Source organism: Allobosea sp. 05L423 (assembly GCF_056397745.1).
Window position 1 is genome coordinate 112,215 of sequence record NZ_JBFTOA010000006.1, and the last position, 55,344, is coordinate 167,558.

Genomic DNA, 55,344 nt, shown 5'->3' on the forward strand with positions numbered 1-55,344 from the left:
CGCGATCTTCTCTTCTTCGTCGGTAATCACGCCTGCAAGCGTCGCGATATCCACAGCCGGATCGGCGAGCGGCTTCACCGCCGCGGCGATGGCCGAGGGTTCCAGCGTCGGGAAATCGCCCTGCACATTGACGATGATGTCGTAATGCCGCTGCGGATCGAGGATGTCCGCGGCTTCCTTGATGCGGTCCGAGCCGGTCTGGTGGTTGACGCTGGTCATCACCGCCCGGCCGCCAGCGGCCTCGATGGCGGCGGCGATTTCCGGCGCATCCGTCGCCACCGCGACGTCTCCGGCCCCGGATTCGACAGCCCGGCGCCAGACATGAACGATCATCGGCTCGCCGTTGATGTCGGCGAGCGGCTTGCCTGGAAGGCGGGTCGCCTGCATGCGGGCGGGGATCAGGATCAGCGGATTCGACATGTTTCCGGGCGGGCTCGGCAGGGATGCGGTTGGGTGCGGCGGGCGGCGTCAAAAGGTCTCAAAGCGGTGCGTGCTTATACGAGTTGCAATGAAGCGCGCAAAGCGGTTAAGCAACGGCGGAGGCTGGAGGCTTTCGAGACTCCGGCTATGCGCTATCTCGTCTCCCGGGCCTCGGCCGCGGAGGGCACCAAGGTTCGGATACGATGAATATCGAAGCCAACAAGATCGCCGGCGCGGTTCTCTCCACGCTGCTTGTCGTGATGAGCCTCAACATGGCGGCGGGCATCGTCTTCGCGCCGAAGAAGCCTGCCGTTCCGGGCTTCGACCTGCCGAGCGAAGAGCCGGCCGCTGCCGGCGGTGGCGCCCCTGCAGCCGCTGCTGAAGAGCCGATCACCGTGCGCCTCGCCAAGGCCGACCCCGCCAAGGGCGAGAAGGCCACCGGCGCCTGCAAGGCCTGCCACACCTTCGAGAAGGGCGGCGCCAACAAGGTCGGCCCGCATCTGTTCGGCGTCTATGGTCGCAACGAGGGCTCTGTCGACGGCTTCGGCTACTCGGCCGCGATGAAGGGCCGCAACGACAAGACCTGGGACGCCGACGCGCTCGACCACTTCCTGAAGAACCCGAAGGCCTATGTGCCGGGCACCGCGATGGCCTTCGCCGGCATCAGCAAGCCCGAGACCCGCGCCGACGTCGTCGCCTATCTGAATTCGCTGGCGGATGCGCCGCAGCCGCTGCCGAAGCCCTGATCGGCCGGAGCTGCGACCATTTGCTTCAGAAAGCCGGGCCTTTGCCCGGCTTTTTTGTTTGGCACCGCCTTGCTCCCGCCTTCGGCTTGCCCGCACAATCGCCGCTTGCCGACCCCGCCAGGTCTCGCCGGCCATTGCCGTAACCCGCCGCGCAGGCGAGATAGAAAAGCGGCGAATCAGACGGAGACGCGAAACGATGGCGATGCGCATCACACGCCGCAGATTGCTGGAAACCGCAGGCACTGCCGCGGTGGCGGGCGCCCTGCCCGGTCTTCCCGGAGCGGCGCTGGCGCAGGATGTTGAATCGCACGGACTGTCGACCTTCGGCGAACTCGCCCTGCCGCCGGATTTCCCGCATTTCGCCTATGTGAACCCCAAGGCGCCGAAGGGCGGCCTGCTTACCGTCCAGATCAAGCGGGGCGGCGGCAACCAGAGCTTCGACACCTTCAATACGCTCAACACCTTCGTCCTGCAGGGTGACGGCGCCGCCGGCATGGATGCCTGCTTCGACACGTTGATGGCCGGCTCCGGCGACGAGCCGGGCTCGCTCTACGGGCTGCTGGCGAAGAGCGTCACCGCCTCCGCCGACAAGCTGACCTATCGCTTTCGCCTGCGGCCGGAGGCGCGCTTCCACGACGGCGCGCGCGTCACCGCCCGCGACGCCGCCTTCTCGATGAACATCCTGAAGGCGAAGGGCCATCCCTCCTACCGGCTCCTGCTCAACGAGCTCATCTCGTCGGAAGCCGAGGGCGACGACCTCTTGGTCGTGAAGCTATCGCCAAAGCGCGGGCGCGACCTCCATCTCGTCGTCGCCGGTTTGCCGGTCTTCTCGGAAAAGTACTGGTCGACGCGGGACTTCACCGCCTCGACCCTGGAGCCCCCGCTGGGTTCCGGCCCCTACAAGGTCGGACGTCTCGAGCAGGGCCGCTTCATCGAGTTCGAGCGCGTGCCGGACTACTGGGCCAAGGACCTGCCGGTCAACATCGGCACCAACAATTTCGACCGGGTGCGCTGGGAGTATTTCCGCGACCGGCAGGTCGCGTTCGAGGCCTTCAAGAGCGGCGTGATCACGTTCCAGGAGGAGTTCACCTCGCGCATCTGGGCGACGGGCTACGACTTCCCTGCCGTCCATGAGGGCAAGGTCAAGAAGGAAGCCCTGCCGAAGACCGAGCCTGTCGGCTCGCAGGGCTGGATCTACAACACCCGGCGCGAGAAATTCGCCGACCCGCGCATCCGCGAGGCGCTCGGACTTGCCTTCGACTTCGAATGGACGCGCAAGACCATCATGTTCGGCTCATATGAGCGCATGACGTCCTATTTCGAGAACTCGGACTCCAAGGCAGTCGGTAAGCCTTCGGCGGAGGAGCTGGCGCTGCTCGAGCCCTGGCGCGGCAAGGTGCCGGACGAGGTCTTCGGCGAGCCCTTCCTGCCGCCGGTCTCGGACGGCTCGGGCAGCGACCGCGCCCTGCTGCGCAAGGCCGACGAGATGCTGCGCGCCGCCGGCTGCAGGCGCGACGGCAATGTTCTGAAGCTGCCGAACGGCCAGCCCTTCGAGATCGAGTTTCTCGATTCCAGCCCGGCCCTGCAGCCGCATACGCAGCCCTTCCAGGCGAATCTCAAGCGCCTCGGCATCAACGCCACCTCGCGCCTCGTCGACCCCGCGCAGTATCAGCGCCGCCTCGACGAGTTCGATTTCGACATCATCAGCCGTGCGATGTCGGGCGGCGCGATCCCGAGCGATACGCTCAGCATCATCTATGGCTCGGAAGCAGCCAGGACCAAGGGCTCGCGCAATGCCGCCGGCATCAGCGATCCTGCCATCGATGCGATGATCGAGAAGATCGGCCAGGCCAAGAGCTATGCGGAGGTCGTCGTCGCCGCGAAGTGCCTCGACCGGCTACTGCGCGCCGGGCGCTACTGGATCCCGATGTGGTGGAACGACGAGGAATGGCTGGCCTATTGGGACATGTACGACCGGCCGGCGACCAAGCCGAAATACTCCTCCGGCGCACCTGCGATCTGGTGGTACGACGCCGAGAAGGCCAAACGGATCGGAAAGGCGTGACCGGGGCATGCTGAGCTACATCGCCCGGCGCCTCGCGCTGATGGTACCGACGCTGTTCGGCATCTTGCTCGTCTCCTTCGTCATCGTGCAGTTCGCGCCGGGCGGGCCGGTCGAGCGCGTGATCTCTCAGCTCCAGAACCCCAACAGCGGCGCAGCCGATCGCGTCGGCGGCGGCCAGATGGGCGATGCCGGGGCGCATGGCGAGGCATCGGCCTATCGCGGAGCGCAGGGGCTCGACCCCGCCTTCATCAAGGAGCTGGAAAAGCAGTTCGGCTTCGACAAGCCGGCGTATGAGCGCTTCCTGAAGATGCTCGGCGACTATGCCCGCTTCGATTTCGGCCGCAGCTATTTCCGCGACGCGCCGGTGCTGCAGCTCATCAAGGAGAAGCTGCCGGTCTCGATCACGCTCGGCCTGTGGATGACGCTGCTGTCCTACGCGATCTCGATCCCGCTCGGCATCCGCAAAGCGGTGAAGGAGGGCTCGCGCTTCGACACCTGGACGAGTGCCGTCGTCATCGTCGGCTACGCCATCCCGAGCTTCCTCTTCGCGATCCTGCTGATCGTGCTCTTCGCCGGCGGCTCGTTCTGGCAGATCTTCCCGCTCAGGGGCCTCACCTCGGACAACTGGGGGGAACTCAGCCTCTTCGGGAAGGTGATGGACTATCTCTGGCACATCACGCTGCCGGTCCTGGCGATGGCGCTCGGAGCCTTCGCCACCTCGACGCTTCTGACCAAGAACTCCTTCCTCGACGAGATCCGGAAGCAATACGTGTTGACCGCACGGATGAAGGGCCTCAGCGAGCGCGGCGTGCTCTACGGCCATGTCTTCCGCAATGCGATGCTGATCGTTATCGCCGGCTTCCCCGGCGCCTTCGTGCATGCGCTTTTCGCCGGTGCGCTCCTGATCGAGACGATCTTCTCGCTCGACGGGCTCGGGCTGCTGTCTTTCGAGGCGATCGTCAACCGCGACTATCCTGTCGTCTTCGCCAATCTCTACATCTTCTCGCTGATCGGCCTCGTGGTGCATCTGATCACCGACCTGACCTATAGCTGGGTCGATCCCCGCATCGATTTCGAGAGCCGGGAGGCGTGAGCATGGACACGCTGATCGATGCCCCGCCGTCGGCCCTGCGCAGCGACATCCCGCTGGCGCCGGCCGAGGCGCAGCAGGGCTGGCTCAAGCTCTCGCCGATCAACCGGCGCCGGCTCAACAACTTCAAGGCGAACAAGCGGGGCTGGTGGTCTCTCTGGCTCTTCCTCGCCCTGTTCCTGCTCTCGCTCGTCGCCGAGTTCATCGCCAACGACCGCCCCCTCGTCGTGCGCTACAAGGACGAGTGGCTGTTCCCCATCGCGGTGAACTATCCCGAAGAGAAGTTCGGCGGCTTCCTCGCGACCACCGACTACCGCGACCCTGTCATCGCCAAGGAGATCGCCGCCAACGGCTTCGCGATCTGGCCGCCAATCCGCTACAGCTACCGCACGCATAATCTCGACCTGCCGGTGCCCGCCCCGGCGCCGCCGACTTGGACGCTCAGCGACGCGCAGTGCAAGCCGATCGCCGAGCGCACCGGCGGATCGACCTGCCGCGACCTCGAATGGAACTGGCTGGGCACCGACGATCAGGGGCGCGACGTGGTCGCGCGCCTGATCTACGGCTTCCGCATTTCCGTGCTGTTCGGGCTGATCCTCTGCGCCTTCTCCTCGGTGATCGGCATCGCGGCCGGCGCCATCCAGGGTTATTTCGGCGGCTGGACCGACCTGATCTTCCAGCGCCTGATCGAGATCTGGACCTCGATCCCGGCGCTCTACCTGCTGATCATCGTCGCGGCGATCATCACACCGAGCTTCTTCGTGCTGCTCGGCATCCTCCTGCTGTTTTCCTGGGTGGCCCTCGTCGGCGTGGTGCGCGCCGAGTTCCTGCGGGCGCGCAACTTCGAATATGTGCGGGCGGCGCGCGCGCTGGGTCTCTCCAACCGCACGATCATGATCCGGCACCTGCTGCCGAACGCGATGGTGGCGACACTCACCTTCCTGCCCTTCATCCTGAACGGCTCGATCACCACGCTCACCTCGCTCGACTTCCTGGGCTTCGGCCTGCCGCCGGGCTCGCCTTCGCTGGGCGAGTTGCTGGCGCAAGGCAAGGCGAACCTCCAGGCGCCCTGGCTCGGCCTCTCAGGCTTCATGGTGATCGCGCTGATGCTGTCGCTGCTGATCTTCATCGGCGAAGCCGTGCGCGACGCCTTCGACCCGCGGAAGACCTTCGCATGAGCGCGCCGCTTCTCTCCGTCGAGGACCTCTCCGTCGCCTTCCGCCAGGGCGGGCGGGAGACGCTCGCGGTCGATCATGTCTCCTTCTCCATCGCCAAGGGCGAGACGCTGGCGCTGGTCGGGGAATCCGGCTCCGGCAAGTCGGTCTCGGCGCTGTCGATCCTGAAGCTGCTGAACTATCCGGCGGCGCATCACCCCTCGGGCAAGGTGCTGTTCAACGGGCAGGACCTGATCGCCGCCGACGAGGACGCGATGCGCAAGGTCCGCGGCAACGACATCACGATGGTGTTCCAGGAGCCGATGACCTCGCTCAACCCGCTGCACAGCATCGAGCGGCAGATCGGCGAGATTCTCGAACTGCACAAGGGCTTGCGCGGCGAGAAGGCCCGCGCCCGCACGCTGGAGCTGCTGGAACTCGTCGGCATCCGCGACGCGAGGAGCCGGCTGGACGCCTATCCGCATCAGCTCTCCGGCGGCCAGCGCCAGCGCGTGATGATCGCGATGGCGCTCGCCAATGAGCCGGAGCTGCTGATAGCCGACGAGCCGACCACGGCCCTCGACGTCACCGTGCAGGCCCAGATCCTGAAGCTGCTCAAGGAGCTTCAGGCCCGGCTCGGCATGGCGATGCTGTTCATCACCCATGACCTCGGCATCGTCCGCCGCATCGCCGACCGCGTCTGCGTGATGCTGAAGGGCAAGATCGTCGAGCAGGGGCCGGTCAGCGAAATCTTCGCCAATCCGCAGCACGAATATACCAAGCGGCTGCTCGCCGCCGAGCCGAAGGGCCGCCCCTCCCCTGTCCCGACTGACGCCGCGACGCTGCTCGAAGCCGGGCCGGTCAAGGTCTGGTTCCCGATCAAGTCCGGCCTGATGCGCCGCGTAACCGGGCATGTGAAGGCCGTCGACGGCATCTCGGTGAAGGTCCGCGAGGGCGAGACGCTGGGTATCGTCGGGGAATCCGGCTCGGGCAAGACCACGCTCGGGCTGGCGATCCTCCGGCTGATCGCCTCTGAGGGGCCGATCGTCTTCCTCGGCGACCGCATCGACGGGCTCTCCAGCAAGCAGGTGCGGCCGAAGCGCAAGAACCTCCAGGTCGTCTTCCAGGACCCCTACGGCTCGCTCTCGCCGCGCATGTCGGTGGCGGAGATCGTGGCGGAAGGGCTCGCCATCCAGCAGCCCGACCTCACCTATCAGCGCCGCCGCGAGATCGTGGCGCAGGCGCTCGCCGATGTCGGGCTCGATCCGGCGGCGATGGACCGCTATCCGCACGAATTCTCCGGCGGCCAGCGCCAGCGCATTGCCATTGCACGGGCGATGGCGCTCGATCCGAAATTCGTGGTGCTCGACGAGCCCACATCGGCACTCGACATGTCCGTGCAAGCGCAGATCGTCGAATTGCTGCGCGGCCTGCAAACCAGGCGCAAACTGGGCTATCTCTTCATCAGCCACGACCTCAAGGTCGTACGGGCGCTCTCGCATCGGGTGGTGGTGATGCAGAACGGCAAGGTGGTCGAGGAAGGCCCGGCGGAGGCGATCTTCGCCCGGCCGCGCGAGGCCTATACCCAGGCGCTGCTGGCAGCCGCGCTCAATCTCGAAATCGCCAACGCCACAGCGGTGAGGGACTGAGCATGGCCCGCGCGCTCCTGATCGTGCTGGATTCGGTCGGCTGCGGCGCCGCCGCGGATGCGGCTGCCTATGGCGATGCGGGTTCGGACACACTCGGCCACATCGCCGAGGCCTGCGCGGCAGGCCGCGGTGACCGCGAGGGTGTGCGCAGCGGGCCGCTGCAGCTGCCGAACCTGGTGAGGCTCGGCCTCGCCCATGCCTGCGAGATTTCGACCGGCCGGCCGCTCGCCGGCATCGCGAAACCCGCGCGCCCGGAGGGGCGCTGGGGCTATGGCGTCGAGGTCAGCCAAGGCAAGGATACGCCGTCCGGCCATTGGGAGATCGCCGGTTGCCCTGTGCCATTCCAATGGGGCTATTTCACCGACCTTGCGAACTCCTTTCCGCCGGAGCTGATCGCCGGCATCGTCAAGGAAGGCGCCCTGCCCGGCATCCTCGGCAACAAGCACGCCTCAGGCACGGTGATCATCGAGGAGCTCGGGGCGGAACATATCCGGACGGGCAAGCCGATCTGCTACACGTCGGTCGATTCCGTTCTCCAGATCGCCGCGCATGAGGAGCATTTCGGGCTCGATCGGCTCTATGTGCTCTGCAAGACGGTGCGAGGCCTCGTCGATCCGCTGCGGATCGGCCGCGTCATCGCGCGGCCCTTCGTCGGCTCACCGGAGGAGGGCTTTACCCGCACCGGCAACCGCAAGGACTTCGCCATCCCGCCGCCGGACGAGACGATCCTCGACCGGCTGGCGGCGCAGGGACGCACGATCGTCACCGTCGGCAAGATCGGCGACATCTTCGCCCATCGCGCCACCGGCACCGAGATCAAGCCCTTCGGCAATGCCGCCATGGTCGAGGCGATGCTCGAAGCCTGGGAGGGACTGAACGACGGCGGCTTCTGCTTCGTGAACCTCGTCGATTTCGACACCGAATACGGCCATCGGCGCGACATTCCGGGATACGCGGCGGCGCTGGAGGCCTTCGACCGGCTTGTGCCCCATATCGAAGCGGCACTGAGGCCGGGCGACATCGCCGTCATCACCGCCGATCACGGCAACGATCCGAGCTGGCGCGGCACCGACCATACCCGCGAGCATGTGCCGATCCTCGCCTTCGGTCCCGGAATTGCCCCCGTGCCGCTCGGCCGGCGCGAAAGCTTCGCCGACATCGCGGCGAGCCTCGGCATCTTCCTCGGCATCGGGCCGGTCGGCCCCGGCCGCCACTGGTAGCTTACGCCACGCGTCCTAGCCGACGCGAAGTGGCGATCCATCTCTTTGTCTCGGCATCGGATTTTTCCGAAAGCTGGCTTCCACCTTTCGGTCCGATGCTCTAGGCGGCCGCGACCCGGTTGCAGAAGCTCGCAACCTCGCGGCGGATTTCCTGCGCCTGCTGAGCCAGCGCATTCGCAGCGCCCTGAAGCTGTTGCGCTGCGCCATGGGTCTGCTGCGTCATGACCTCGAAGCCACCGGCGACGTCGGCGCTCCGTTGCGCCCCTTCGAAGGACAGGCGAACCTGATGTGCGATCTCGGCAGTTGCCCGACCTTGCTCGCCGACGGACCGCGCGATTGCGTCGGCGACGCTGTCGACCTCGCCGATTGCCTCGACGATCTCGCGGATCGCCTTGAGCGAACGCTGTGACGCCTGCTGCATCGCGCCGATCTGGTGCGAGACCTCGTCCGTCGCCTTGGCGGTCTGGGCCGAGAGCGTCTTCACCTCGCTGGCGACGACTGCGAAACCGCGGCCCATCTCGCCTGCGCGCGCCGCTTCGATCGTGGCGTTGAGCGCGAGCATGCTGGTCTGTGCCGCGATGCCGCGAATGATCTCGACCACGGCGCCGACATTTTCGCTGCTATGGGCGAGGTTCTCGATCTCGTCGCTCGCGTGGCGCGCCAGTGACGCGGCCGATTTCGCACCATCGGCGGAATGGCCGGCGTTGCGGCCGATCTCGCCGATCGAGGCGACGAGTTCCGTGCTCGCCGCCGAGAGATGCTCGATGCTCTCCATCGTACCCGCCGCCGAGGCCGAGACCAGGGCCGTCTGGCAGCGCACCTGATCGGAGGTGCTCGTCAAGGCGCCAGCCTCCGCCTTCATCGTCATGGCGGACTGATCGAGCACAGCCATGGCCTGCTCCATCTGGACATGAAAACCGGATACGACATCGCGCAGCTTTGCGGCCCGGCGACCCAGCTCCTCTGCCAAATTGCGTTCCTTCTCGCCTGCGACGCGCTCGCGCTCGGCCACAGCCTCGGCCCGCGCGAGATTGGCCTCGTTCATCGTGAACATGCGCTGCAGGATCACAGCGAACACGGCGAGGAAGGCGGTTTCGATGATGACGATCACCGCATGCAGCAGAACCCTGAGCAAGCTGCCGCCCTGATAGAACACTGCGGCCGGCAGCGCATATTGCAGGACGAGATGATGCAGCGCGGTCAGCAAGGCGCCCAGCACGATCGGCCGCCAGTCGCAGAACCCTGCGAGCAGCGCCAGGATCGCGAAATAGTACATGTGCATGTCCGGCTGCCAGAGATGGCCGGCAAAGCTGAAGACCAGGATCGAGACCTGCCCGATCAGCATCGTCGCGATGACGAGCTGGGTCACGATCGCCGGCCCGTTCAGGCGATAGGACGCCAACGCCAGCAAGGCTGACAGCGCCGCGATGGTGACCGGCACGAACCCGTTATCGCCATGAGCCCGAAAGACCAGCGCCAGCAGCGGCACATGCAGGAGCCCAAGCGCGAGCAGGACCTGCGCCACCCTGCGGCGAACGGCGGGGAGTGACCAGATCATCGCGAGGCTTCCACCGCCGCAGCCGCATCGAGGCAGCCGGCGAGACCGGTCAGGACCAGGGAGAACCAGGCGCCTTGCGGCAGCGCCGCCGCCGCGTGTGCCGGGCCTTCTGGCGCGACCACGACGATAGAAGGCAATCGCCCGCTGCGCAGCACGCGATGACCGGTTGCAAGGCTGAGGGAAATGGCTTCGGCCGCGCCCACCCAGGGCGGGAAGACGATCGCTGCCGGCACGCTGCCGTCCTGCGCGCGCGGCAGGCTTGCCATGGCTCCGAAGCTGACGACCAGGCAAAGGCAAGCAACCAGGAGGCCATCGGAAAACGACAGCCTCTCCTCGCGCGCCGCGCAAGGCTCCAAGACGGGGATTGAAGGCATAGGCAGGAACCGGTGGGACGATGGCCGCTCGCCGACACCCAAGCCGCTCCGCGTAAAATTTCACTTAAGCGCGTCATCCGCGTGCAGGCTCAATTGACTGCGGCACCTCGACATGGAACTCGGTCAGGGGGACAGCCGGGCCGCCGGCACAGGCCGCGCCGGAGCGGCAGGCGCCTTCAGCGCTGCAGGCGCTGCTTGATCCGCTTGATCAACGTGTCGCGGACTTCGCGATAGGCATCGAGCTTCTGCTCGCGCGAGACCTGGAACACCGTCGGATCGACGGTCGGCCAGTATTCGACCTCGGCAGCGTGGGTGCGGGTGAGCTCCAGCGCCTTGTGATGCGCCTCGGGCGAAAGCGAGATGATCAGATCGAAGTTGAGGCCTTCCCATTCCTCCAGCTCCTCGACCGATTTCGGCTTGTGCCGGCTCAGATCGATGCCGATCTCGTCGAGGACTGCGAGCGCGAAACCATCGGGCTCGCCTTTGCGGGCACCGGCCGACTGGACATAGATCGACTTGCCGAAGAAGTGCTTGGCCAGCGCCTCGGCCATCGGCGAGCGCACGGCGTTCATCGCACACATGAAAAGCACGCTCTGGATCTTGCGCGGCAGAGCCTGCGCCGCATCTTCTTCACGCGAACCGGCTTCCACCTCGCTTGAAGATATTTTGCGCTCCAAGCCCGTCAGCCCTTCCAATGGAGGGCATAGATCAGTGTGAAGAGACGGCGAGCCGTGTCGAAGTCGATCTCGACCTTGTTGGCGAGCCGCTCGGCCAGGATGCCGGCCGCCTCGTCGTGGAGGCCGCGCCGGCCCATGTCGATCGCCTCGATTTGCGTCGGCGTCGCCGTGCGGATCGCAGCGTAGTAGCTCTCGCAGATCAGCTCGTAGTCCTTGATGATGCGCCGGAACGGGCTGAGCGAGAGATGGTGCGTCACGACCGCCGAGCCGTCCGCTTCCTTGACCTCGAAGACGAGGCGCCGCTCGACCATGGCCAGATGGGCAAGATAGGGGCCGCCATCATGCTCCGGCACGACGAAGCGGTTGCGCTCGATCAGGTCGTAGATGGCGACAGCGCGCTCATGCTCCTGATCGGGCGAGCCGCGCCCCAGCGAGTTCTCGTCAAGTGTTACGCCGACAAGACACTGCTTCTTGGAAGTCGAAACGTCGGACATCGCTCCTCCCGCCGCAGCGCCGCTCGGTGACCGACGCTCAGAGATTGAGCCTGATCGTCACGGATCGGCCATGCGCCTGCAACCCCTCCGATTCGGCGAGCTGCGTCGCGGCCGAGGCCAGTGCCCGCAGGCCATCGGGGCCACACTTCAACAGCGAGGTCCGCTTCATGAAGTCCCCGACGCCGAGGCCGGAGGAGAAGCGGGCCGAGCGCGCCGTCGGCAGCACATGGTTGGGGCCGCCGACATAGTCGCCGATCGCCTCCGGCGTATGGCCGCCGAGGAAGATCGCCCCGGCATTGCGGATGAGGCCGGCCAGACGCTCGGGCTCCGCCGTCATGATCTCGAGATGCTCCGGCGCGATGCGATCGACCAGCGGCACCGCCGCTTCGAGATCGGCGACCAGCAGGATCGCGCCGAACTCCTGCCAGCTCCTGCCGGCGATCTCGGCGCGCGGCAGCGTCGCGAGCTGGGCCATGATCGCCTTCTCGACCTCGGCAGCGAGCACAGCATCATCCGTCATCAGGATCGACTGGGCCGAGACGTCATGCTCGGCCTGCGCCAGCAGATCGGCGGCGATCCAGTCCGGATTGGCGGTCCGATCGGCGATCACGAGCACTTCGGAGGGGCCGGCGATCATATCGATACCGACCTGGCCGAAGACGCGGCGCTTGGCCGCCGCAACATAGGCGTTGCCGGGGCCGACGATCTTGGCGACCGGCGCGATGGTTTCCGTGCCATAGGCCAGCGCCGCGACGGCCTGGGCACCGCCGATACGATAGACCTCGTCGACACCGGCGAGCCGCGCGGCCGCGAGCACGAGCGGATTGGTCTCGCCACGTGGCGTCGGGGCGACCATGACGATGCGCGGCACGCCGGCGACTTTCGCCGGAATCGCGTTCATCAGCACCGAGGACGGGTAGCTCGCGGTTCCGCCGGGCACGTAAAGGCCGACGGCCTCGATCGCGCTCCAGCGCCAGCCGGCTTCGACGCCCATGGCATCTTTGACCCATGAATCCGCGGGCCTCTGACGCTCGTGATAGACGGCGATGCGATCGCGCGCCGTCTCCAGCGCGGCGAGCAGCTCCGCGGAGCAGGCGGCAACCGCAGCATCGATCTCGGCTTCGCTGACGCGCAGCGTCGCCGGCGCGAGGTCGAGGGAGTCGAAGCGGCTGGTATAGCCGATAAGCGCGGAGTCGCCTTGCTCGCGCACCGCGGCGATGATGTCGGCCGCGATCCGATCGACCTCCTCCGAGACCTCACGCTTGGCGGACAGCAGAGCTGCGAAGCCTTCTGCGAAACGTGCGTCCCTGTCGTCGAGCCTGATCGGCATTGGTATCCTCGGGCGTATCCGAATTTATAGCCGTCCTTCCGGGCGTAGCGCAGCGAAGACCCGGAATCCACCATGAGGCGCCAAAGGCCTTCGATGGATCCCGGATCGGCGCCGCTTCGCGGCTTGTCCGGGATGACGCAGCGTTCTTAGACGACGGGTGTCGCGGCTTGAAGCCGGCACAGCCGGAAAACTGGAGAGCCGCCTCGTCAGGCGCCGTTGGGATGGCCGGGCGTCGCCACGGCTTCCCACACCGGCCCCAGATCCTTCATCTGAGCCTCGACGCATTCGACCGAGAGGCGGATCGCAGCGCCTTCTGAAAAATTCAGCGTCACGTTGCCGGCGGGATCATCGCCTTGGTCGAAGGTGATGGCGAGCAGGTTCAGCACCTTGTCCGGATCGTTCTTGTCGAGCTTGGCGCTGCGGACCGAGAGCACCCGGTCGAAATGCAACGCCGCAAGCCGGCGGCGGCGCTTGCCGTGCTGTGCGCCCTCCCAGTCGAAGCGGCGCAGGGCAAGCGCAAAGCGCTTCTCAGCCGGCAGATAACGGAGATCGGCGGCTTTCAGCACCGCATCCTGAAGATGTGCCGAGACGACCGCGAGGTCGTCGGCATCGAGCGCGATGAGCTTAAGTGGATCGGCGGCATCGTCTGACATGATCGTGTTCTGACGAGCCGCCTCAAGAAAATCAACAGTCCAGAATCAACTGCTGATGCGTTCCACCACCGCGCCGCAGCGCGTGAGCTTCGCCTCCAGCGACTCGAAGCCGCGGTCGAGATGATAAACGCGGTTGATGGTGGTGTCGCCCTCGGCGGCGAGACCGCCGATGACGAGCGAGACCGAAGCCCGCAGATCGGTCGCCATCACCGGAGCGCCGGTGAGCTTCTCGACGCCCTCGACATGGGCGACGTCGCCGTCGAGCCGGATCTTCGCGCCGAGCCGGGCGAGTTCCTGCACATGCATGAAGCGGTTTTCGAAGATGGTCTCGCGAATGCGCGAAGTGCCTTTGGCCTTCGTCATCAACGCCATGAACTGCGCCTGCAGATCGGTCGGGAAGCCGGGGAAGGGATCGGTGTCGATATCGACCGCCTCGATGCCGCGGCCGTTGCGACGCACGCGAATGCCTTCATTGGTCTCATCGATATCGACGCCGGCCCTGGTCAGCACGTCGAGCGCGGACTGAAGCAGATCGGCGCGCGCGCCTTCCAGCACGACATCGCCGCCGGTCATGGCAACCGCCATCGCATAGGTGCCGGTCTCGATCCTGTCCGGCAGCACGGCGTGATGCGCGCCACCGAGGCGGGACACACCCGTCACGACGATCTGCGAGGTGCCGGCGCCCTCGATCTTGGCGCCCATCTTGACGAGGCAGGCGGCAAGATCGGTGACTTCGGGCTCGCGGGCGGCGTTCTCGATCACAGTGGTGCCGTCAGCAAGGACCGCGGCCATCAAGGCCGTGTGCGTGCCGCCGACCGTGACCTTCGGGAAGACGATCTCGCCCCCCTTCAGCCCCTTGGGCGCACGCGCCAGCGCGTAGCCGTTCTCGATCGTGATCTCGGCTCCGAGCTTCTCCAGCGCCATCAGCAGCAGGTCGACCGGGCGCGTGCCGATGGCGCAGCCCCCCGGGAGCGAGACCTTCGCCTCGCCCATGCGGGCCAGGATCGGCGCGATCACCCAGAAGCTCGCCCGCATGGTCGAGACCAGTTCGTAGGGCGCGCAGGTATCGACGATCTGGCGCGCGGTCAGCGAGATGTTCTGGCCGGTCTCTGTCGACTGGCCGATACGCTTGCCGGCGACGGTGCGGTCGACGCCGTGGTTGGACAGGATGCGCGAGAGCGCGGTGACGTCCGAGAGACGCGGCACATTGGTCAGCGTCAAGGTCTCGTCGGTCAGAAGGCTCGCGATCATCAGCGGCAAGGCGGCGTTCTTGGCGCCCGAAATCGGAATAGCGCCATTGAGGCGCTGGCCGCCGGTGATGCGGATCTTGTCCATCGTCAGGTCCTGCTCGGCCGCACGGAAACCCGGCAGCCCAAATGAGTGAGGGAAGTCAGGACCGGGGAGGTTCGGCCTGAGTGGGCGGCACCGGCTTCTGAGAACCCACCTCCTCCGAGCGGCGAGCGCGAGCCTGGGCCTTTCGGCGCTTCAGGTTCTCGCGGAGCGCGGCGGCAAGGCGCGCCTGCTTCTCGTCCTCGGCTGTCTGGCGGGTCACGGCATCAGCTCGGTGGGTTTTGCAACTTGGCTGTTTGAACGCGGGAACGCGGCGAATTCGCGGCGCCATGGTTATCCCCACAGCGGGTTTCGGACAAGCGCCGCTGAACCAGCGCGCCGTTCCAGGATGCGGCAAAGCACTGTGCCATTCCGGATCAGGCAAGGCCGGGCTCGGAAATCCCTGAACTGATCATCCCGCAGGCGCCGCCGATCCCGGCAATTTCTTTCCCGATATCGCGCCCCCTCGAAATTTCCTGCCCCTCCCCGCTCCCTTCCGCAAGGGCCCGGCTCTTGCCTCGAGGGGGCCTGCACGGCCCCGAGATCGGTGGCATGACGCTTGGTCATCCGAAAAAGCTTAACGCTATTAACCATTTCCGGGAGTTTCCGTTTACAGTTTGTTAAGCTCGTTTAGTCTGCACGACATCAGGCAGTTCCGGGGGTGGCGTCGTGTTGCAGTCCTTGAAGATCGGAGCAGAAACCGTTTCGCCGGCCCTGCTCGAAAGCTGCGAGGTCATCGACGCGATCCGCTACAAGGCCGGCTTCCTGCCGGAGGTGGAGATCGCCTACGAGCCGGACATAAAGGCGCTCTGGGTCACGATCCGGCCCGAGCTGAAACCGGTCTTCACGCTGCAGCTGCTCGACAGCCTGGTGAAGATTCAGAGCGCGATCGTGGCCCTCTGGGGAGCGCCGGACCAATATCACCGCGCTCCGGTGCGCTTCCTCGCCTTCCGCGGCGCAGGCCCGTTCTTCACGCTCGGCGGCGACCTGGATTTCTATCTTGACTGCCTGGCCAAGAACGACCGCGCCGCGCTCGCCGAATATGCGCGTCTGTCAGCGGAAGGGGCGATCTGGAATTCGGGCGGCCTCAACGGGCTGGTCATCACCCTCTCGACCATCCACGCCAAGGCGATCGGCGGCGGCATCGACGCACCGCGCTCGTGCAACGTGATGATCGCCGAGGAGCAGGCCTCGTTCGTCTACCCCGAGATCAAGTTCAACCATTTCCCGATCACCGCCGTCGCGATCCTGTCGCGCCGGATGGGCCAGCGCGCGGCGGAGCAGATGCTGCTCTCCGGCGAGGAAATGAGCGCGCAGGAGTTCATGGCGGCGGGTGGGCTCGAGGCGGTCGTCCCGACCGGCACCGGCGAAGCCTGGATCCGCAAGTATTGCTCCGATGCCCTGCCGATCCACGCAGCCAAAACGGCGCTCTTCTCGGCCTTCAATCGCCGCTCCGGCGATCTGCGCGAAGAACTCGGCCATCTCGGCCAGATCTGGACCGACTGCATGCTGCGGCTGAGCCCGAGCGCGATCTCGAAGCTGCAGCGTATCGCGCAGACGCAGGACCGCATGTTAGCGCGCGTTTACCAAAGACACCTGGCGCCGGTCTGAATCGTACGGGATGGTCCCGTACGGCACTAGAGTCACACGAAGCATTTACCTCTGCTCCCATACAAACCTTTGATGATACGCTAGGTTTGGGCCTAGCGTGCATGATCGCGCTCGCGGCAAAGGCAGGAGTAGATGTCGGGCACGCTGAAGCGATTGATGGCCGCTGGCGGGCGCGAGAAGGCCGACGATGTCGACCTGACCGGCTACACGCTGCTGGTCAGCTCGCTTTTCTCGTCGCCAGCGTCGATCATCCCGGGCGGTATCGCCGGTATTCTCACCCCGTTCCTATGCTGGCTTTCGACCGGCATGGCGATCTTCATGGGCCTCACCCTGCTGGTGACGTTCATCGTCATCCTGCGCCTCCTGACCGTCATGGCCTATCGCCGACGGAACCACGCCAACGACAGTTACGCGCAGACGCGCCGCTGGGATCGCGACTACTTCCTCGGCGCCACCGTTTTCAGCGCCGTGCTGGGCTACAGCTGCTATGTCGCGCTGGTTCACACCAACGACCCGGCCGCGCACATCACGTCGGTCGCGTCCACCATCGCCCTGGCTTCCGGATACGTCGCGCGCAATGCGGGCCGCCCGAAGTTCGTCGCGGTGCAGCTCATGACCTTCTGCATCCCGATGGCGATCGGGCTGATCGCCGCGCAGAATCCCTATTACCGCTATATCGGCTATTTCGCTTTCCTCTACGTGGCCGCGAACATCGCGATCACCAACTCGCTGCATCGGAACCTGCTGGCTCTCAGCGATGCGACGAAGCATTCAAAGGCGCTCGCCTCCGCGCTGCATTCGCAGAACCTGACGCTCGACGCAGCCCTGAACACGATGATCGACGGGCTGGCGATGTTCGACCGCAATCTCAAGCTGGCGGTCAGCAACACGCCGCACAGCACGCTTTACGGCTTGCCCGAGACGCTCGCCCTGCCCGGCACGCCGTTGACGGCGATCGCGCGCTTCCTGGTTGAGCGGCAGGTGATCAGCCAGGAGCAGCTGCGCGATATCCGGATGGCCCTGACGACGGTCCAGAGCACCCAGCAGGCTGCGAGCCACGAGGTTGTGACGCGCAGCGGGCTCGTGCTGGTCGTGACCTTCGCGCCGGCGGCCGAGGGCGGCATCCTCATGCTGACCGAGGATGCGACGGAGCGGAAGGCGACCGAGGCGCGCATCGAGCAGATGGCGCGCTTCGACGAACTGACAGGGCTCGCCAACAGGTTCGAGTACAACACGCAGATCGCCGAGGCATTTGCACGGCTCGAGCGCACCGGCGAGGCCTTCGCACTGCTCTATCTCGACCTCGACGGCTTCAAGCAGGTCAATGACAGCCTGGGCCACGATATCGGCGACCATGTGCTGATGGAGACTGCGAGCCGCCTGCGCGGCGCGATCCGCAGCAACGACATGCTGGCCCGCTTCGGCGGCGACGAGTTCCTGCTGATCCTGCCCTCAGCCGAACACACCATCGTCACGGCGATCGCGCAGCGCATGATCAATGCGATGACCCGTGCCTTCGATGTCGAGGGCAAGACGGTCTATGTGACAGCGAGTGTCGGCATTGCCATGGCGCCGCACGACGGCACCAACCCGGCGGACTTGCTGCGCCATGCCGATACCGCCCTTTACAAAGCCAAATCGGCCGGTCGGAACACCCTGATGTTCTTTAACCCGACCATGGCCGAGGAGATGCTCGAGCGGCATGAGATCGAGGTCGATCTGCGCAAGGCCTGCGCGGATGGCACGCTCGAACTTTACTATCAGCCGATCATCGACCTGAAAACGCAGGAGATCGTCTCGCGCGAGGCGCTGATGCGCTGGCGCCATCCGACCCGGGGCATGGTGCCGCCCGGCATCTTCATTCCGATCGCCGAGCAGTCCGGCCTGATCGCGGCGATGGGCGATTGGGCGATCCGTCAGGCCTGCAAGGATGCGGCGAGCTGGGAGCCGGGCATCAGCGTCTCGGTGAACGTCTCGCCGCTGCAGTTCCGCGAGCCCCGCCGCATCGTCGAGACGGTCAAGAGTGCGCTGCTGACCTCCCATTTCGAATCCCGGCGGCTGATGCTCGAAGTCACGGAATCGCTGCTGATCGAGGACAACAAGCTGGCGCTTTCGGTCCTCGACGAGTTGCGGGCACTGGGCGTGACCTTCGCGCTCGACGATTTCGGAACCGGCTACTCCTCGCTCGCCTATCTCTCGACCTACCCGTTCGCGCAGGTGAAGATCGACCAGAGCTTCGCCCGCGAGGTGCACACCAACGAGGCTTCCAAGGCCGTCATCGAAGCCGTGTGCCAGCTCGCCCGCCGGCTCCATATGAACGTCGTGGTCGAGGGCATCGAAACCGAGCAGCAGCGCATCGCCGTCCAGCTTCTCGGGGCCCACCGTGCCCAAGGCTTCCTGTTCGGCCGGCCCGAACCTCTTACGACCATCAAGAGCAGAGGCGGCAACCGCAGCGTCGCTTGAAGGCCATGAGGGTGATCCCGCATGGCGGGGAGCGTGTAGGCCTTGATTCCGTCCGCCCGACAACGCATCAGCGATTGAGAACGAGAGCGAAGCGGGACATCCGGTGAGCGACGGCACGGCCAAGGCGGCGAACCCCGCCGCGTTGACACCCGACATCTGCGTGATCGGCGCGGGCGGCAACGGCATCGCGCTGTCGACGGCTGCCGCCGCCTTCGGCGTTTCCGTGGTTCTCGTCGAGAGAGGCGCGCTGGGTGGCAGTTCCGGCCCGCTCGCCATGAAGGCACTGATCGAGGCGGGAGCGGCCGCGCACACGATGCGCGAAGCCGGCCGGTTCGGTCTCAAGGCTGGCGATCCGCAGGCCAACCCGGCCCAGCTTCACGATCACATCCAGCGCGCGTTGGCAGCGGAGGCCGCGAATCACGCCGAGGAACGCCTGAAGGCCCTCGGGATCGTCATCGTGCGAGGTGAGGCGCACTTCGCCAGCCGCAGCACGGTCCGCGTGGGCGCACAAGCGATCAAGGCCCGACGTTTCGTCATCGCCACCGGCGCGTGGGCGCCTCGCCCCGAACTGCCCGGCCTCGAGACGGTGCAGGTGATCGACGTGGACGAGCTTTCCGAACTGACCCGCCTGCCCGAACGCCCTGTCGTCCTCGGCGGTGGCGCAAACGGTACGGCACTGGCGCAGGCCCTGCAGCGCCTCGGAAGCTCGGCGAGCCTCGTCGCCCCGGAAGGATTGCTGCCGGACCATGATGCGGAAGCGGCGCTTCTGGTTCGCCGGCGCCTGCTGCGCGAGGGGCTGGCCCTGCACGAGAGCAACGCTCCGGTCCGGCTGGAACGCAGCCGGACCGGCTTCCGCCTGGTTCTCGCTGGCGAGGGGAAAGAAACCGTCGTCGAGGGCTCGCATCTGCTGCTGGCCGGGCCGCGCAGGCCGGAGATCGCAGCACTTGATCTCGATCTGGGCGGTATCCGCCATGACGCCACCGGCATCGTCACCGACAAGGGCCTGCGCACGAGCAACCGCCGCGTCTATGCGCTGGGTGCCTGCGCCGGCGGAACCGCGGCGCCAATGACCGACCAGGCCGGCGACGACCATGTCGGCCTGATCCTGCGCAGCATTCTGTTTCGTCAGCCCGTGCGGACCGACGCGACAAATTTCCCGCGCGTCGCCTGGTGCCAGCCGGAAATCGCCGCGATCGGCCTTTCGGAAGCCGCGGCGCGCGCCAAGGCCGGCACGATCCAGGTCCTGCGCTGGCCCTTCGCCGAGATTCCTGGGGCGCGAGCTGCCGACGAGAGCGAGGGCTTCGTCAAGCTCGTCACCGACAGGAAGGGCAGCATCCTCGGCGTCACCATCGTTGGGAAAGGCGCCGGCGAGCTGATTGCGCCGTGGTGCGTCGCCACCAAGGCCGGACTGACGATCGCCGACATGGCCGGGGTGGTGACGCCGGCGCTTGCCCGCTCGGACAGCTCGCGCAGGGCGGCGCTCTCGTTCCATGTCCCGTCAGCCACGAACCCTCGCCTGCGCCGGTTGATCGGCTTTCTGCGGCGCTTCGGTTAAGATTGGCGTCGATGCTTCAACCCGGCTTGCCCAGGAACGATCTGTCGATCAGTCAGCCGCGCGGTCTGACCCGTCTCGGCCTGTCGGCCAAATTGCTGCTCGTCACCGTGCTCTTCGTCATGCTGGCGGAAGTGCTGATCTACCTGCCCTCCATCGCGAATTTCCGGCGCAACTGGCTGCATGACAGGATCGCCGCCGCGCAGGTCGCCGCGCTGGTGCTGGAGGGCGCGCCCGAGGACGGGCTGCCGGAGGGTAGCGAGAACCGGCTGTTGATGGGCGTCGGCGCCCGGTCGATCGCTGCCCGTGTCGGCGGCGCACGCCGGCTGCTCAGCCTCGACTCGATGCCCCCGCCGGAAGTCTCCCGCTCGATCGATCTACGCAATCTCTCCTGGATCAACGCGATCGAGGAAGCGGTCGCCGTTCTGGTCTCCCCCGCCACCCTGCCGATCCGGGTGGTCGGCGAGGCGGTTGGCGGGGCCGATTTCGTCGAGATCGTCATCGACGAGGCGCCGCTGCGCCGGGCAATGCTCAAATTCTCCTGGAGCCTGCTGCTGATCTCGCTGCTGATCACCGGGCTGACGGCGCTCGCGGTCTATATCGCCCTCAACGCGCTGATCATCGGTCCGATCCGGCGTCTGGCGGCGAACGTGATGGAATTCGAGGCCGACCCGGAGAATCCGCAACGCATCATCGAACCGACATTGCGCGCCGACGAGATCGGCGAGGCGGAGCGAGCGCTCGCCCGCATGGAGGCAACGCTCGCCGACGAGCTTCGCACGAAGAAGCACCTCGCCGAGCTCGGCCTCGCCGTCTCCAAGATCAACCACGACCTGCGCAACATGCTGGCGGCTGCGCAGCTCATGTCGGACCAGTTGATAGAGACCCGCGACGCCAAGATCCGCCGCTTCGCACCACGGCTGATCGCGACGCTGGGGCGCGCCATCGAATTCTGCCAGGCCACCCTCGCCTATGGCCGCGCGGCCGAGGCAACGCCGGTCCTCCGCGAGGTCGCCCTCCGGCAGCTCGTCACAGAGCAGGCGGAGATGCTTGGCTTGCCGGGTGACGGGCGACTGCGCTTCGAGAACCGCGTCCCTGCCGAGCTGATCGCACCCTGCGATCCCGACCAGATGGCGCGGGTGCTGACGAACCTGATGCGCAATTCCGTCCAGGCTCTGACCCAGGCCGGGGCGGAAGCCGACGCCCAGCCCCTCTTGGCGGTGACGGCAGGACCGGTGAACGGCTCGGTGGCACTGCGTGTCATCGACAACGGGCCGGGCGTGCCCGAGCGCGCGCGGGCCAATCTCTTTCAGGCCTTCCGTGGCTCGGTGACGCCGGGGGGCACCGGCCTCGGCCTTGCCGTCGCAGCCGAGCTGGTCCGGCTGCATGGCGGCACGATCGAGCTCGAACCCTCCCTCGCCGGCGCCGTGTTCCGGGTCACCCTGCCGCTGCGGCGGAGCAACGGCCACGAGAGCACCCGCCGATCAGGTTGATTCAACCTGATCGGATCCACCTCCGGAATAATTGTTTGAGCAGGCCGGGCGCCTATTGGCTCGCCCAGATCACGCGCGCCATGAAGGCGATATCGGCGTGATTCAGCACGCGGTCGGGATGTTCGGGATTGAGAGAGGCGAGTTCGATCGTCTTCGCGGTCTGGCGCTTGAGCTGCTTGGCCAGCACCTCCCCCTCCACCGTCTTGACGACGACGCGGTCGCCGCGTCTCACCGTCGCTGTCGGCGAGACGATGATGGTGTCGCCGTCGCGATAGAGGGGCAGCATCGAATCGCCGGAAATCTCGAGCGCGTAGGCCTTCTCATCGGCCACGCCGGGAAAGGCGACCTCCTCCCAGCCCGTGCCGGCCGGAAAGCCGCCGTCGTCGAAGAAGCCGCCGGAACCTGCCTGGGCGAAGCCGATCAGTGGAATGGTGCGCGTCGGCGCGGGCTCCCGCCGCAATACGGCACTCATGAATTCGTCGAGGGAAGCGCCCGTCGCGGCGAGAATCTTGGCGATCGACTCGGTCGAGGGCCAGCGTTCGCGCCCGTCCGGCGCCACGCGCTTGGAGCGGTTGAAGGTGGTGGCGTCGAGGCCGGCCTTGCGCGCCAGCCCCGAGGCGGTGAAACCGTAGCGCTGGGCGAGCATATCGATCGCCCCCCAGATCTGGTCATGTGACAGCATCGCGCAGGCCTCGCATTGCTTTTGTCGCCGGGCGGGGATTGAATATAGGAAATATCCCCTATCATCTAAGATTTCAATCCAGTTCTCGCCGCAATCCGGCTAGCGCTTGCGGAATCCTCCTGCCAGGGATTAAGCCGGGGCCCAACCTGTTCCCGTGAGACTGCCGGTGCCTCTGATCTACAAGATATGCCCCGCCCCGCTCTGGCGTGAAGCGGAGCGGAATGGACGCTTCGATGGCGCGCCCGTCGACCTCGCGGATGACTACATCCATTTCTCGACAGCAGCCCAGCTCGCCGAAACGGCGGCGAAGCACTTCACCGGGCAGGACGGGCTCCTGCTTATCGCCGTGGATGATTCGCGCCTCGGCCCGGCATTGCGCTACGAGCCCTCTCGCGGCGGTGCGCTGTTCCCGCATCTTTACGCTGCCCTCGATCCGAAGGCCGTGCGCTGGATAGCGCCGCTGCCACTCGGGACCGACGGCATACACACCGTCCCGGAGGATCTGGCATGATCGGCAGCCTGTTCAACATCGCCCGGCCGCTGATCCACCGCATGGATGCGGAGACGGCGCACCGGCTCGCCGTCACGGCGCTGGCCACGGCCCCCGCGCTGAAGCCGGGGTCAGACGACCCTGTACTCGCGACGGAAGCCTTTGGCCTGACCTTCCCGAACCCCGTCGGGCTCGCAGCCGGCTTCGACAAGAATGCCGAGGCGATCGACGGCGCGCTGGGCCTGGGCTTCGGCTTCGTCGAGGTCGGCGGGGTGACGCCGCTGCCGCAACCCGGCAATCCGCGGCCGCGTGTCTTCCGACTGATCGAGGACGAAGCCGTCATCAATCGCTACGGCCTCAACAGCGAGGGCATGGAGGCGGTCGCCGCCCGGCTTGCGGCCCGGCGCAGCCGCGGCGGGCTGGTCGGCGTCAATCTCGGCGCCAACAAGGAGTCTGCCGACCGTGCCGCCGACTACGCCACGCTCGCTCGCAGGCTGGCGCCGCTCGCCGATTTCCTGACGATCAACGTCTCCTCGCCGAACACGCCCGGCCTGCGCGACCTCCAGGCCGAGGCCGCGCTCGACGACCTCGTGGCGCGTACGCTCGCAGCACGGGACGACGTTGCCGGCAGCGGCCGGCGCACGCCGGTCCTCGTCAAGATCGCGCCGGACCTGACCATGCCCGAACTCGACGGCATGATCGCGGTGGCCCGCAAGCGCGGCATCGACGGGATGATCGTCTCCAACACCACGGTCACGCGCCCGGCGAGCCTGCGCAGCGTCGCCAAGGGCGAAACGGGCGGTCTCTCCGGCAAGCCCCTCTTCACCGCCTCGACCCGCATCCTGGCCGAAGCCTTCCTGCGCGCCGAAGGACAGTTCCCGCTGATCGGCGTCGGCGGCGTCGACTCGGCCCAGACGGCCTTCGCCAAGATCCGCGCCGGCGCGACGCTGGTGCAGTTCTACTCGGCGATGGTGTTCAAGGGGCCGGGGCTGGCGAAGGAGGTCAAGGCCGGGCTTGCGACCCAGGCGCGACGTGCCGGCCTCACCCGCCTCACCGCCCTGATCGGGCGCGACGCGGCTGCGATCGCCCGCGGCGAAGGGCTGTAACCAGACGTCATGCTCGGGCTTGACCCGAGCATCTCGGAAACCCCTGACTTCTCATCATGCGTTTCTCGGGTCGAAGCGTCGCTTCGCCCGAGGATGACGGCAGCTTACTTCCGCGCCGCGAAGAGCCGTATCAGCAGCCACAGCGGCACGACGATCAGGGCGCCGGCGATGATCCACTGCCCGACCTCTCGCACCGCGCCGAAGCCTAGCCCGGTGATCGAGCGGACGAAGCGTGCCGCCGCCTCGTAGAGGCTCTGCGGCGAGAGGCCGAGGAAGGCCATCGCCGCCCCGACCAGCAGCGAAATGAAGATCAGGCGGACGAGCACGCTGAGCGGCGAACCGCCGAGAAACCGTTCCATGGAAGCGCTGGCCATCCTCTTGCGCCCCGCACATCTCCAGGGCGCTTCGTCATCGTCTTAACCTGAAATCCGCCGCGCTTGAACGGTGTCTGAACGCTGTCCTCGATTTCTCGGAGACCATATTTGTCGGCACAAAACACGGGTCATCCCGGACGCAGCAAAGCGGAGACCCGGGATCCATGCCTGAACCTTGATCGGAGGCGCTCCGGAATGGATCCCGGGTCTCCCTCCGGTCGCCCGGGATGACCCCGGCGGATTCTCGAAGGCAGCTCAGCCTATCAGGAAGCGATCATCAAGCCGTGGCCGAGGCCCCCGCCGTCGCCCAGGCGGTGCCGGCGATCTTCGAGGCGGCGATCACGGCCTGCGTGCGGCTGTCGACGTCGAGCTTGGTCAGGATCGCCGAGACATGGGCCTTCACCGTCGCCTCGGAGACGCCGAGCTCATAGGCGATCTGCTTGTTGAGAAGCCCCTCGGACAGCATCATCAGCACCCGCACTTGCTGGGGCGTCAGCGTCGAGAGACGGCGGACCATGTCGGCGACCTCGGCATCGACCGGCGCCGACAGGTCGACACCCGGCGGGGTCCAGACCCCGCCGTCGAGCACGGCCCGGATCGCCTCGCCCATCTGCGCGACATCGGCGGTCTTGGGCAGGAAACCGAGCGCGCCGAACTCGATACAGCGGCGAATCACCGCCGGATCGTCATTGGCCGAGACGACGATCACCGGGATTTCGGGGTGGTCGGCGCGCAGGAAGAGCAGGCCCGAGAAACCCTGCACCCCAGGCATTGTGAGGTCGAGCAGGACGAGATCGGCATCGCCGCCGCTGGCCAGGGCTTCGGTCAATGCTTCCAGGGAGCCGACCTCGCTGACCTCGGCGCCGCCGATCGCATGCGAGACGGCCTGGCGCAGCGCGCCGCGAAACAGCGGGTGATCGTCCGCGATGACGATCCGCGTCGAAGGCTGCTTGCTCATCGCCACCACTCCCTAAGCCCCCGCATCGGTCTGTCCGAAAATCGCATTCCACGTTTCGGGCCGACGCTCTTTTCGGCCCGGACATTTTGCCTCAGGCGAGGAAGGGATCACAAGCACCCTGAGCGCAAGGCCGCAACCCATTGCGCCTCAGCCATTGGTCGGCAACAGCGCTTCCAGCACCTCGATACGGTCAGCCTCGTGCGGCGGCTTGTCCCAGCGGATGCGGCTGATCCGGGGAAAGCGCATGGCGAGCCCCGATTTGTGGCGCGTCGAGCGCTGCAGCCCCTCGAATGCAACCTCGAAGACGAGGCCGGCCTGCGCTTCATGCGTGACCTCGCGGACGGGGCCGAAGCGGTTCACCGTGTTCTTGCGGACATATTTGTCGAGTTCGATGAGTTCCTCGTCGGTGAAGCCGAAATAGGCCTTGCCGACCGGGACCAGCTCCTCGCCGCCTTCCTCGCCCACGCGCCAGACGCCGAAAGTGTAATCCGAATAGAAGGAGGAGCGCTTGCCGTGGCCGCGCTGGGCATACATCAGCACGCAATCGACCAGCCGCGCATCGCGCTTCCATTTCCACCAATAGCCCTTGGGGCGGCCAGGCAGATAGGGCGAGTCGCGGCGCTTGATCATGCAGCCCTCGACCGCCTCCGCATCGGCACCAGCGCCGGCCGAAGCTGGATCGGCACGAGCCGCCGTCAGTTCTTCCCATGAAGCGAAGGCAATCAGCGGCGAAAGATCGAAGCGCACGCTGGCGAGCCGCGACAGGAAGGCGTCGAGGCGCTTCCGCCGCTCCTCGAAGGGCAGATGGCGGATGTCCTCCTCGCCATCGACGAGCAGATCGTAGACGCGGATATGCGCCGGGAACTCGCCCAGCATCTTCGCGGTGACGGTCTTGCGGTTCAGGCGCTGCTGCAGCGTGTTGAAGCTCTGGACCGCGCTCTCGCGCATCACCAGCAACTCGCCGTCGAGCGCGCCGTCCTGCGTCAACTCCTCGACGAGATCAGGGAATGCGGCGGCGATATCCTCGCCGGTGCGCGAATAGAGCCGCGTGACGCGCGCACCGTCCGCCTTGCGACCGCTGACCGCCTGGACGCGGATGCCGTCCCATTTCCATTCGGCTGAGAATTCGGCCGGGTCGAGCTTGTCGAAATCGCCGTCCTCGATTGGGTGCGAGAGCATGACCGGGCGGAACGGCGCCGGGTCGCGCGCCTCCGGCCGCGCTCCCCTGCCCTCCAGCCAGGCGAAGAGCTCGGCATAGGGCGGCTCCAACCCGTGCCAGACCTGCTCGACTTCGTCGGCCGGCACGCCGCCGAGGCTCGCGGCCGCCGTCTTGGCGAGGCGAGCCGAGACGCCGATGCGGAGCGCGCCGGTGATGAGCTTGAGCAGCGCCCAACGGCCGGTTTCGTCGAGCGCGTCGAGCCAGGAAGCAATGAGGCGCGGCAGATCGGTCTTGCCGGCCTCGCGCAGGCTCTCGACCACCTCGGGGAGATGCGGCGCCGCATTGGCACCATGCCGGGCCGGCCACATCAGCGCGACCGTCTCCGAGAGGTCGCCCACATAATCATAGGATAGCGCGAACAGGATGGGATCGGTGCGCTCGGCGATCAGTGCGCGGATCAGCCCCGCCTTGGCATTGCGGAAGACGAGCCCGCCCGTCATCGCCGCCAGCGCATAGCCGCGATCGGGATCGGGCGTGGTGCGCAAATAATCCGCGATCAGCGCCAGCTTCGCGTTGCGGCGCGGCTCGTAGGCGAGGCGATCAAGCAGCCAGGCGAAGCGGTTCATGCTGTCGCACCCGCGCCACACTGCGCCCGTTTGGATTTGTTGCAGCGCATCGTTCAGATACCGTTCATGAAGCAAACCTTAACGGCAGCAGGGTAGCCAGGAGATAGACGCCGATGCGTGCCGCGATGCGGTTCCTTGCCTTGCCTGTCATCGCTGCAACGCTTTCGACCGGAGCCCCCGCACAGGCGGCGAGCTTCTCCTGCCGCGAGACGCCGATCGTACGCTCGAACGCGACGCTGGTGCCGCTCTCCGCCAAGGTCGCGCAGGGCCAGCCGCTCGCGATCCTCGCCATCGGCTCCTCCTCGACCGAGGGCGTGGGCGCCAGCGCCAAGGACAAGACCTATCCCGCGCGCCTGCAGGCGCTGCTGACAAGCGCCTGGCCGAAGTCCCAGATCGAAATCGTCAATGCCGGCATCGGCGGAGAGACCGCGCCGCAGACGCTGGCGCGGCTCAAGGCCGCGCTGGCGGCACGCCGCTACGACCTCGTGATCTGGCAGGTCGGCACCAACGACGCCGTCACCGGCGGTGACCTCGACGCCTTCAGGACGATGGTCGCCGACGGCATCGCGATGGTGCGCGATGCCGGCCCGGCGCTCGCCATCCTCGATCCGCAATTCTTCCCCTCCGTCCGCGATCCGCAGCGCTATGGCGCCTATGTCGAGGCGGTCGGCGATGTCGCCCGGCGCGAGGCCGTGCCCGTCTTCGCCCGCTATGCGGCGATGCGCGAATGGCAGCGCACCGACGCCGAGGCGTTCAAGGCCGCGCTGTGGACGGATGGCTTCCACATGAGCGATGCCGGCTATGACTGCCTCGCCCGCGACATGGCGAACGCCATGGTCGGCATGGCCGCGCCGTCGCACCCGGTCGTCGCGTCGTCGCGATAAACCCTCCATCCGGCCCTCATCCTGAGAGGCGCTTCGCAGAAGCGTGTCTCGAAGGATGCTCCAAAGATCGCTGGAGCATCCTGGAGCATCCTTCGAGACGCCGCTGCGCGGCTCCTCAGGATGATGGCTGGTATCGTCAAACCGCCGCATCGGCCGCCTCCACGACCGGATCGGCCTCGCCCTCGTCGCCATAGCCGACGAGGTGCAGCGGCTTGGCCTTCAACCCCGCCGTGCCGCACCAGTGGACGAGGGCATCGGCCTCGCCATGGGTGACCCAGATCTCCCCGGCTTGAACCTCCTTGATCGTCGCCAGCAGATCGTCCCAATCGGCATGGTCGGAGACGACGAGCGGCAGCTCGACGCCCTTCTGCCGCGCCCGGGCGCGGATGCGCATCCAGCCGGAGGCGAAGGCGGTGACAGGGTCCGGGAAGCGGCGCGCCCAGAGATCCTGCGTCGCGCTCGGCGGGCAGATGACGATCTCGCCGCCCAGCGTCTTGCGATCGGTGTCGGCGACCAGCTTGATTTCGCCGAGCGGAATGCCTTCCGATTGATAGAACGCGGTGATCTTCTCGACCGCGCCGTGAATATAGATCGGCCGCTCGTAGCCGGCCTCGCGGATCAGCGCCATGACGCGCTGCGCCTTCCCCAGCGAATAGGCGCCGACGATATGCGTCCGCTCCGGGAAGAGCCTGACCGATTCCAGCAGCTTGGCCACCTCCCCCGCCGCCGGCGGATGGCGGAAGACCGGCAGGCCGAAGGTCGCCTCGGTGATGAAGACATCGCAAGGCACGGCCTCGAAGGGCGCGCAGGTGGGGTCGCGCTCGCGCTTGTAGTCGCCGGAGGCAACGATACGCAGCCCCCGGCCCTCGACCGCGATCTGGGCCGAGCCAAGGACATGACCGGCCGGCACGAAGCGAAACTCGACCTCGCCGATGCGGATGGCTTCGCCGGGCGCCGCCACCTGCTGCGTGCCGGCGAAGCCCTCGCCATAGCGCAGCGCCATGATGGCCAGCGTCTCGCGCGTAGCCAGCACGGCGCCGTGGCCGGCGCGGGCATGGTCGGAATGGCCATGAGTGATCAGCGCCCGGGCTACGGGGCGGACCGGGTCGATATGGATGTCGGCCGGCGGGCAGTAGAGACCGGCCGGCGTCGGCAGCAGCAATTCGGAGGGGCGCCAGCCGGCGCTTTGTCTGGCCAGCGTCACACTCCTCGGCTACATCGGTCGGTATGACCGATACAGGCTCGACCACGCATTTCGCCAGCTCCGGCGACCCCGTGCTCGACCGCCGCTATGGCTGGGCCGAGGCTGCGCTGAAGGACGGGGATGCGCAAGCGGCCGTCGAGATTCTCGACCAGACGCTGTCGCAGGCCTATCACTTCACCGCCGCCTGGCATCTCTACGGGCTCGCGCAGGAGGCGCTCGGCCATAAGGAGGACGCTGCCACGGCCTGGCGGCAATGCCTCGATCTCGACCCGAACGATCATTTCGGCGCGCGGCTCGACCTCGCTCGCATCGGCGCGATGCCCGCCGAGCAGGCGACCTCGGAGAACTTCTCCGGCGCGCTCTTCGACGCCTATGCCGACCGCTTCGACAGCCATCTCACCGAAACCCTGCAATACACTGCGCCCGCCCTCCTGAAGGCGGCGCTGGTCCGCTGCTGCAGCAACGCCGGCCGCCCCTTCCGGTTCGACACGGTCTACGATCTCGGCTGCGGCACCGGATTGATGGGCGAGGCGATCCACGAGCAGAGCGGCTTCCTCGCCGGCTGCGATCTCTCGCCGCGCATGATCGAGCGGGCGCGAGCCAAGACAGCGCCCGACGGGATGCCGCTCTACGACAAGCTCGCGGTCGCGGGGCTGACGAGCTTCCTCGCCAGCCGGCCGGACGCATCGGCAGATCTCGTGGTCGCTGCCGACGTCTTCGTCTATCTCGGCGAGCTCGCGCCCTGCTTCAGCCAGAGCGCGCGCGTGCTGGAGCCGGGCGGCCTGCTCGCCTTCACGGTGCAGACGCATCCCGGCGAGGGCGTGGTCGTCGGTGAAGACAGGCGGTTCGCGCATGCGGAGAGCTGGTTACTGCAAAGACTGGGTGAGGCGGGGCTTGTCCCCCTACTCGTCGAGCCCGCCAGCACACGGCAGGATCGCGGCGCGCCGGTGCCGGGGCTGCTGGTCGTGGCGGAGCGGCGGTAAAGGAAGGTCCGCCATGGGTCGTTCGCGGACCGCTGGCTCTAATGCCTTGGCGGTTCAATCTCTCCGACACGGTCTGCGATCGCCATGAGCAGCATGGTGAGCGCAAAGCCCAACATGATCGCAATGAGCCATCCGAGCTTTGTACTATCCGCGCTGTTCTCAATATCCAGGAACCACTCCAGAACATTCACCGCCGCTATGGCTATGATGGATGCAAGCAGCCTTTGCTTGAGGCCCGAGAAGCCTACGTTTGCCAGACTGGTCGGCCAGGCAGGACGTTGCTGTATATTGATGGGTGCCAAGAAATTCTCGTAACTCGAGCAAATCACGATCACGATCAGATTCGCCGTCAGGGCGATGTCGACGAGCTTCAGACTGCCAACAATGATTTCGGACGGGTCTGAAACCTGTGCTCGCATGAAAAAATCGAACAGCTTGAGCGCGAAATTGAAGAGCAGCGCCGCGAGGGTGAGTATCAGGCCAAGGAGAAATGGAGCAAGGAACCAACGAGAATTTGCAATGATTGCTTCGAGCGTCAAGCGCAAGCGATCCATGACGAACTCCCTGCGGCTTCTGACCCCGGGCGGAGTATGCGAAGGCTCAAATTGCCAGAATTGCCCGGTCACGCCAATCACAAGGTAATTGGCAATGGAATTGCGGCCGTCAGGGTCACCACGCTTGTAACAGCACTCACGAGCCAGCATGCAGCTGGCGAGGAATTTTTGACCTCGTGTGGCCGAGCGCTTTGGAAACAAATGCTCCCGCTGCCCGGAATCGGCCAGCCTGCCAAACGGCCCGTAACTGGGCCTTCTCCGAGCCCGCTCCGGGTCGGAACCAGCCATTCCGGCCTCTCCAAGTGAACCAGCGCAAGCTTCGCTGCCAGTAGCGGCGATGGCCTCTTTATTCCCCTTTCGTTCTCTCGCGCCGCACCCTATCTTCGGCCGGCATGGCCGCCCTCTCCCCGCTCCCTCCCACCTTCGAGGCCTGGTTCACCGGGCGCGGCTGGAACGTGCGTCCGCATCAGCTCGCGCTGCTGGAGGAGGCTCGTGCCGGGCGCTCGACGCTTCTGGTCGCACCGACCGGCGCCGGCAAGACGCTCGCCGGCTTCCTGCCCTCGCTGGTCGAGCTAGCGGAGCGCGAGGGCAGGCATGACGGGCTGCATACGCTCTATATCTCGCCGCTCAAGGCGCTCGCGGTCGACATCGCCCGCAATCTCGAAGCTCCCGTGCGCGAGATGGGGCTGCCGATCACCATCGAGACCCGCACCGGCGACACCTCCGCCGCCAAGCGGACGCGCCAGATCCAGCGCCCGCCCGACATCCTGCTGACGACGCCGGAGCAGCTCGCGCTGCTGGTCTCGCATCGCGATGCCGTGCCCTTCTTCGCAAACCTGCGCCGCATCGTACTCGACGAACTGCACGCGCTCGTCACGTCCAAGCGCGGCGACCTGCTCTCGCTCGATCTCGCGCGGCTGAAGGCGCTGGCGCCGCAGGTCTCGGCCGTCGGCCTCTCCGCGACCGTGCGCGAGCCCGCCGATCTGCAGCGCTATCTCGGCGGCACCGAGACGCCGGCCGGACTCGTCACCGTCGCGGGTGGCGCCAAGCCGCGCATCGGCATCCTCGATACGCAGCGGCGCCTGCCGATCGCCGGCCACACCACGCTGCATGCGATGGCCGAGGTCTATGACGCCATCCGCAGCCACAAGCTGACCCTCGTCTTCGTAAACACCCGCATGCAGGCGGAATTCGCCTTCCAGGCGCTGTGGAATCTCAACGACGACAACCTGCCGATCGCACTGCATCACGGCTCGCTCGACGCGCAGCAGCGCCGCAAGGTCGAGGCCGCGATGGCGGCAGGCCGGCTCAAGGCCGTGGTCTGCACCGCGACGCTCGACCTGGGCATCGACTGGGGCGATGTCGACCTCGTCGTCAATCTCGGCGCACCGAAAGGAGCGAGCCGACTGATCCAGCGCATCGGCCGCTCCAACCACCGCATGGACGAGCCCTCGGAAGCCCTTTTGGTCCCTTCCAATCGCTTCGAGCTGCTGGAATGCCGCGCGGCATTGGAGGCCGTCCACGAAGCCGCCCAGGACACCCCACCGCCGCGCATCGGCGCGCTCGACGTCCTCGCCCAGCATGTGCTCGGCGTCGCCTGTTCGGACGGCTTCGATGCCGACGCGCTCTACGAAGAAGTTCGAACCGCCTCCCCTTATGCCGATCTCGTCCGCGAAGATTTCGACGCCGTCGTCAATTTCGTCGCGACCGGCGGCTATGCGCTGAAGAGCTATGAGCGCTTCGCCAAGCTGCGGCAGGACAAGACCGGGCTCTGGCGCGCCAGCAACGCCAGCGTCATCCAGCAATACCGCATGAATGTCGGCACCATCGTCGAGGCCACCATGCTGAAGGTCCGGCTCGGCCGGGCGCGCGGCGGAAAGCCCGGCCAGCCCGGCATGATCACGCGTGGCGGGCGCGTGCTCGGCGAGATCGAGGAGTATTTCGCCGAGACCATGGTGCCGGGCGACACCTTCGTCTTCGCCGGCGAGGTCTTGCGCTTCGAGGGCATCGTCGAGAATGAGGCCGTCTGCTCGCGCGCTGCCGCCGGGACCGATCCCAAGATCCCGTCCTATGACGGCGGCAAGTTCCCGCTCTCGACCTTCCTGGCCGCCCGCGTGCGCGCCATACTGGCCTCGCCCGGCCTCTGGCGCACGCTGCCGGAGGAGGTTGCAGCCTGGCTGCAGGCGCAGAAGCAGAAGTCGCGCCTGCCCAAGCCGGGCGAGCTTCTGGTGGAGACCTTCCCGCGCGGCGGGCGCTTCTATCTCGTCGCCTATCCCTTCGAGGGCCGCCTCGCCCATCAGACCCTCGGCATGCTGCTGACGCGGCGGCTGGAGCGCGCCCGCATGCGCCCGCTCGGCTTCGTCTGCAACGATTACGGCATGGCCTGCTGGACGCTCGGCGACATGACCGCCGCCATCGCGCGCGGCGCGCTCGATCTCGACGAGCTCTTCGCGCAGGACATGCTCGGCGACGACCTCGAGGACTGGATGGCGGAATCGGCGCTGATGAAGCGCACCTTCCGTTCCTGCGCGATCATCGGCGGGCTGATCGAGCGGCGCTATCCGGGCCAGGAGAAGAGCGGCCGGCAGGTGACGATCTCGACCGACCTCGTCTATGACGTGCTGCGCCGGCACGAGCCCGACCATATCCTGCTCAAGGCCGCACGCGCCGATGCGGCGACGGGCCTGCTCGACATTCGCCGGCTGGGTGAGATGCTGACACGAATCAGCGGCCGAATCGTCCATCAGCCGCTCGACCATGTCTCGCCGCTCGGCGTCTCGGTGATGCTCGAGATCGGGCGCGAAGCGGTTTTTGGCGAGGCGGCCGACGAGATCCTGGCGGAGGCGGAGGCGATGTTGACCGAAGAGGCGATGGCGTGACGGTTGCCACTACAGGGCTGGACCGAGCGCTGTCGAAAGCGAACGAAGCCTTCATGCTGGGCCGGCTCGCGCTCGTGCCCGATCTCTCCGGCGCGCTCTGGCTGCCGGACGAGCGCACGCTGGTCGTCGCCGATCTGCATCTGGAGAAGGGCTCCGCCTATGCCGCGCGCGGCGTGATGCTGCCGCCCTATGATTCGACAGCGACGCTGACCGCCCTCGCCGCAGTGGTGCGGCGCCATCAGCCGGCGCGGCTCATCGCACTCGGTGACAGCTTCCACGACCGCGAGGCCGAAGCCAGGCTCGCCCCCGCAACGCTCGCCTCGCTGCGCGAATTGCAACAGGGCCGCGACTGGCTCTGGATCACCGGCAACCACGACCCGGCGATCAGCCGCGCCATGGGCGGCGAGAGCGCCGAGTCGATCATGCTGTCCGGCGTAGTGCTCCGCCATGAGCCGGACAGCGCCGCGGCCGGGCTCGAAATCGCCGGCCACCTCCACCCGACCGCGAAAGTGCGGATGCGTGGACGGGCCTTGAGGCGCCGCTGCTTCGCCTTGTCGTCGCGCCGCTGCGTGATGCCGGCGATGGGCGCGTATGCCGGCGGCCTCAATCTGCGCGACGTCGCCTTCCGGCCGCTGTTCCGCGAGGGCCTGAGCGCCCATCTCTTAGGCGACGGCCGAGTTTTCCAGATCGATCCACGATTATTGCTGCCGGATTGAGAGAGCGGGTTGCGCCCGCCCCGCGCTTGTGGCATCAGGGCGCCGCTTCGGAACGACGCCAGCGCCCGCAACCGCCTCAGAGCGACCGCGACGCGCACCGGCCGCCGGACCTGCTGCGGTAGCTCAGTGGTAGAGCACTCCATTGGTAATGGAGAGGTCGAGAGTTCAATCCTCTCTCGCAGCACCAGTCTCAAGCATCTGAAATTCGAAAAATCGTTGCGCCGCTGGGGTTGGCACACACGCCCTGCCGCACGGAGGCGGGTCACATGGCATTTCGCGTGGCCAATCCTCAGGCATCGCTTCGGACCAAGGATCCACGCAACGCGAGCGCGGGCGAGGTCAGCGTGAACGGATGGCCATGCCCGGCTCGCAGCCGTGTCCTACCGGACGCGAAGTGGCGATCCATCACTTTGCTTAAGCTTCGGACTTCTCCGAAAAGTGGATTTCACTTTTCAGTCCGACTCTAGCCGGCAGCCAGCTTCGCGAAGGCGATCCCGATTGAGGTGTGATCCTGCCACATCACCTGCGCAACGCGTTCGGGCCCGGTAAGCGCCGAGGTCAACCGAATCTCTCCTGCCAACTCCACACCCGCCGGTACGCGGAGCTTGGCTCCTCCGTCCGATATGTCACGGATGATGCAGCTGTAGGTGACCCCGCTGCTTGTCCGGATCTTGGCCGTTTCCACCAACCGTCGACGTTCGGAGCGGCGAGTCTGGGATGTCGTCATGGCCGGGCTGATATCAGGGCGATCGTTCTTCAGGGATGAATTCGTTTGTTTGAATTCGATTCATGCAGCCTGACCCCGTCCTTTTCCGCCAGCGGTTTCGGCGGCGCCGATCGATGACAAGAGGCCGTTGCCAGCGCCCCTTCCTCGCACAAAGCAACAGCGCATTGCAGCAGGAATCGGCTTCGGCTCCTGAAAGATCTGCACGGGTCGGCCCGACATGCGCCGGCAGGATCGTGGCCTGCGGCGCCACACGGTACCGGAGCGATGGAAAATCCGCCTTTCGGCGTCAGCCCTACCCACAATGCCATCGCGAGATGCCGGATCTCACACCCGCGAGCTGGCCGAAGGCACGCGTTCGTTCGGGCATCACCGACCAACGGAGCTAGCTGAACTGATCCAGCGGCGGCAGGATGCGGAGCAACTCCTCCTGCCGATCCTGCAAGCCCGGGGGAAAGATCAGTCGCGTCCCCAGGTTCTCGCGCGTCTCGTCGATCAGAAAGCCCGGACTGTCCGTCGAGACTTCGATCAGCAATCCGTCAGGGCCGCGAAAGTAGATCGAGCGAAAATAATGGCGGTCCTTAATCGGGCTGGCGCTGATTCCGACGCGCTCCTTGAGGGCTTCGGACATGGCGGCCAGATCAGCCTCGTCCCTCGCTCGGAAGGCGACATGATGGATCGCTCCCGCTCCGAGTCTGGGGCGTTGCCGGTCGTTCCGCCGATGCAGACAAATCCACCCACCCGCATCATCGTGCGCGGAGAATTCGATCCAATCGGCTTCGCGCCGCATTTCGGCGAAACCCAGAACTTCGGTGAGAATCCGTGTCATCAGCTCCGTCCCGCGGATGCTCAATGACACGCCGCGGAGCGCGCGGAGGGCGAAAGCCGGAGGGATATCAGGCAGCGACCAGGTCGCCGCGGAGGCAAGCTCGGAAGCAACCAGCGCCAGAGGTGCGTGATCGGGATCCTCAAAGCTCAGTTGGGGGGCTCCACCCGGCGCCCGCTCGCGTCGGAACGGGACGCCGGAGGCAATAAGGCGCCTTTCCCACCAGGTGACCGCCTCCGGTCCAATGGCGAAGGATATATGCTCGCCGCCGTCTGGCCGCTCGCTCGCCGCGGCCGCGCTCAACCAAGCAAAAAATGAAAGGCTGCTTCCCGGCGCGCCGTCCGCATTGCCGTAGATGAGGTGATAGGCGCCCGGATCCTCGTGTGTCACCGTCCGCTTTACCAAGCGGAGGCCGAGTACCCGCGTATAGAAATCGAGGTTGCGCAACGCATCCGTGGCGATTGCCGTGACATGATGCAATCCCCGCCCGGTCATGCCGGCGATCCTCCGCCAGAATGGTGTCGCTTTTCAAAAGCCCGGGTCCGGTTGTGGCTTGATATCCCGTCCGTCGCCCGCATGGGGATCCGAAGGCACTTTCTGGCGGACGTCTTGGACAATGGCGCGGTCATTTGGACGGGAGCGTCGGAAACTCCCCTTCGTTGGAAGATGCTAGCCCGAAACCGTCGAATGGCTCAATCGGATCGGTATTCCTGCGCGGCCTTCCGACCCACAAGGCGCCTGCATCGGTCGCTATGAGCCACGATACGGCAGCGCCGGCTATTGATTTCTTCCCGGTTTGGAGCGCACGCGACTCCGTGCCGCAGAATGCGGGATGACACGGGGTTTGCAAGACGCTAAGAACGCTTCGCTGCGACGCGTCGGGTCTCGACCGCAAGACAGCACGCGGGCGTAGTTCAGTGGTAGAACGTCAGCTTCCCAAGCTGAATGTCGTCGGTTCGATCCCGATCGCCCGCTCCAAATTCCCTCGAATTTTCAGCTTGATGTGGCGGTTCTACCGCCAAATTCCCGTTCGGCGGCAGCTCAGCTCGCCCGAAGCGCGACTCGCGCCTGCACGACTTTACGGCTCTGACCGACCGCCCCGCGCGAGTAACGCGCTGCCCCCAAGTCTCTCGTTCGTTCCGCCCGGGGAATTCCGAGCCGGCGCGTAAAGATGATCTCCACCTTTTGCCACCACATGGCGGGACAGGACGGAGGAGACCGCCATGCCCAAGCGCATCATTTCATCGGACAAGGTCTGCAAGGGCAGGCTGCCCTTCGCGCAGGCGACCGTGGCCGGCGATTTCATGTTCGTCTGCTGCGTCGGCACCAACCGGGACGGCAAGCTCGCCATCGGCGATCCGCGGCGCCAGACCCAGCAATGCATCGACAACATCAAGGCGTTGCTGGAGGAAGCCGGCGGCAGCCTCGCCGATGTCGTGAAGTGCACAGTCTATGTCACCGACCGGGCCTATTGGGAGCCGATGAACGAGGTCTACTTCGCCAATTTCGCCGAGGCCTCGCCGCACCGCGTCTCCTGCATCGTCAACGGCCTCGGCTCGCCCGATTGCATCGTCGAGATCGACGCCACCGCCTATCTCGGCGACAAGGTCTGACGCTGCCGGCCGCAGGCGAACAACGGTTCAAGGCGCTCTGGCATGGATCCCGGATCAAGCCGGGGATGACCGCGCGGGGCCGCGCGATAACAATGCAGCCTAGCTCGCTGCGGTCTGGTGCTGCTTCCACGCCGCATAGAGATCAGACCCATCGTCGAGACGGACGGGCACATAGCTGATCTTCATCGACTGCTCGGCGAAAGGCCTCGCCAGATCGGCATAGATTGCCGCGGTGGAAAGCCCATACGGCGCCCCGTCATCGTTGGAGTAGGCATAGTAGACTTCGCCTACGCCGGCGAGCCGCATCGCCGCCATGCACATCGGGCAGGGATGGCCGCTGGCATAGACCGCGCAGCCCGCAAGGTTCGGCGAGCCCAGCTTGCGGCTCGCCGCGCGCAGCGCCGTCAGCTCGGCATGGGCGGTGGGGTCGTTGGTGGCGATGATCTCGTTGACGCCGGTGGCAACCACCTCGCCGCCCCGCACCACGACGGCTCCGAATGGACGGCCGCCCTTCTCGATATTGGCCCTGGCGAGTTCGATCGCCTCGCAAAGGAAACGCTGGGCCTGACTCATGATCGACCTCTTCACCGGGCGCCGACGGTGCGCAGAATCTGCTCGATCTTGGCGTAGCCGCGGCTGCGCGCGTGCTGGAGCGGGGTGACGCCGTCGCGATCGGCGAGGTTCACATTCGCCCCGGCGGCTATCAGATCATTGACGATCTGCTGATGCGCCTGCCCACCGTCGCTGAGGATGATCGCCTCGAGCAGCCCGGTCCAGCCGAGATTGTTGACGTGGTCGACGTCGACACCGGCGGCGATCAGGGTGCGGACCGTCTCGACATGGCCGCGCTCGCAGGCCGGGATCAGGGCCGTGCCGCCGTAGCGGTTGGTGCTCCTGAGGTCAGCGCCATGCGCCAGCGTCAGCTTCAGGATGGCGAGGTGGCCGCGCGCCCCGGCATAGAGATAGGGGCTGTCGTTGATCGCGTCCTTGGCGTTCACATTCGCACCGGCCTCGATCAGCGCCTGGGCCGCGCTGACGTGGTTCTCATGGGCCGCGACCAGCAGCGCAGTGCGCCCGCGCGCATCGCGCGTATCGATGGCAGCACCTTTCGAGAGAAGGCGCTTGATGGTGGCGACGTCGTCACGCGCCGCGGCGGCATGAAGGCTGGTGTCGGTCATAGTCTGTCCGATGGTTCGCTGCGGGCAGAAGGCCAGCAGAAGAAGAATGAAGGCGATGATCGGCGACGATCTGGACAATCCCGGACCTCCTTTGTGCCCTGCCTCAGATAGGAACTGCGCCGCCCATCCGAAAATGAAATATCCGGATGCTCTCCAGTGGGCTTTCGAATGAACGCGCTAGCCGTCAAGCGCCGTGGGCAGCCTGGCGCTGCCGGCGCGGGACCATGATCGCCCCCGAGGCCGCGACCACCAGAGCAAGGCCGAGCCAGTCGGTCGATGTGGGCCGCTCGCCCAGCAGCAACACCGAGCCGAGCACGCCGACCGCAGGGACCATCAGCGTGCCGAGGCTGGCGATGCCCGCCGGCAGACGCGCCACCACCGTGAACCAGAGGAAGTAGGCGAGCGCCTGCGCGCCGATGATGTGGAAGCTCAAAGCCGCCACCACGCGCGGCGACAGCAACTTCGGCGCGGGCAGCCCCTCGAAGGCGAGCATGCCGATGCCGGCCACGAGCCCGCCGATCAGCAATTGCCAGGCGGCGATGGCGAGCGCCGGAGCCGAGACCGGCCAGCGCTTGGTCACGATCGTACCGAGCGCCCAGCTCACCGCCGCGAGGAGCGCCAGCATCAGGCCGAAGGAGAGTTGTCCGGCCGCGATCAGCGGCAGGCCGAGACAGAGCAGGCCGGCTATGCCGAAAGCGAGACCGACGAGGCGCCGGCCGTCGAAAGCCTCACCCAGCACGAGGCGGGCGAGCAGCGTCGCCCAGATCGGCATGGTGAAGGTCAGGATCGCGGCACGCGAGGTCGGCGCCGCGAGCTGCGCGAAGGCGAGCAGCACATTGAAGGCGGCGATCGAGAGGATGCCGGCAACGACGAGGCGCAGCCACTGTCCACGCGGCACGGCGAGCGGAACGCCGCGCGCCAGCGCCACCGCGACGAGGACGAGTCCGGCGAAGCTCATGCCGGCGGCGCGCAGCGTCCAGGGCGCGATCTCGGTCAGCGAGATGCGAACCGCGGGCCAGTTGAAGCCCCAGAGCAGTCCGAGCAGCGGGACGAGCAGGAGCGCCCGGCTGGACCGCACTGCGTCCTCCCGGACGCCCGGCGCTCCAGTTCCTTGTTTCAGCATCGCATTCTCCGAAAGTCGGTGTCCACTTTTCGGCCGGATGCTCCGAGCGCCGGCGCGCTCAAGCGCCGATGGTTTCGAGGCCGCACCATTCGGCGACGAAGAGCGCCATGGTGCCGGTGATGCGCTTCAGCGAAGTGAGGCTGACGCGCTCGTCGAAGGCGTGGACGTTCTCCGAAACCGGGCCGTAGCAGAGCGCCGGCACCTTGTCGTAGAGCGCGTAGACGCGGGTATCGAGATAGGCCGCCGTCATGAAGCTCTTCAGCGGCTTGCCGGTCGCGGCGGTGTGGGCGTTCGCCAGCACGCCCTCGGCATCGCTGCCGGGCTCCAGCACATAGCCCTGCGCGTAGAAGCCGTTGAAGCTGACGCGCGGCGGATTATTGGCGAGGAACCTGTCGCCGCGGGAGAAAGCCAGCACGCAGGCCTCGATACGCTTCGCCGTCTCCTCGGCGCTCACGCCGGGATAGATGCCGATGCGGCAATCGAGCCGGCACCAGCACGGAACGGAGGAAGCCCAGTCGCCACCCTCGATCTTGCCGATATTGAGGTTGATCGGGTGCGCGATATCCTCGAAATGCGCCCGCCCTGCCTTCTCGCGGTTGAGCTCCTCCTCGAGCCCTCGCAAGGCGCCGACGACGCGATAGGCCGCGTCGATGGCATTGGCGCCGGCGCCCATCTCGCGCACATGCACCGGCTTGCCGCGCACCTCGACCTGGAACCAGAGCACGCCGACATTGGCGCGCACCAGCATCTCCTCTTCCGGCTCCGGGATGAGTACGGCATCGGCCTTGTAGCCGCGCAGATGCGTCATCAACGCGCCGTTTCCGGTGGATTCCTCCTCGACCACCGACTGGACGTAGACGGTCGCGGCCGGCTGCATGCCGATGCGCCGGAGCGCATCGAGGCAGGCGAGGTTCGCCGCGTGCCCCGCCTTCATGTCGGCGGCGCCACGGCCATACATCCAGTCGCCGTCGATCACGGGATCGAAGGGCGGATGGCTCCATTGGTCGGCCGGGCCGGTCGGCACCACGTCGATATGGGCCTGGAGAATCAGCGACCGCCCCTTCTCCGCGCGTGGGTGATGAATGCCGACGACGATGGGGGCATCGGAATGCGTGTCGGAGAACGGCGCGCCACCGGGATGGGCCGCGATCGCCTCGCGGTCCATGGCGAAACGGTCCATGGTCAGGCCCCGCTGCTTCATGGCGCGGAAGATGAAGTCCTGGACCGTATGCTCCTGGCCGCGCACCGAGCCGAAGCGGACGAGGTCCTGCGTGTAGGCGACCTGCTTGTCGAAGCCCGCCTCGACGGCGGCGAGGATCTTGTCGCGAAGGGCGGCGTCGAGAGGCATGGGCAGGCTCCGAGGAAAGGCAAGGTCGGCTGTCACGCTCGGCGCTCCTCCCGAGGAGCCGCGCCGCGGCGTCTCGAAGGATGCTCCAGCGCATTCTGGAAGATCCTTCGAGACGCCGCCTGACGGCTACCGCTCAGGATGAGGGCCGACGATACGAGACGCGACGCAACCTGCGTCAATTAGTGCCTGAAGCGCCCGCCGCCCGGCACTGCCGCCAGCAACTGCCGCGTATACTCGTGCTGCGGGTCGGCGAAGAGCGCCGCCGTCGGGCGGCTCTCGACGAGGCCGGGCCGGGCTTGAATGTCGTTGACCAGCGCCTTCGCCTGCTTCGCGTCGAAGGCGCATTTCGGCACATCGCCCGATGTAGAACGTGATCTTCGACAAGACCGGACCGGCCGCAGCTTGCCAAGGCCACGTCCTCCCCCAATTCGCGGTCGGCCTCGCGGATTCAGCGGGTCATTCCCGCCAGGGCATCGCGCATCGCCGCGCTCGGGATGCCGAACAAGCCGTCATAATGCGTCTCGAGATCGCTGATCACGAACATCACCGTCGAGATCGAGATGACCCCGATCCCCAGCACGATCGCGGCCACGCGCTTGCGCGGCGTCTGCAGGCCGAAGCTCAGGAACACGAGCATCAGCCAGAAGGTCAGAACGCTCGTGAAAAGCGGCGAGACCGGCCCATGCACGTCCTCGATCACGGCCCAGCGCCGCTGCTGCAACTGCAAAAAGGCCGAGCGGCATTCGGCCGCGATGTTGGCGCGGAGCGTGTCGGAAGACGCCAAGCCGTTGATCGCCCGCCCGATGCGGTTGAGCAGGGCACCGAGGGAAGGATCGGCACCCTCGCGCGCCATGACGGACGTGTCGGGGTAGGACATGCCCGCGGGCTTCGGCTCCTGCGGCCAGGTGCTGGCGATGACCGCCGCAGTGTAGCTGCGCAGGTCGAGGTGTATCGGCTCCGCCTCCGGCCCGTAGTTGCGCAGGCACTCGCCGAGCTGGGCGAGCTGGGCAGCGTCGGCGTTGCGGTCGCGATAGGCCTTGTCGAAGCTTGCCTTCACGTTCGAGAGCTGAACGCTGAGCACCAGCGCGGCAAAGGTGACGAGCAGGCTCGTCACCAGCCGCAGCGCCTCCATGGTGCGCTCAGGGAGATTTTCCTCTGACAACCAGCCGCGCAATTTCATGCCGAGAATCGCGCTTGCGCTCAACAGAGCGCAAAAGGTGAAGGCTGCAACGGTCTCGGGCATGGCCGCGGTCGCTCCCGGCAAAGTGCGGGCATACGCACGCTGCTTCACAGGGCTTACGATGATGAGCGGTGTCAATATCCGCTGACGATCAAACTGCCGACGCGCGCGGAACTCGCTCAGCGCGCATCCTCGACATAGGTGGCGACGAAGCGGACAAGCTCGCTCTGCCGGGCCGTTCCGGTCTTGGTGAAGAGGCGCTGGAGGTGCGTGCGCGCCGTCGTCGGCGCGATGCCGAGCCTCCTCGCCGCGACGATCGTGTCGAGCCCCTCGACGATGAGCGCCAGCATGCGCTCTTCCGTCGGCGTCAGCCCGCAGGCTTCACTGACCTGAGCGACGTTCCGCTCCATGGCGCTTTCGGGGTCGTCGACGGTCAGGACGAAGAGGTCGATGCCCGCCAGATGCACGGCATCGATCGCGACCTGCCGTCCGCAGCGCAGCGCCAGCGGCAGCCGCATCTCGCCGAGCGCGCTGCCGCCGCGGCAGCGCTTCATCCAGACCTGAAGCCGCGCCATGAAAGCCTTGTCGCAGGCGGTGAAGCGATCCGTGTCACCCAACCCGTTCCGGGCGAGAGCGGCCGCGCCGCGATTGCTGAAGCGCATGTTCAGGCCGGCATCGATGACGAAGACGGGTTTCGACGCCGCATCCGCCGCTTCCGGAGCCACCCGTCGTGACGGCAACGGCGTAAAGCCCGCCCTGCCGATGACCGAAACATGGAATGACATCGCAACATCCATCCCTGCAATCCATGGCTCGCCGCGCATACGTATGGAGACAGTTCCAGTACGTGCTTCGGTTTCCATTCGTCGCACCGGGGATGAAACCGGTTCAAAGCCTCTCAGATATGGACCGGGATTGGACCTCATGCCGGCGGCTGCGCGCCCGCTCGAATCAGACCTTCAGCGCCAGCCGGTAGGTATAGGTGTCACCGCGGAAAAGGCCTTCGACATATTCGAGCATGACGCCATCCGCGCCGTAGCTGCGCCGCTTGATCAGCAGGCAAGGCACCGGCTTCCGGAAGCCGAAGATCGCGCATTCCTCCTCGCTCGGAGCCGCCGCCTCGATGGTCTGGTCGCAGCGCACCAGCGGACATCCGAAACCGGCAAGAGCAGCATAGACGGAGCCTGTCAGATCTGCCCCGGCGAGCTCCGGCACCCGCTCCAGATTGTACCAGGCGCACTCGCGTGACATCGGGATGCCGTCACCGGCGCGAACACGGATCAGCTTGAGGAAGCTGGCATGCGAGGTCTCGCCGAAAATCGAGGCAATCGAGCGGTCGTTGACCACCGTGCGCTCGAGAATGCGGGAAGACGGCACCCGGCCCAGTTCGCGCATCTCCTCGGTGAAGCCCTTGAGCCGGTCCATGCCCGAGTGCAGACGACGCCCCGGCCCCTGAACGATCGAGCCGAGCCGCCCCTGCGCGCTCAGCAATTTTCGCTGTCGCAGCGTATTGTAGGAGCGTTGTACAGTGGTGCGGCTGATGCTGAGCCGCTCGGCCAATTCGCGTTCCGCCGGAAGGGTCGTGCCGGGTGGAAGGACGCCGTCGCCGATCAGTCGCGTCAGCTGATCCTCAAGCTGCTGATAGAGCGGCTTGGCGGTGTCGCTGCGCAGCTCCAGCAATTCCTGGAACGGCGGCTTGGGCGACGGCTTGGGAAAGGAAGGCTTAGGCGCAGTCATCGGTTGCATGATCGTGACACAACCCGCGTAGCAGTTCGTGAATAGGAAAATCAAACCCTATGCTCGGCAAGCCGATCTTTATCCTGGGAAGCTTCGTCCTCGCTTGTTCGGCGAAAGTCGGGCGTTTTCCGCGGCCCGGGGAATCGACGACCGCCGAACGCGTCACCATCGAACCCGGTGGCAAGGGGTTGAACCAGGCGATCATGGCGCGCCGCCTCGGCACCGCCGTCGATGGACTGCTTGCTGTGGGCGACGATCTGGCTGCCAGCTTCGCGCCGACGGCCCTCGTGCGCGCCGATCTGCCGGAGGCGATGCTCGTGCGCATCGACGGGCAGACCGGGAGCGGCGTCGCCTTCATCGACGCGGCCGGCGAGACCAGCCTCGCCATCGCTCCGGGGGCCAATCTCGCCCTTTCGGAGGCGCATGTCCGGGCAAAGGCCAACGCGATCGAAGGAGCCGCCCTCGTGGCCGCGCAATTCGAGATCGCTGACGCGCCCATCCGCGAGGCCTTCGCCCTGGCCCATCGGGCGGGTGTGCCAACCCTGCTCAACCCCTCGCCTTTCCGGACGGTGCCGGAGGACGTCGTGGGCTCGACCTCGGTTCTCATCGTCAACGAAACCGAGGCACGCAGCCTGGCGGCGACGTTCGGCTGGCAGGACGTGGACATCGCCACGCCGGAGCGCTTCGTCGCGGAACTCGGCCCGGCGATCCTGAAACGCGGCCCAAGGCTCGCCGTGCTGACCCGCGGCGCAGCCGGCGCCATAGCGGTCGCGGCAGATGAGCCGCCTGTCGTGCAGCCAAGTTTCCCGGTCGATACGGTCGACGCCCTCGGCGCCGGCGATGCCTTCGCTGCGACGCTCGGCGTCCGCCTGGCCGAGGGCGCCACGCTCTCCGAGGCGCTACGTGACGCTGCAGCCGCGGGCGCGCTGACGACGACGCGGCACGGCGTCTTCGATGCCCTCCCGACAGCCGCGGACATCAGCGCGCTGACCCGGAACCGATCCGGCTGAGGCAGCTGGCGGCACCCGTTAAGGATTGGATTGTTTATGGACTTTTCCCGGACACTCCATGCTGCTACCCTTCCGATCTCAGGATCATGTCCAGCCCATGACCGTCGGGGGCCTTCATGGCGCGTCCGGATGTCGATACCGTCATGTCTGCGATCGACCGACTTCTGATCGGCGCGATTGACGAGGAACAGATGCCGAGCGCCGCAGAGACGATGCGGCAGCTCTTCGACGGCTCGGATGCCTGCTTCGCCAGCTTCGGCCCCTACCCCGAGGATCGGATCGCCTACCCGGCGAACCCCAACCCGTCGAACCCTAATCCGTCCTGGCAGGAGTACTGCAGCGAACTGGCGCCGGGCCTGATCGAGATGGGCGAGATCTTGCGCGGTATTCCGCTCGGCGTCGTCTATCGGGATCACGACGCCGCCGGCACGGCCCCCCTGCGGCGCCCGCGGGCCGGTCAGAGCTGGTTCCCCCTGGCTGACGCTCATGACGGCATGTCCTGCCGCCTTGCGGAGAAAGGACAGACCTTCTGGTTTTTCGATGTCCGGCGCGACAGCAGCCAGGAGCGTTTCGACGACGCCGATGCGTCCTTGCTCCGCCGGCTCTATCCGGTGCTGCGGCGCGTGGCGGAACTGCGCCGCCATATCGGCCGCGTCACGATCCAGCGCGACGAGGCGCGCGGCGCGCTCGACCGCCTCGCCCTTGGTATCGCGATCCTCGATGCGGAGATGCGGATTTCCTATGCCAATGAGGGCGCCGACGAAATCCTGGCCGAGCCGGACGGGCCGATCGGGTTGCGTCAGGGGCGCCTCTACGCCCGTCAGCCGGGCGACCAGCGCCGGCTTCGGCAGCTGATCGACGGCGCGCTGCACTGCGCTCGCGACCCGCTCGCAAACCATCAGGCGAGCATGATCCTGCATGGCGGCGACGGCGGTCATTCGCTTTCGGCCTGCGTCATGCCTGCGGCGCCCTCCCCGGCGCTCCACCGGCAACATGGTCTGGTCATGATCGCGCTCAGGCGCCTCGAGACGGCGACCGACATCATCGCCTGCGCGCGCCAGCTCTTTGATTTGACCGATACCGAAGCCAAGTTTGCGTCCGCCCTGGCAAGCGGATTGTCTCTGACGGAAGCGGCCGTAGCCCAGGGCGTGCGAATCTCGACCGCCCGCACGCATTTGGCGCGGATCTTCCAGAAGACCAACACCCGCCAGCAAAGCCAGCTCGTCTCGCTGCTGCGCAGCGCGGTGCTGCCCCTTCAGCCGCGCTGAGTTCGGCCTCTACCGGGCAGAGCCGACCTGCCAACGCCCCTCCGAGCGACGAAGCTCCCTCTCGCCGCTCACCCGGCGCAAATGTAGGCAGAGCTCGCTCGGCGCCTCATCCTTCAAATGACGGAGGCATGACAGCCATGCTCAATTACGCGCTATGGGCCGGTGAAGCTCGCCTCCCGTCATCGGCAGCGGCACACCCGTCGTGGAGGGCAGGCTGAGTGGCAGACCCTTGACCGAACGGATCGCGAAATAGGCGAAGATCTGCGCTTCGAGCGCATCGCCGTCCCACCCTACAACCTCGACAGGGTCGACGGGCACGCCGAGCCGCTGACCGAGCCGCGCCATGAAATGCCGGTTCAGCCGCCCGCCGCCGCCGACGAGCCAGCGCTTGGGCGCGCGCGGCACATGGCGCAGCGCCGCCACGATGCTCTCGACGGTGAAGGCCGCCAGCGTCGCTGCGCCATCGGCATCCGAGAGCCCCTCGACAACCTGGGCGCGGCGATGGAAATCGTTGCGATCGAGCGACTTCGGCGCCGGCCGGTCGAAGAAGGGATTGGCCATGAAGCTGGCCACCAGGTCGACATGAATGCGCCCGCTCGCCGCCAGCATGCCGTCGGCATCATAGGGGCGGCCGAGCCGGCGCAGGACGAAATCATCGAGAATCGCGCTCGCCGGGCCGGTATCGAAGGCGATGACGGTTTCGCCGTCGATATAGGTGACGTTCCCCACGCCGCCGAGATTCAGCACCATCACCGGCTGCCCCAGCCGCTGCGCCAGGGCGCGGTGATAGAGCGGCGCGAAGGGCGCCCCCTCGCCGCCGGCCGCAACATCGGCATGGCGGAAGCGGTCGACGGCGGGGATGCCGAGCGCATCGGCCACCGCCTGCCCGTCGATGAGCTGCCGGGTGAAGCGCCGTTCCGGCCGATGGTAGATCGTCTGGCCATGCAGACCGACGAGATCGAGATCCGACCAGCCGAGGTTCTGGTCGGCAACGTAACTGCGGATGGCGGCGAGATGGTCGGCCGTCACCGCGGCTTCGAGCGCGACGAGCGGCTCGGCCGAGGCGCGCTCGGCATCGGCGATGACGGCCTGCAGCGCGCGGCGCGTCTCGTCGCGATAGGGATAGGAGACGCCCGCCCCGAAAGCGACGGCATCGCGCCCGTCGCTCGTCACCAGCGACACGTCGATGGCGTCCATCGAAGTGCCGCTGATCACGCCGATGGCGGTCAGCGTCTCGCGTGCGAGATCGCGTTCAGGCGAACTCATTCGCCCGGCTGCGGGCCTTCATAGCCGCCGATGATGATGAGGTCGGACTTGCCGGCGGCGCTCAGATGCTTCATCGCCTCCTGGTATTCCGGCGAGGCGTAGCAGGCGCGCGCCGTCGCCTCGTCCTTGAACTCGATGACGACGTTGTGCTTGCGGCCTTCGCCGCGGGCGAGCTTATACTCGCCGCCGCGGACGAGGAACTTCGCGCCGTATTTGGCGAAGGCTACGGCGTTCAGCGAACGATAGCGGGCATAGGCCTCCTCGTTCTCGACATCGACGCGCGCGACCCAATAGCCCTTGGCGGCCATGGCTCAGATCCCCTCGACGGCGACGAGATCGATCTCGCCGGCGCCCTCGCGCAGCTTGCGAGCCTCCGCATATTCCGGCGAGAAGAGATAGGCCCTGGCCGTCTCGAAATCCTTGAACTCGATGACGACGTTGCGGGCGCGCCCCTCACCCTCGCCGACCGTCATCTGCCCGCCGCGCACGACCGGCACGCCGCCGAACTGCTTGATCACTTCGGTGGAACGAGCGGCATAGGCCCCCCATTTGGTGGCGTCGGTGACCTTGGCGCGGCCGATGACATATCCCTTGGGCATGGTGCAATCCGTTGGCTGAATCGGTTCCGGGCCGGAGCTTACGAAGCTGCGACGATCTCGTCCATGACCGCGCCAGCCGCGGCGCGCGGGTCTGCCGCGCGGATGATGGGACGCCCGACCACGAGATGGTCGGCGCCGACGCGGATCGCCTCGGCCGGGGTGAGCGTGCGCTTCTGGTCGCCGGCGGCGCTGCCGGAGGGGCGGATGCCCGGCGTGACGATGACCATGTCGGGCCCGATGACCTCTCGCACGATCTCCGTCTCCGCAGCCGAGCAGACGATGCCGTCGATGCCGGCTGTCCGCGCCTGCTCGGCGCGCAGGCGCACGAGATCGCGCACCGCCAGCCCATAGCCGGCATCGCGCAGGTCGCTGTCGTCATAGGAGGTCAGCGCGGTGACCGCGAGCAGCTTGAGCGCCGCATCGCCGCGGCCCTCGACGGCACCGCGCATGGTCTGCGGATAGGCGTGTACGGTGAGGAAGGTGACGCCGAGCTTGGTCAGCGATTCCACGCCTTCGCTCACGGTGTTGCCGATGTCGTGGAGCTTGAGGTCGAGGAAGACCTTCTTGCCCTCGGCAACGAGCTGGCGTGCGAGATCGAGCCCGCCGGCGAAGGCGAGGCGATAGCCGATCTTGTAGAAGGTGACGCCGTCGCCGAGCGTAGAGACGAGGCGGTAGGCATCCCACACGGTAGGCACGTCGAGGGCGACGATCAGGCGGTCGCGGACATCGTTGATCTTCTGCATCATCCACCGGCTCCCTGCGTTTTGCGGGAAGGCGCACGATTCGAAGCCGGATGCAAGCGAGCCCTCCGTGAGCGCCGGCCCCCGCGGGAAGCGGCGCGGAGGATCAGTTCCCTCCGCGCGGGAGCCCCAATTGGAGGCTACCGATCACCAACGCTCGTAGCCGCGCCCATAGCCATAACCGGGACGCGGGCCAGGACGGGGACCATAGCCGGGGCCGTAGCCGGGGTGGGGCCGCGGGCCGTAGCCGCGCCCGTATCCGGGCCTACCGCGGCCGTGCTGCTGCTGGCGCATGGTTTCCTGCATGATCATCAGCCTGCGCTCCTTGGCGGCAGTCATGCTGTACTCGACCGGCTGCCTATCGAGGCCGGAGGCAACGCCCGCAGGCAAATCCTGGGCGCTGGCCGCCATGGGCGAGGCGATCACCGCGCCAGCGATCGCAAAAGCACCGGCAATGGTCAAAAAATAGGTCGCTTGCTTCATCTGGTATCCAATCCTCAGGCCGCGTTGCGGCGAACCGCACCAACGTAGTCCTAGCTGGATTGTTCCAACATTGTTGGCAACCCACCCATGCCACTCACGCCTTGTGCGCTGCAGCATAAATGCCCATATTCGTGAAGCCCAAGGCACCCTCCCTCACAACTGAAAGGAGAGATCTGATGCTGGAACGGCACGATTCCGACTGCGCATGCGAGACACAAAGCGAGCGTCGGGAGGATTGCGAGGAGCAGCGGGACGACAAGGAGTTCTCGCCTCGCACCTATCAAGAAGGCTTCTGGAGCTAAGCTTCCATGACAAAAGCGGAGGGCTGACCGGCCCTCCGCCGGTGTACCGGACGCGAGCCTTGCTGGGGCTCCCTTGGGTGCCGGCACGCGCCTCTCCCGCCGGTCGCTCCCTCCGTAGACAATGGCATCCCGACGCCAGTGCTGCACCGCACATGGCCATGGCGCCCAAGGGAATGCGGACAACTGCCATGCGCCGCAAGCAACCCTACCATCCCATCAAAACGCCTTAAGATGGGCTTAAGGTCGCGGCCCGTACGAGATGAGTCGCGATCAAGGCATTACCGTGCCTTGGACTCAGTAAAAACAAGGCTGATACTGATCTATTTCTGGTCGATATCTAGCCGGCGTAATGCGAAGGTCAGTTATGAGCAGTCAATATATCCAGGGAATGGTCGATAATCTGAAAGAGGGCCGCCTGTCGCGGCGCTCCTTCATGCAGCGGATGGCTGCGCTGGGCATCGCCGCCCCGATCGCGAGCCAGATCCTGGCATGGAACGATGTGGCGATGGCGAACGCCACGCTCGAATACAAGCCGACCAAGGCCGGTGGCGGCGGTCCGCTGAAGATGCTGCTCTGGCAGGCCCCGACCCTGCTCAACCCGCATTTCGCCTCCGGCACCAAGGACCAGATCGCCTCGCGCGTTTTCTACGAGCCGCTCGCCGGCTGGGACAAGGAAGGCAACCTCACCCCGCAGCTTGCTGCTGAAGTCCCGACCCGCGCCAATGGCGGCCTCTCGGAGGACGGCACCACCGTCACCTGGAAGCTGAAGCCGGGCGTGAAGTGGCATGACGGCAAGCCGCTCACCGCCGACGACGTCGTCTTCACCTGGGAATACGCTGCCGATCCGGCGACGGCCGCCTACACCACCGGTGCCTACAAGGACATCAAGGTCGAGAAGGTCGACGACCTCACCGTCAAGGTGATCTTCGCCAAGCCGACCCCGTTCTGGGCCGATCCCTTCGTCGGCGTCGCCGGCATGATCATTCCGAAGCATCATTTCGGCGACTACAAGGGCGCCAAGTCGCGCGAGGCGCCGGCGAACCTGAAGCCGGTCGGCACCGGCCCCTACAAGTTCGCGGACTTCAAGCCGGGCGACATCCTCACCGGCACCCTGAACCCCGACTACCACGTCAAGAACCAGCCGCATTTCGACACGTTCGAGATCAAGGGCGGCGGTGACGCGGTCTCGGCAGCGCGCGCCGTGCTCCAGACCGGCGAATACGACTATGCCTGGGACACGCTGGTCGAGGACGAAGTCCTCAAGCGCATGGAAACCGGTGGCCGCGGCAAGATCAGCGCAGCGGCGGCTGGCGACATCGAGTTCATCACGCTGAACACGACCGATCCGTGGACCGAGGTCGACGGCGAGCGCTCGAGCGTCAAGACCAAGCACCCGACGCTGTCGGATCCGGCCGTCCGCCAGGCGATCAACCTGCTGATCGACCGCGACTCGATCCAGAAGTTCATCTATGGCCGCGCCGGCAGCGCCACGGCGAGCTTCGTCAACGAGCCCAAGCAGTTCAAGTCGCAGAAGCTGAAGTACGAGTTCAGCATCGACAAGGCCAACAAGATCCTCGACGACGCCGGTTGGAAGAAGGGCGCCGACGGCATCCGCGAGAAGGATGGCAAGAAGCTCAAATACGTCTACCAGACCTCGATCAACGCCCCGCGCCAGAAGGTCCAGGCCATCATCAAGCAGGCCTGCCAGCGCGCCGGCATCGACCTCGAGCTCAAGTCGGTCACGGCTTCGGTGTTCTTCTCGTCGGATGTCGCCAACCCCGACACCTACACCAAGCTCTATGTCGACATGGAGATGTACACGACCACGCAGCCGCAGCCCGATCCGGAGCGCTTCCTCAACCAGTTCGTCTCCTGGGAAGTCGCCAACAAGGAGAACAAGTGGCTGGGCCGCAACGTCTCGCGCTATACCGATCCGGCTGCCGACGAGGCCTACAAGGCCGCCCAGAAGGAACTCGACCCGGCCAAGCGCGCCGCGCTGCTGATCAAGGTCAACGAGATCTTCTGCGAGGCCAACGTCATCCTGCCGATCCTGTCGCGCAAGAAGGTCGTCGCAGCGGCGAACAACCTCTCCCACGACCATTCCGGCTGGGACGTCGACACCTGGAACCTCGCGGCCTGGTATCGCAGCTAAGAGCTGAGCAGCCCTTCGCGGAGAGATGATCTCCGTGAAGGGCCTGCCGATAAATCGATGCCCCGCCTGCGCATGCCGGCGGGGCATTTCTATTGGGCCATGAGTGTCAAGCCGTTTTGACGAATGTCGCTTAAGGATCAGAAACGTCAATCAGGAAAGCGCGTCTCGCAGTGTTTAATATAGGTGGCGAATATACGAGGGTCCATGGTGGGCTCCATGCGGACCAAAGAATCGACATGCTTCTGCATATGCGCCTCTGCTTCGAGCTTTGTCTTACCTCGTCGAGCGAACTCTGCCTCCGCCATGACAAAGAGCCTCTGCGCCTTGCCCTGGAATTTTGCTGACTCTTTGCTCTTGCCCGCATCGGCGTATGCCTGTCCAACAATCGCAAACGCCGACCCGCACTGGAAAGCCGCCTCATTCGGCCGCATCACGTCGAGTTTCTGTTGCGCTAGACAGGTAGTCGGGACAGCAAGAGCGCCGACCAAAGCCGTAATGAGCCGCATATGCCCCCCTTTAATGCCAAGCATTTAGGCATGCAGGCATTAGGTCCGCAACTGATGGTCGAAAGCTTCCTGTCCCGCCAGGTCTCTTGCTTCTCTCCAAAGTCGGCGCTTTGGCCGCTTCATGGTTGGGTCCGACGAGTGATGGATCAAGCTTTTCGCGAAGAGACCCTCTGTCCCTTTTTCATGCTTGCGGACCGCGATCTGGCTCCTAAATCTGTTGGCATCGAGGGCTTGGGGGAGCAGGAGACGTGCCATTCTCATCGCTGAATGATCCTGTTGACCTCGCTCGCGCGCAGGCAGCGCTGGAAGCTGCCTGGCAGGACGTCAAACCGGCCAATATCAACGTGTTTGACGAGCGAGGGCGGACCAGACTGGCCTATATCGTCGCAGCGCTGGTCGCGGTCGCAGAAGACGAGGACGATCTGAGGCGGCGCGCGGTCGAGCGATATCGCCACACAACCTGACGATCGAAGGCCCCGGCCCATGGGGGACTTTCCGATCTATCGCCCTTGGCCCTGGCCGGCCGCGGCCGGGAGCGGCGGCGCGATGCGCGCGGGAAACTGCAGCGATACCGCACCCACAAGCGCAACGAGCCCGATGACCGCGAGCCAAAGCCAAAAATCCAGAGGCGGTTTCCTACGAGGAGGCATACCTTAGGAAGCCCGGATCGCAGGGGTTGTTCCTTACCAAGTGATTTCCCGGGCAGAAGGCCGCAGCAGGGACTGCCTGCGACTGGCCAATGCGTCGATCGGAGACACCTCTGCAGGCTGGACCACGCCGAATGCCGATCAGCTCGTCACTCGACCGGCGTGCACTCCATCCGCACGCGCTCGCCGGGCTGGCTCGCTGTCTGACAGCTCACCCTGGCCGGCAGTAGCGGCGAGGCCGTCGGCGTCGATCCCGTCGGTGCGGCCGTCTTGACCGGAGTCACCACGGCAGCTGGGATGATGACGGGGACCGGAGCCAGCGTCGCAGGCCGGGTGCGCGACGAGGCCAGCTGCGGCGCGTGGTGGAGGACGGGCTTGGGCTTCGGTTGGGGCCGGACCGCTGGCAGCACCGGCGGCTCCTCGACCGGCTCGGTTACCTGAGGCGGGTTCTGCGCGGTGACGACGGCCGGCGGAGGCTGTTCGGGAGACGCGCGCCACGGCGTCCACGAACTCAGCCGCGTGAAGGCCTCCATAGTCGGCCGAGTGATCGTCTCGGCGGTCGGCATCGACTGCATGCAGCCGGAAAGCGCAAAGCCGAAAATACATACGGCTGCGCGGTTCGGGATCGACAGCATCTTCGCCGCTCCTGCTGTAGATTGATCGCGAGCGGGCCGATGGTGCCCGCCCTGCCCCCGTCGAGTCAACCTTTGGCCGCATTCGCGGGAGGCAGAACGGTCGCGGGCGTGGCCTGATCGCAACGCAACCGCGACAACGCCATGACAGGGCGATGGCGATCCGCCAGCGCACATCAGCTTTGCCGGAAAACGGATTCCGGCGGAGGCGCCGATGCTTTAGGGCTCGCGCTCCGTTCTCTGGAGACAGCCGACGATGTCCGTGGCCGCGCTGATCGGCTTCCTGCTGCTGACCGGCGTTGCCGCCTATGCCCAGACGCTGACGGGCTTCGCCTTCGGCCTGATCACCATGGGCGGTGTCGGACTGTCCGGGCTGATCTCGCTGCCCGACGCAGCGATGCTCGTCAGCCTGCTGACCCTGGTCAACGCGACGCAAATGCTGCTGAAGGGCTGGCGCGACGTCGCCTGGCGCGAATTCTGGATGGTGATGGCCGCGAGCCTGCCCGCGCTCTTCATCGGCTACCGGTTGCTCGAATGGCTGGCCGACAGCCAGGCCGATCTGCTGAGGCTGGCCCTCGGCTTCGTCATCATCGTCTCGAGCCTGCAGCTCGCGCGCAAGCCACATCCGCGGGAGCGGCTGTCCGGCGCGCCGAGCTTCCTGTTCTTCGGCAGCGTCGCCGGGCTGATGGGCGGGATGTTCTCGACCTCCGGCCCGCCGCTGGTCTACCACTTCTACCGGCAGCCGATGACGCTGGTGACGATCCGCGAGACGCTGGTGACGGTGTTCGCCCTCAATGCGCTCTGCCGCACCGGGCTGGTGGCTGCATCAGGCCACATCCCCTCGCCCTCGGTCCTCTCGGGGCTACTCGCCGTGCCGGTCGTCATGGCCGCGACGCATCTCGCTCGGCGCTATCCACCCGCCATCTCGCCAACGGCGCTGCGGCGGATCGTCTTCATCCTGCTGTTCCTGTCGGGCGTTGCGCTCGCGGCGCCGGGCCTGGTTCATCTGGCGCGCGCCTGACGGCGCGCCCCAGGATCACGGCCGCTCAGAACTGCGGCATCTCCGGCTGCTGCTGCGCTGCCAGAACCTGCTGGAAGGCCTGAGCCCAGACCTCCGGCGGCTGCGCGCCCGAAATTGCGAGCTTGCCGTCGACGATGAAGAAGGGCACGCCGTTGACGCCGACCTTGCGGGCGTGATCCTCCAGCCCGATCACGGTCTCGCGCAGCTCGTCATTGGCGAGTTCGTCGCGGGCGGCCTGCTCGTCGAAACCCTGTTCGACGGCGATCTGGACCAGCGTCTCGATATCGCCAATGTCGCGCCCATCCTGCCAATAGGCCTTGAACAGGGCGGCTGCCATATCGCCGCCGCGCTGCACCGTCGAGGCAGCCGCGATCAGCATATGGGCCATGCGCGTGTTGACGCTCTTCGTCACCTTCGCCCAGTTGAAGGTGACGCCGCTCTCCAGCGCCGCTTCCGACAGCCGCAGCTCGATTTCCTTGCGCTTGCCCGGGCCGAA

General features: G+C 66.3%; 55 protein-coding genes and 2 tRNA genes (2 of these 57 running past the window's edge). 24 read left to right on the forward strand and 33 right to left on the reverse strand.

The features are described 5' to 3' along the window. Positions 1–420, reverse strand: the 5' portion of a protein-coding gene (locus AC1DNE_RS16530) for a 3-deoxy-manno-octulosonate cytidylyltransferase (RefSeq protein ID WP_441471453.1). The gene continues 315 nt to the left of window position 1, outside the view; only the first 420 of its 735 coding nucleotides appear in the window; the start codon lies at positions 418–420; the stop codon falls past the left edge of the window. 203 nt (positions 421–623) lie between these two features. Here AC1DNE_RS16530 and AC1DNE_RS16535 point away from each other — a divergent pair, with 203 nt between their 5' ends. The 6 genes from AC1DNE_RS16535 to AC1DNE_RS16560 all read left to right on the forward strand — a co-directional run bounded on the left by AC1DNE_RS16535 (position 624) and on the right by AC1DNE_RS16560 (position 8,344). Then, positions 624–1,166: a c-type cytochrome gene (locus AC1DNE_RS16535; RefSeq protein WP_441471454.1), complete on the forward strand. Its 543-nt coding sequence runs from the start codon at positions 624–626 to the stop codon at positions 1,164–1,166. Positions 1,167–1,362: 196 nt separating this feature from the next. Further along, positions 1,363–3,231, forward strand: coding sequence for an extracellular solute-binding protein (locus AC1DNE_RS16540; protein ID WP_476766118.1), 1,869 nt, complete (start codon positions 1,363–1,365; stop codon positions 3,229–3,231). A gap of 7 nt (positions 3,232–3,238) precedes the next feature. Next, complete coding sequence (locus tag AC1DNE_RS16545) at positions 3,239–4,324, forward strand: microcin C ABC transporter permease YejB (protein WP_441471456.1); 1,086 nt, start codon at positions 3,239–3,241, stop codon at positions 4,322–4,324. A 2-nt stretch (positions 4,325–4,326) separates the two neighbouring features. Next, positions 4,327–5,499 (forward strand): ABC transporter permease, encoded by a 1,173-nt coding sequence (locus AC1DNE_RS16550; RefSeq protein ID WP_476766119.1) that lies wholly within the window; start codon positions 4,327–4,329, stop codon positions 5,497–5,499. After that, positions 5,496–7,124, forward strand: a complete 1,629-nt coding sequence (locus AC1DNE_RS16555; protein WP_441471458.1) for an ABC transporter ATP-binding protein — start codon at positions 5,496–5,498, stop codon at positions 7,122–7,124. Before AC1DNE_RS16550 ends, AC1DNE_RS16555 begins: the two co-directional genes overlap by 4 nt. A gap of 2 nt (positions 7,125–7,126) precedes the next feature. After that, the gene (locus AC1DNE_RS16560) at positions 7,127–8,344 is read left to right on the forward strand and encodes a phosphopentomutase (RefSeq protein ID WP_476803957.1); all 1,218 of its coding nucleotides are present in this window, start codon (positions 7,127–7,129) and stop codon (positions 8,342–8,344) included. Between the two features lie 100 nt (positions 8,345–8,444). Here AC1DNE_RS16560 and AC1DNE_RS16565 read toward each other — a convergent pair whose 3' ends face one another. From AC1DNE_RS16565 to AC1DNE_RS16600, 8 genes are all read right to left on the reverse strand, one after another. Continuing rightward, on the reverse strand, positions 8,445–9,902 hold the full coding sequence (locus AC1DNE_RS16565) for a methyl-accepting chemotaxis protein (protein ID WP_441471460.1): 1,458 nt from the start codon (positions 9,900–9,902) through the stop codon (positions 8,445–8,447). After that, the gene (locus AC1DNE_RS16570) at positions 9,899–10,318 is read right to left on the reverse strand and encodes a hypothetical protein (protein ID WP_476841125.1); all 420 of its coding nucleotides are present in this window, start codon (positions 10,316–10,318) and stop codon (positions 9,899–9,901) included. Before AC1DNE_RS16570 ends, AC1DNE_RS16565 begins: the two co-directional genes overlap by 4 nt. Before the next feature lie 134 nt (positions 10,319–10,452). Next, a complete protein-coding gene (locus tag AC1DNE_RS16575) occupies positions 10,453–10,857 on the reverse strand; it encodes an arsenate-mycothiol transferase ArsC (RefSeq protein ID WP_441471462.1) in 405 nt (134 codons plus the stop codon). Positions 10,858–10,958: 101 nt separating this feature from the next. Continuing rightward, positions 10,959–11,447, reverse strand: a complete 489-nt coding sequence (locus AC1DNE_RS16580; protein WP_441471463.1) for a UPF0262 family protein — start codon at positions 11,445–11,447, stop codon at positions 10,959–10,961. 37 nt (positions 11,448–11,484) lie between these two features. Next, complete coding sequence (gene hisD, locus AC1DNE_RS16585; RefSeq protein ID WP_441471464.1) at positions 11,485–12,777, reverse strand: histidinol dehydrogenase; 1,293 nt, start codon at positions 12,775–12,777, stop codon at positions 11,485–11,487. A gap of 206 nt (positions 12,778–12,983) precedes the next feature. Beyond that, entirely contained in the window at positions 12,984–13,430 is a 447-nt protein-coding gene (locus AC1DNE_RS16590) for a DUF2948 family protein (protein ID WP_441471465.1), read from the reverse strand. 45 nt (positions 13,431–13,475) lie between these two features. After that, entirely contained in the window at positions 13,476–14,765 is a 1,290-nt protein-coding gene (gene murA / locus AC1DNE_RS16595) for a UDP-N-acetylglucosamine 1-carboxyvinyltransferase (protein ID WP_441471466.1), read from the reverse strand. Between the two features lie 55 nt (positions 14,766–14,820). Beyond that, positions 14,821–14,982 (reverse strand): hypothetical protein, encoded by a 162-nt coding sequence (locus AC1DNE_RS16600; protein ID WP_441471467.1) that lies wholly within the window; start codon positions 14,980–14,982, stop codon positions 14,821–14,823. A 446-nt stretch (positions 14,983–15,428) separates the two neighbouring features. On the opposite strand from AC1DNE_RS16600, the gene AC1DNE_RS16605 reads away from it, so the two are divergent. The 4 genes from AC1DNE_RS16605 to AC1DNE_RS16620 all read left to right on the forward strand — a co-directional run bounded on the left by AC1DNE_RS16605 (position 15,429) and on the right by AC1DNE_RS16620 (position 21,878). Then, positions 15,429–16,370, forward strand: a complete 942-nt coding sequence (locus tag AC1DNE_RS16605; protein WP_441471468.1) for an enoyl-CoA hydratase-related protein — start codon at positions 15,429–15,431, stop codon at positions 16,368–16,370. Between the two features lie 132 nt (positions 16,371–16,502). Next, the gene (locus tag AC1DNE_RS16610; protein WP_476766121.1) at positions 16,503–18,833 is read left to right on the forward strand and encodes a putative bifunctional diguanylate cyclase/phosphodiesterase; all 2,331 of its coding nucleotides are present in this window, start codon (positions 16,503–16,505) and stop codon (positions 18,831–18,833) included. Positions 18,834–18,936: 103 nt separating this feature from the next. Then, entirely contained in the window at positions 18,937–20,388 is a 1,452-nt protein-coding gene (locus tag AC1DNE_RS16615; RefSeq protein ID WP_476766122.1) for an FAD-dependent oxidoreductase, read from the forward strand. 11 nt (positions 20,389–20,399) lie between these two features. Then, entirely contained in the window at positions 20,400–21,878 is a 1,479-nt protein-coding gene (locus AC1DNE_RS16620) for a sensor histidine kinase (protein ID WP_441471471.1), read from the forward strand. 52 nt (positions 21,879–21,930) lie between these two features. Here AC1DNE_RS16620 and AC1DNE_RS16625 read toward each other — a convergent pair whose 3' ends face one another. Beyond that, the gene (locus tag AC1DNE_RS16625) at positions 21,931–22,560 is read right to left on the reverse strand and encodes a S24 family peptidase (protein WP_441471472.1); all 630 of its coding nucleotides are present in this window, start codon (positions 22,558–22,560) and stop codon (positions 21,931–21,933) included. Positions 22,561–22,726: 166 nt separating this feature from the next. Here AC1DNE_RS16625 and AC1DNE_RS16630 point away from each other — a divergent pair, with 166 nt between their 5' ends. Next, positions 22,727–23,071: a DUF952 domain-containing protein gene (locus AC1DNE_RS16630; protein WP_476766124.1), complete on the forward strand. Its 345-nt coding sequence runs from the start codon at positions 22,727–22,729 to the stop codon at positions 23,069–23,071. Next, positions 23,068–24,156 (forward strand): quinone-dependent dihydroorotate dehydrogenase, encoded by a 1,089-nt coding sequence (locus AC1DNE_RS16635; RefSeq protein ID WP_476766125.1) that lies wholly within the window; start codon positions 23,068–23,070, stop codon positions 24,154–24,156. Before AC1DNE_RS16630 ends, AC1DNE_RS16635 begins: the two co-directional genes overlap by 4 nt. Before the next feature lie 104 nt (positions 24,157–24,260). Here the strand turns inward: AC1DNE_RS16635 and AC1DNE_RS16640 are convergent, their stop codons facing one another. The 3 genes from AC1DNE_RS16640 to AC1DNE_RS16650 all read right to left on the reverse strand — a co-directional run bounded on the left by AC1DNE_RS16640 (position 24,261) and on the right by AC1DNE_RS16650 (position 27,273). Beyond that, positions 24,261–24,515 (reverse strand): DUF6460 domain-containing protein, encoded by a 255-nt coding sequence (locus AC1DNE_RS16640; RefSeq protein ID WP_441471475.1) that lies wholly within the window; start codon positions 24,513–24,515, stop codon positions 24,261–24,263. Between the two features lie 292 nt (positions 24,516–24,807). Beyond that, the gene (locus tag AC1DNE_RS16645; RefSeq protein ID WP_149130743.1) at positions 24,808–25,488 is read right to left on the reverse strand and encodes a response regulator; all 681 of its coding nucleotides are present in this window, start codon (positions 25,486–25,488) and stop codon (positions 24,808–24,810) included. 147 nt (positions 25,489–25,635) lie between these two features. Then, positions 25,636–27,273 carry a cisplatin damage response ATP-dependent DNA ligase gene (locus tag AC1DNE_RS16650; RefSeq protein ID WP_476766126.1) on the reverse strand — a complete coding sequence of 546 codons (1,638 nt, stop codon included), beginning with the start codon at positions 27,271–27,273 and terminating at the stop codon, positions 25,636–25,638. A gap of 113 nt (positions 27,274–27,386) precedes the next feature. Here AC1DNE_RS16650 and AC1DNE_RS16655 point away from each other — a divergent pair, with 113 nt between their 5' ends. After that, positions 27,387–28,157 carry an SGNH/GDSL hydrolase family protein gene (locus AC1DNE_RS16655; RefSeq protein ID WP_476766127.1) on the forward strand — a complete coding sequence of 257 codons (771 nt, stop codon included), beginning with the start codon at positions 27,387–27,389 and terminating at the stop codon, positions 28,155–28,157. Positions 28,158–28,293: 136 nt separating this feature from the next. On the opposite strand, the gene AC1DNE_RS16660 is transcribed toward AC1DNE_RS16655, so the two are convergent. After that, the gene (locus AC1DNE_RS16660) at positions 28,294–29,361 is read right to left on the reverse strand and encodes a ligase-associated DNA damage response exonuclease (RefSeq protein WP_441471478.1); all 1,068 of its coding nucleotides are present in this window, start codon (positions 29,359–29,361) and stop codon (positions 28,294–28,296) included. Between the two features lie 23 nt (positions 29,362–29,384). Between AC1DNE_RS16660 and AC1DNE_RS16665 the strand changes: the two genes are divergently transcribed. Further along, positions 29,385–30,344, forward strand: coding sequence for a class I SAM-dependent methyltransferase (locus AC1DNE_RS16665; protein WP_441471479.1), 960 nt, complete (start codon positions 29,385–29,387; stop codon positions 30,342–30,344). Positions 30,345–30,382: 38 nt separating this feature from the next. Here AC1DNE_RS16665 and AC1DNE_RS16670 read toward each other — a convergent pair whose 3' ends face one another. After that, positions 30,383–31,186 carry a YqhA family protein gene (locus tag AC1DNE_RS16670; RefSeq protein WP_476766129.1) on the reverse strand — a complete coding sequence of 268 codons (804 nt, stop codon included), beginning with the start codon at positions 31,184–31,186 and terminating at the stop codon, positions 30,383–30,385. Between the two features lie 104 nt (positions 31,187–31,290). Between AC1DNE_RS16670 and AC1DNE_RS16675 the strand changes: the two genes are divergently transcribed. From AC1DNE_RS16675 to AC1DNE_RS16685, 3 genes are all read left to right on the forward strand, one after another. Next, entirely contained in the window at positions 31,291–33,777 is a 2,487-nt protein-coding gene (locus AC1DNE_RS16675) for a ligase-associated DNA damage response DEXH box helicase (RefSeq protein WP_441471481.1), read from the forward strand. After that, positions 33,774–34,493: a ligase-associated DNA damage response endonuclease PdeM gene (gene pdeM, locus AC1DNE_RS16680; RefSeq protein WP_441471482.1), complete on the forward strand. Its 720-nt coding sequence runs from the start codon at positions 33,774–33,776 to the stop codon at positions 34,491–34,493. Before AC1DNE_RS16675 ends, pdeM begins: the two co-directional genes overlap by 4 nt. A 112-nt stretch (positions 34,494–34,605) precedes the next feature. Beyond that, positions 34,606–34,680, forward strand: a tRNA-Thr gene (locus AC1DNE_RS16685). Positions 34,681–34,956: 276 nt separating this feature from the next. Here AC1DNE_RS16685 and AC1DNE_RS16690 read toward each other — a convergent pair. Together AC1DNE_RS16690 and AC1DNE_RS16695 are read right to left on the reverse strand one after the other, a co-directional pair. After that, complete coding sequence (locus tag AC1DNE_RS16690) at positions 34,957–35,220, reverse strand: PilZ domain-containing protein (protein WP_441471483.1); 264 nt, start codon at positions 35,218–35,220, stop codon at positions 34,957–34,959. A 382-nt stretch (positions 35,221–35,602) separates the two neighbouring features. Then, the gene (locus tag AC1DNE_RS16695; protein ID WP_441471484.1) at positions 35,603–36,538 is read right to left on the reverse strand and encodes a VOC family protein; all 936 of its coding nucleotides are present in this window, start codon (positions 36,536–36,538) and stop codon (positions 35,603–35,605) included. A 408-nt stretch (positions 36,539–36,946) separates the two neighbouring features. Between AC1DNE_RS16695 and AC1DNE_RS16700 the strand changes: the two genes are divergently transcribed. Together AC1DNE_RS16700 and AC1DNE_RS16705 are read left to right on the forward strand one after the other, a co-directional pair. Further along, a tRNA-Gly gene (locus tag AC1DNE_RS16700) sits at positions 36,947–37,021 on the forward strand. 245 nt (positions 37,022–37,266) lie between these two features. After that, complete coding sequence (locus tag AC1DNE_RS16705; RefSeq protein ID WP_441471485.1) at positions 37,267–37,656, forward strand: RidA family protein; 390 nt, start codon at positions 37,267–37,269, stop codon at positions 37,654–37,656. A gap of 99 nt (positions 37,657–37,755) precedes the next feature. On the opposite strand, the gene AC1DNE_RS16710 is transcribed toward AC1DNE_RS16705, so the two are convergent. From AC1DNE_RS16710 to AC1DNE_RS16745, 8 genes are all read right to left on the reverse strand, one after another. Beyond that, the gene (locus tag AC1DNE_RS16710; RefSeq protein WP_441471486.1) at positions 37,756–38,229 is read right to left on the reverse strand and encodes a nucleoside deaminase; all 474 of its coding nucleotides are present in this window, start codon (positions 38,227–38,229) and stop codon (positions 37,756–37,758) included. Positions 38,230–38,240: 11 nt separating this feature from the next. Further along, positions 38,241–38,834: an ankyrin repeat domain-containing protein gene (locus AC1DNE_RS16715; protein ID WP_476766136.1), complete on the reverse strand. Its 594-nt coding sequence runs from the start codon at positions 38,832–38,834 to the stop codon at positions 38,241–38,243. A 184-nt stretch (positions 38,835–39,018) separates the two neighbouring features. Next, positions 39,019–39,957 (reverse strand): DMT family transporter, encoded by a 939-nt coding sequence (locus AC1DNE_RS16720; RefSeq protein WP_476766130.1) that lies wholly within the window; start codon positions 39,955–39,957, stop codon positions 39,019–39,021. A 58-nt stretch (positions 39,958–40,015) separates the two neighbouring features. After that, positions 40,016–41,305 carry an ArgE/DapE family deacylase gene (locus tag AC1DNE_RS16725; RefSeq protein WP_476766131.1) on the reverse strand — a complete coding sequence of 430 codons (1,290 nt, stop codon included), beginning with the start codon at positions 41,303–41,305 and terminating at the stop codon, positions 40,016–40,018. 179 nt (positions 41,306–41,484) lie between these two features. Continuing rightward, positions 41,485–41,658 (reverse strand): hypothetical protein, encoded by a 174-nt coding sequence (locus tag AC1DNE_RS16730; protein ID WP_441471590.1) that lies wholly within the window; start codon positions 41,656–41,658, stop codon positions 41,485–41,487. Positions 41,659–41,753: 95 nt separating this feature from the next. Next, entirely contained in the window at positions 41,754–42,548 is a 795-nt protein-coding gene (locus AC1DNE_RS16735; RefSeq protein ID WP_441471489.1) for a bestrophin-like domain, read from the reverse strand. Between the two features lie 116 nt (positions 42,549–42,664). Further along, positions 42,665–43,270 carry a helix-turn-helix transcriptional regulator gene (locus AC1DNE_RS16740; protein ID WP_441471490.1) on the reverse strand — a complete coding sequence of 202 codons (606 nt, stop codon included), beginning with the start codon at positions 43,268–43,270 and terminating at the stop codon, positions 42,665–42,667. A 166-nt stretch (positions 43,271–43,436) separates the two neighbouring features. Continuing rightward, positions 43,437–44,222 (reverse strand): GntR family transcriptional regulator, encoded by a 786-nt coding sequence (locus tag AC1DNE_RS16745; protein WP_476766132.1) that lies wholly within the window; start codon positions 44,220–44,222, stop codon positions 43,437–43,439. 59 nt (positions 44,223–44,281) lie between these two features. Here AC1DNE_RS16745 and AC1DNE_RS16750 point away from each other — a divergent pair, with 59 nt between their 5' ends. After that, a complete protein-coding gene (locus tag AC1DNE_RS16750; protein WP_476841126.1) occupies positions 44,282–45,232 on the forward strand; it encodes a PfkB family carbohydrate kinase in 951 nt (316 codons plus the stop codon). A gap of 143 nt (positions 45,233–45,375) precedes the next feature. Next, positions 45,376–46,500: a helix-turn-helix transcriptional regulator gene (locus tag AC1DNE_RS16755; RefSeq protein WP_441471492.1), complete on the forward strand. Its 1,125-nt coding sequence runs from the start codon at positions 45,376–45,378 to the stop codon at positions 46,498–46,500. A 141-nt stretch (positions 46,501–46,641) separates the two neighbouring features. Here the strand turns inward: AC1DNE_RS16755 and AC1DNE_RS16760 are convergent, their stop codons facing one another. The 5 genes from AC1DNE_RS16760 to AC1DNE_RS16780 form a co-directional block, all read right to left on the reverse strand. Beyond that, on the reverse strand, positions 46,642–47,766 hold the full coding sequence (locus tag AC1DNE_RS16760) for an anhydro-N-acetylmuramic acid kinase (protein ID WP_441471493.1): 1,125 nt from the start codon (positions 47,764–47,766) through the stop codon (positions 46,642–46,644). Beyond that, positions 47,763–48,074: a DUF1330 domain-containing protein gene (locus AC1DNE_RS16765; RefSeq protein WP_441471494.1), complete on the reverse strand. Its 312-nt coding sequence runs from the start codon at positions 48,072–48,074 to the stop codon at positions 47,763–47,765. Before AC1DNE_RS16765 ends, AC1DNE_RS16760 begins: the two co-directional genes overlap by 4 nt. A gap of 3 nt (positions 48,075–48,077) precedes the next feature. Then, positions 48,078–48,365, reverse strand: coding sequence for a DUF1330 domain-containing protein (locus AC1DNE_RS16770; RefSeq protein WP_441471495.1), 288 nt, complete (start codon positions 48,363–48,365; stop codon positions 48,078–48,080). Between the two features lie 38 nt (positions 48,366–48,403). After that, positions 48,404–49,111, reverse strand: a complete 708-nt coding sequence (pyrF, locus tag AC1DNE_RS16775; protein WP_441471496.1) for an orotidine-5'-phosphate decarboxylase — start codon at positions 49,109–49,111, stop codon at positions 48,404–48,406. A gap of 141 nt (positions 49,112–49,252) precedes the next feature. After that, on the reverse strand, positions 49,253–49,588 hold the full coding sequence (locus AC1DNE_RS16780; RefSeq protein ID WP_441471497.1) for a hypothetical protein: 336 nt from the start codon (positions 49,586–49,588) through the stop codon (positions 49,253–49,255). Positions 49,589–50,254: 666 nt separating this feature from the next. Here AC1DNE_RS16780 and AC1DNE_RS16785 point away from each other — a divergent pair. Then, complete coding sequence (locus tag AC1DNE_RS16785; protein WP_476766134.1) at positions 50,255–52,042, forward strand: peptide ABC transporter substrate-binding protein; 1,788 nt, start codon at positions 50,255–50,257, stop codon at positions 52,040–52,042. 146 nt (positions 52,043–52,188) lie between these two features. Here the strand turns inward: AC1DNE_RS16785 and AC1DNE_RS16790 are convergent, their stop codons facing one another. Further along, entirely contained in the window at positions 52,189–52,548 is a 360-nt protein-coding gene (locus AC1DNE_RS16790) for a hypothetical protein (RefSeq protein WP_476766815.1), read from the reverse strand. Between the two features lie 248 nt (positions 52,549–52,796). Between AC1DNE_RS16790 and AC1DNE_RS16795 the strand changes: the two genes are divergently transcribed. After that, positions 52,797–53,012, forward strand: a complete 216-nt coding sequence (locus AC1DNE_RS16795; RefSeq protein ID WP_476766816.1) for a hypothetical protein — start codon at positions 52,797–52,799, stop codon at positions 53,010–53,012. A gap of 332 nt (positions 53,013–53,344) precedes the next feature. Here the strand turns inward: AC1DNE_RS16795 and AC1DNE_RS16800 are convergent, their stop codons facing one another. Continuing rightward, positions 53,345–53,830, reverse strand: coding sequence for a hypothetical protein (locus AC1DNE_RS16800; RefSeq protein WP_476766817.1), 486 nt, complete (start codon positions 53,828–53,830; stop codon positions 53,345–53,347). Between the two features lie 253 nt (positions 53,831–54,083). Between AC1DNE_RS16800 and AC1DNE_RS16805 the strand changes: the two genes are divergently transcribed. Beyond that, positions 54,084–54,848, forward strand: coding sequence for a TSUP family transporter (locus tag AC1DNE_RS16805; protein WP_476841127.1), 765 nt, complete (start codon positions 54,084–54,086; stop codon positions 54,846–54,848). A 25-nt stretch (positions 54,849–54,873) separates the two neighbouring features. On the opposite strand, the gene AC1DNE_RS16810 is transcribed toward AC1DNE_RS16805, so the two are convergent. Then, positions 54,874–55,344 carry the 3' portion of a DsbA family oxidoreductase gene (locus AC1DNE_RS16810; RefSeq protein WP_476766819.1) on the reverse strand. Its footprint extends 243 nt past the window's final position, so only the last 471 of its 714 coding nucleotides appear in the window; its start codon lies off the right edge, out of view; it ends in the stop codon at positions 54,874–54,876.

Excerpts from the sequence above, each read along its gene's own strand:
- AC1DNE_RS16535 (WP_441471454.1), top strand. The coding sequence starts at position 624 with ATGAATATCGAAGCCAACAAGATCGCCGGCGCGGTTCTCTCCACGCTG.
- AC1DNE_RS16540 (WP_476766118.1), top strand. The coding sequence starts at position 1,363 with ATGGCGATGCGCATCACACGCCGCAGATTGCTGGAAACCGCAGGCACT.
- AC1DNE_RS16545 (WP_441471456.1), top strand. The coding sequence starts at position 3,239 with ATGCTGAGCTACATCGCCCGGCGCCTCGCGCTGATGGTACCGACGCTG.
- AC1DNE_RS16550 (WP_476766119.1), top strand. The coding sequence starts at position 4,327 with ATGGACACGCTGATCGATGCCCCGCCGTCGGCCCTGCGCAGCGACATC.
- AC1DNE_RS16555 (WP_441471458.1), top strand. The coding sequence starts at position 5,496 with ATGAGCGCGCCGCTTCTCTCCGTCGAGGACCTCTCCGTCGCCTTCCGC.
- AC1DNE_RS16560 (WP_476803957.1), top strand. The coding sequence starts at position 7,127 with ATGGCCCGCGCGCTCCTGATCGTGCTGGATTCGGTCGGCTGCGGCGCC.
- AC1DNE_RS16565 (WP_441471460.1), bottom strand. The coding sequence starts at position 9,902 with ATGATCTGGTCACTCCCCGCCGTTCGCCGCAGGGTGGCGCAGGTCCTG.
- AC1DNE_RS16575 (WP_441471462.1), bottom strand. The coding sequence starts at position 10,857 with ATGTGTGCGATGAACGCCGTGCGCTCGCCGATGGCCGAGGCGCTGGCC.
- AC1DNE_RS16580 (WP_441471463.1), bottom strand. The coding sequence starts at position 11,447 with ATGTCCGACGTTTCGACTTCCAAGAAGCAGTGTCTTGTCGGCGTAACA.
- hisD (WP_441471464.1), bottom strand. The coding sequence starts at position 12,777 with ATGCCGATCAGGCTCGACGACAGGGACGCACGTTTCGCAGAAGGCTTC.
- AC1DNE_RS16590 (WP_441471465.1), bottom strand. The coding sequence starts at position 13,430 with ATGTCAGACGATGCCGCCGATCCACTTAAGCTCATCGCGCTCGATGCC.
- murA (WP_441471466.1), bottom strand. The coding sequence starts at position 14,765 with ATGGACAAGATCCGCATCACCGGCGGCCAGCGCCTCAATGGCGCTATT.
- AC1DNE_RS16610 (WP_476766121.1), top strand. The coding sequence starts at position 16,503 with ATGTCGGGCACGCTGAAGCGATTGATGGCCGCTGGCGGGCGCGAGAAG.
- AC1DNE_RS16620 (WP_441471471.1), top strand. The coding sequence starts at position 20,400 with ATGCTTCAACCCGGCTTGCCCAGGAACGATCTGTCGATCAGTCAGCCG.
- AC1DNE_RS16625 (WP_441471472.1), bottom strand. The coding sequence starts at position 22,560 with ATGCTGTCACATGACCAGATCTGGGGGGCGATCGATATGCTCGCCCAG.
- AC1DNE_RS16635 (WP_476766125.1), top strand. The coding sequence starts at position 23,068 with ATGATCGGCAGCCTGTTCAACATCGCCCGGCCGCTGATCCACCGCATG.
- AC1DNE_RS16640 (WP_441471475.1), bottom strand. The coding sequence starts at position 24,515 with ATGGAACGGTTTCTCGGCGGTTCGCCGCTCAGCGTGCTCGTCCGCCTG.
- AC1DNE_RS16645 (WP_149130743.1), bottom strand. The coding sequence starts at position 25,488 with ATGAGCAAGCAGCCTTCGACGCGGATCGTCATCGCGGACGATCACCCG.
- AC1DNE_RS16650 (WP_476766126.1), bottom strand. The coding sequence starts at position 27,273 with ATGAACCGCTTCGCCTGGCTGCTTGATCGCCTCGCCTACGAGCCGCGC.
- AC1DNE_RS16655 (WP_476766127.1), top strand. The coding sequence starts at position 27,387 with ATGCGTGCCGCGATGCGGTTCCTTGCCTTGCCTGTCATCGCTGCAACG.
- AC1DNE_RS16665 (WP_441471479.1), top strand. The coding sequence starts at position 29,385 with ATGACCGATACAGGCTCGACCACGCATTTCGCCAGCTCCGGCGACCCC.
- AC1DNE_RS16670 (WP_476766129.1), bottom strand. The coding sequence starts at position 31,186 with ATGGCTGGTTCCGACCCGGAGCGGGCTCGGAGAAGGCCCAGTTACGGG.
- AC1DNE_RS16675 (WP_441471481.1), top strand. The coding sequence starts at position 31,291 with ATGGCCGCCCTCTCCCCGCTCCCTCCCACCTTCGAGGCCTGGTTCACC.
- AC1DNE_RS16690 (WP_441471483.1), bottom strand. The coding sequence starts at position 35,220 with ATGACGACATCCCAGACTCGCCGCTCCGAACGTCGACGGTTGGTGGAA.
- AC1DNE_RS16695 (WP_441471484.1), bottom strand. The coding sequence starts at position 36,538 with ATGACCGGGCGGGGATTGCATCATGTCACGGCAATCGCCACGGATGCG.
- AC1DNE_RS16705 (WP_441471485.1), top strand. The coding sequence starts at position 37,267 with ATGCCCAAGCGCATCATTTCATCGGACAAGGTCTGCAAGGGCAGGCTG.
- AC1DNE_RS16710 (WP_441471486.1), bottom strand. The coding sequence starts at position 38,229 with ATGAGTCAGGCCCAGCGTTTCCTTTGCGAGGCGATCGAACTCGCCAGG.
- AC1DNE_RS16715 (WP_476766136.1), bottom strand. The coding sequence starts at position 38,834 with ATGACCGACACCAGCCTTCATGCCGCCGCGGCGCGTGACGACGTCGCC.
- AC1DNE_RS16720 (WP_476766130.1), bottom strand. The coding sequence starts at position 39,957 with ATGCTGAAACAAGGAACTGGAGCGCCGGGCGTCCGGGAGGACGCAGTG.
- AC1DNE_RS16725 (WP_476766131.1), bottom strand. The coding sequence starts at position 41,305 with ATGCCTCTCGACGCCGCCCTTCGCGACAAGATCCTCGCCGCCGTCGAG.
- AC1DNE_RS16735 (WP_441471489.1), bottom strand. The coding sequence starts at position 42,548 with ATGCCCGAGACCGTTGCAGCCTTCACCTTTTGCGCTCTGTTGAGCGCA.
- AC1DNE_RS16740 (WP_441471490.1), bottom strand. The coding sequence starts at position 43,270 with ATGTCATTCCATGTTTCGGTCATCGGCAGGGCGGGCTTTACGCCGTTG.
- AC1DNE_RS16745 (WP_476766132.1), bottom strand. The coding sequence starts at position 44,222 with ATGACTGCGCCTAAGCCTTCCTTTCCCAAGCCGTCGCCCAAGCCGCCG.
- AC1DNE_RS16750 (WP_476841126.1), top strand. The coding sequence starts at position 44,282 with ATGCTCGGCAAGCCGATCTTTATCCTGGGAAGCTTCGTCCTCGCTTGT.
- AC1DNE_RS16755 (WP_441471492.1), top strand. The coding sequence starts at position 45,376 with ATGTCTGCGATCGACCGACTTCTGATCGGCGCGATTGACGAGGAACAG.
- AC1DNE_RS16760 (WP_441471493.1), bottom strand. The coding sequence starts at position 47,766 with ATGAGTTCGCCTGAACGCGATCTCGCACGCGAGACGCTGACCGCCATC.
- AC1DNE_RS16765 (WP_441471494.1), bottom strand. The coding sequence starts at position 48,074 with ATGGCCGCCAAGGGCTATTGGGTCGCGCGCGTCGATGTCGAGAACGAG.
- AC1DNE_RS16770 (WP_441471495.1), bottom strand. The coding sequence starts at position 48,365 with ATGCCCAAGGGATATGTCATCGGCCGCGCCAAGGTCACCGACGCCACC.
- pyrF (WP_441471496.1), bottom strand. The coding sequence starts at position 49,111 with ATGATGCAGAAGATCAACGATGTCCGCGACCGCCTGATCGTCGCCCTC.
- AC1DNE_RS16780 (WP_441471497.1), bottom strand. The coding sequence starts at position 49,588 with ATGAAGCAAGCGACCTATTTTTTGACCATTGCCGGTGCTTTTGCGATC.
- AC1DNE_RS16785 (WP_476766134.1), top strand. The coding sequence starts at position 50,255 with ATGAGCAGTCAATATATCCAGGGAATGGTCGATAATCTGAAAGAGGGC.
- AC1DNE_RS16790 (WP_476766815.1), bottom strand. The coding sequence starts at position 52,548 with ATGCGGCTCATTACGGCTTTGGTCGGCGCTCTTGCTGTCCCGACTACC.
- AC1DNE_RS16800 (WP_476766817.1), bottom strand. The coding sequence starts at position 53,830 with ATGCTGTCGATCCCGAACCGCGCAGCCGTATGTATTTTCGGCTTTGCG.
- AC1DNE_RS16805 (WP_476841127.1), top strand. The coding sequence starts at position 54,084 with ATGTCCGTGGCCGCGCTGATCGGCTTCCTGCTGCTGACCGGCGTTGCC.